The following is a 56,829-nucleotide window of genomic DNA, read 5'->3' as shown; positions in this document are numbered from 1 at the left end:
CCACACGCGAAGAAGAGGCCTAGACAGAAAAACGGCCACACCTTGAGGTGTGGCCGTTTCAGTCTGTTTCGCTTTACCGAAGAAAAGCAGATCAGGAGAGGGCTGTGGGGCTGCTCATACTGGCAGAGCTGCGGCTGTCGCTCGTGCTGGAGGCCGTCGACGATGCCGTCTTGCCGTCCGCCTTTGCGGAGCTGGACTCGCCTTCGATACTGGTCGACGGGCGCGCCGCTTTCGGGCCGGACGTCTTCAGCGGATCTTCGGAATATTTGACCTGGCCTTCGAAAATCGCATTGGGCTGAATGCTGAGCGAGGCGTGAAGGATGTCGCCTTCTACACGGGCCCCCGTCTCCAGTTCGACACGGCGGGCGCGGATCGAGCCAAGGACCTCGCCCTTCACCTTCACCGCTTCAGCCTTGACTTCGCCAATCACCTTGCCGCTGGCGCCGATCGTGATCTCGCCGGCGGTCACATCACCATCGATTACACCATCAATGTGAAGCGCTCCATCAGAACTGATCGAGCCCTTGATCTCCATATCGTTGCAGATGATCGAAGCGGCGGCGGAGCGCGTTCCCGTGCGGCTGGACGCCGCCTTCGGATCGACCGGCGGTGCGTAGCTTTGTGTGCTGGCGCTGTCCTTATTCTTGGTGAACATGTTTACCTGCCCTGAGAAATTCTACTGGATCGTAAGGTTTGTTGTTGAACCAGACCTCATAGTGAAGGTGTGGTCCGGTACTGCGTCCTGTTGACCCCATCGCCCCGACAGTGTCCCCGATCGCCACCGTATCACCGGTGCTCACATTTATACGTCTTAAATGACCGTAACGTGACTTGAAGCCATTGCCATGGTCGATCTCGACCAGCCGGCCATAACCGGACTTGGTGCCCGCAAAGCTGACCTTGCCGGGGCCCGTCGCCGTGATCGGCGCATTCCAGTAGGCACCGACATCAATGCCATTGTGCCAGCCCGGACGCTGATTGAACGGATCGACGCGCAGGCCGTAATTCGAGGTCAGATGGGATGGCACGCCGACCGGATCGGCCAGCGGAAGGGTCGAGACGACATTCTCATAATAGCGCGCTTCTTCCATCCGCGCGGCCACCTGGGCGACGCGCTCGGCGAACATGGCTTCTTCCGGGCTGTTGAATTCCCCTGAGGTCAGGCTTGCGAACGGCACAAGTGGGCCGCCCATTTCCCGGTTTTCAGCAATGCGGTTCGTGCCCACCGCAGTCAGGCGCAGGACACCGCGGGCCGCCTCAGCGCGCTCAATAGCGATGTCCTCGACCTCATCGAGGAAGACCTGCTGCTCACGTTGGATGTCGGCAATCTGGCGGCGGACACCGGCATTATCGGTTCTGGCTTCCTGGATCGACTCCGACGCCCGCGACTGGCGCCGGTCGGCTTCATCGATAGACGCATTGACTAGGAGGGCGGTGCCATCGCCGCGAAGGGCGGCGGTTTCCAGCTCCCCGCCATTTCGCAGGGCGTCGAGCATCACTTCCAGTGTACGATGGCGTTCTTCAAAGCTGACGGTCGCTTCCTGGAAGGCTTCAGTCCGTTCGACCAGCTGGGAGCGGGAGAGGGCATCGCGTGCCCGCAGCTCCTGAACCCAGCGCTCATACTTGTCGATCTGCTGCTGGCCCTGGGCCGACAGCGTGCTGCCGGGGAGGAATACGAGACTGGCGGTGGCGTACAAGGTCCAGCCAACAACGGCGGCGATGGCGACAGACAGGACGGCTTGCTGGGAAGGCGAGATTATGAAGTAGCGGACGGTCCCACCGCTGCGGTGGTAAATCTGGCGTTCCGGGAAAAGGCGACTGAAAAGCTCCCCCACTTTCATCGTCTTTTTCGTCATCGACGCGCCTGCCTCTCTAATTACTCTTACACTTGCTGTGTCATCCACAGCACACCCTCAGGAATTTTTCTAACGCAATTCGTATCGCAGCGGAAAGGGCAAATCCCCCGGTTCGCCGCATTTTTCTCACAATTGATAAAATTTTTTACTAAATCTTCCCTCGCCTCGGCACGTCTGATGCAGAATAGGTCAAAGTATAGAGAGAACTTTCTCAACATGTCCTTTCACCCGCACCTTCCGCCAGCATTCAATAATCATACCATCGCTGCCAATTGCGAAAGTAGAGCGTTCTATTCCCATGAATTTGCGCCCGTACATGTTCTTTTCCTTCCAGACACCGAAGGCTTCACAGGCCGCTCCGTCCTCGTCTGAAGCGAGAGGGATGGCAAGCGCCTGTTTTTCTATGAATTTCTCATGCGAGGCCAGGGTGTCGCGGGACACGCCGACAATGTCGAAACCCTTGGCGTCGAACTCCGCTTTCATCTCGGTGAAAGCTTTGGCCTCGGTCGTGCACCCGGGTGTATTGTCTTTCGGGTAAAAGAATACGATCACGCCGCGTCCGCCGGAGGGCGGCAGGGAGATAGGGCCAGCGGTGGTGTCCAGTTTTAGGGCAGGGGCAGCATCGCCTGCTGAAAGTGGTGCGGTCATCGGGCTTCTCGTCCTATTTCTGCTTTATTGATAGGCTAGTAGACGTCTACAGCCTTGGTTGAAGGAGGCAAACCGGACTTGGTGCGACAGACCGCAGCCGTCATTACATTCGAGATCATCGGCGGGATACTTCTTCTGGCGATTGCAGGCGCAGTGGGCCTTGCTTTCATGCTGTCGCGCGGGCCGGTCGAACTCAATCTTTTCAAGGCAGACATTGAGAAAGCCCTGGTCGCCGCCCGCGACGGCCGGGATGTCGAGATCGACGGGCTGACATTGCAATGGGAGGCGTCTGACCGCCGGATGATCATTGCCGCCAGCGGGCTGAGGCTTGCCGACAATGATGGACAGCTCGCAGCAGAGGCGGAGAAGGCCATTATCACGCTGGATGCCGGCTCTCTTCTTTACAGGCGCGCAGAGGTCATCGGACTCGAGCTGCGCAATGGCTGGGCAGATGTGCGCAATGTGTCGCCAACCGAATGGACATTTGCGGGTGAACCCTTGCCGGAATTCGAAGCGCGAGAGCTTCCAAGCACGCCCGAAGGCTGGCTTGCGCTCGCCAATCGAGGCCTCGGCGAGGTGCTCCGGGGGCTTCAGGTCAATCGCACCACGACAAAGTTCGAGACTGCGGCCTTCCAGGATATGGAGCTGCGGTTCTTTGATGTGTCTGGCGACCTCATGGCCCAGATGGATGATGCGACCGGCCGGTTTGAGCAATCGGCGGATGGACTTGAGATGGCCGTATCCGGCAGCGGGGAGGGGATCGGTCTGCCCGGCGATGTGAGAGCAAATCTTGAGGCGCCGCCAAGCTATAATGCCCTGGACTTCAGTATCGAGATTGGCAGCTGGAGCGTAGGCGATCTTGCTGCACGCCTGGGGATTGGCGATGCACTCGTCAGTGGCTTTCCGGCAGATATCACAATCGGCCTCGACTATGAGGCGTCTGAGGGAATTACCGGGTTGAGACTGGCCGCCGACGCGTCCGAAGGCCGGCTGACGCTTGGCGGGCGGAAGTTTGAGGTCAGCGACCTCAGTTTCGACTCCGCCTATGACCCTGAAACCGACACGCTTTCGCTGAGCGATGTGTCTGTCGAAACAGAGCGGGGATCCGGCACCGTTTCCGGCAGCATGTCCGGTGTCGTCGGCAACGAGGAAAGCACGCAGTTCGACCTCACCTCCGACGCCTTCACGCTGGATTTCACACCGTATTTTCCTGAGGTCTGGGAAATGTCTGACATCAGCGCCAGCGGCCGCCTGGATGAAGAGACGACCGCACTCTCGATTGAGGCGTATCAGGCCTCGGTCAAAGGCATCACCTTCAAGGGCAATGCGGAAATTGCCCCTGTTGCCGATCAAGAGGAAGGCGAACTGCCCGTACGGGTGCGGACGACAGGCGAGGCTGAGGGCACGATCACGAAGGAACAGATCCTGAGCTTCTGGCCGGAAACCCTTGGGGAAGGGGCGCGCGGCTTTGCGAGACGCAAGGTCCTTGGCGGACGGGTGACCGCCGCCAACTACAGTCTCGATCTCCAGCGCGACAGTTTTGCCGAAGGCTTCCTGCGTGATGAGGATCTCACCGTGCGCTTTTTCGTTGAGGATGGTTCGGTCAAGTTTCTTGACGACCTGCCGCCGGTCACCAAGGCCTCTGGCAGCGGACGTCTCACCGGGAATGGCTTTCAGGTTCAGCTCAGCGAGGGGGAGTATAATGGCTGGGAGCTGACAGAGGGCAGTGTCCAGTTTCCGCGCTTCAATCCCAAGGGTGAGCTTTTCCGCGTCTATGCAAGAGGCGAGGGGCCTCTGGTCAATGTGATGCGGCTGATCGCCGGGTCGAGCCTGATGTCTGAAGACAGCACGCTCGATCCGGAGCGCTTCTCCGGCGACGCCAGGGCAACTTTCGAAATGCTGCGGCCGGCACTCGACGACGTGCCGCTTGAGGACACTGAGATCAGCGTCACGGCAAACGTTGAGGACGGGAGGCTCAAGGATGCTCTTCCGGGCCTGGACCTCACCGGCGCAGATGTCGATGTCGAGCTGAAGGAGATGCGGCTTGTCATGACGGGCCATGGCGAGCTTGGCCCGGCGCCGGTCCAGTTCTCGTGGCGCGACGAATTCAATGATGACGTCGATACGGCCGACCTTTCGGCCAGCGCCTTCATTTCTCCGGACTTTCTCAACCGCTTCGGCGTTGTCGGGCGTGCCTATGTGTCGGAGGACATCCCCGTTGAGCTGCAGGCAAAGGTCGCCAATAACGGCCTTGAGGCGCTCGAGGTGGGCTTTGAACTGGAGCAGTCACGGGTCGATATTTCCGAGATTGGCTACATCAAGCCAGTCGGCGAACCCGGCCGCGCCACACTCGCCTATGACGCGAATTCCGAGACCAATGCCTCGACATTCAGGTATCAGAGCGAGAAAGCCCGTCTGGACAGCGATATCGTTCTGTCAAAGTCCGGCCAGCTCCAGTCGCTGGATGTGCGTGAAGCCTATCTGCAGGACACTGTAGATGTGAGCGGCACCATCCGCCGCGAGCAGAATGGCAAACTGGTCAGCGAACTGAACGGCGCCTTTCTCGACGCGAGCGCGTTCTTTGGGGATTTTGGCGCCGTCGGCGGCAGTGCCGGGAATGTCAGCCTGCCGGTCACGCTCAGTGCAAATCTCGACACGCTGCGTCTGCGCGAGGGGCTCGACCTTGAAGATGCAAGCCTCGTTTTCGTGAGTTCGAAGACGGGGGTCCGGGAGGTGCAGGCTGATGGCACAATCGAGACCGGCGGCCAGATGTCGGCAGTCTATCGGGGGCCGACCGCAGAAGATGCGGCCACAATCCAACTTGAAAGCGACGATGCCGGCTTCTTCATGCGCGCGCTGTTACGTCAGGACTTTTTGAGCGGTGGATCGCTCGAGCTTGAGGGGAAGCTGGCCCGTGGCCCGGACCCGGCGCGGCTACACCTGTCTCTCTCCGATGTGAGGATGCGTGATGCGCCCTTCCTGACGCAGGTCCTCTCGCTTGCCTCATTGAGGGGGCTCGCCGACACGCTGAGCGGGGAAGGGGTGCTATTTACCGATATCGAGGTTCCCGTTGCCGTGCAGGCCGGCCGGTTCATAATTGAAGGGGCGCGTGCCAATGGCCCGGCGCTCGGTCTGACACTCAATGGCTGGTTCGAACAGGAAAGCGACGAGATCCGGCTGAGCGGTGTTCTGGTGCCGAGCTTCGGGATGAACTCCATGCTGGGCGGTGTGCCTGTGATTGGCGACCTCTTTGTCGGGCGTGAAGGTGAGGGGATCTTCTCGCTGACCTATTCGGTCCGCGGTACGCTCGATCGCGCGCAGGTGGCCGTGAATCCGCTATCGGCCGTGACACCGGGCATCCTGCGGCGCATTTTCGAGAATCCGGCCGATACGTCCATTCCAGACAGCCTGCCGGTGGACCCCGACAAGACCCCGCCTGCGCCGCCCATGCCAGACGCGGAATTCATTCCGCCTGCGCCGGGGTCTGAGAACAATTAGCCGGTCTTCTCGGTCGCCTTGACGGCATCCCAGAGCGCGCCCTGTTCATTCAGGGAGAGGCTTGAAAAGTCCTGTCCGCGCTTGGCTGCCAGCGCTTCCATGGCGCGGAAGCGGCGCTCGAATTTCGCGTTCGCCTTGCGCAGGGCAATTTCGGGGTCGAGCTTGAAGCGCCGTGCGAGATTGGCCGACACGAAAAGCAGATCGCCGATCTCATCCTCAATTGCGTCCATATCCTGGCTCTCGATGGCCTCGCGGACTTCCAGCGATTCCTCGTCCAGCTTTTCCAGAATGTCTTCGGGGTTCGTCCAGTCGAAGCCGGTGCGCGCGGCGCGCTTCTGTATCTTTTCCGCGCGCATCAGCGCGGGAAGTGCCTTTGCAACGCCGGCCAGCGCAGACCTGTCCTCGCTCCTGCCTTTCTCGGCGCGTTCGCGCGCCTTGATCGTTTCCCAGGCTTCGGTCTGGCCGTCGGCGCTGCGCCCGTCGGGCTGGTCGAAGACATGCGGATGGCGCCGGACCATCTTGTCATTGATGCTTCTGGCGACGTCATCGACCGTAAAGAGACCGGCTTCAGAGGCCATCTGGCTGTGAAAGACGACCTGAAGAAGAAGGTCGCCAAGCTCTTCCTTCAGGTCGCTGAAATCGCGGCGCTCGATAGCATCTGCGACTTCATAGGCTTCCTCGATCGTATAGGGCGCGATGGTTTCGAAGTCCTGCTCAAGGTCCCAGGGGCAGCCGCCATCGGGATTGCGCAGCTGGGCCATGATCTCTCTCAGCCGGTCGAATTGCGAAGCAGGGGGTGTGGACAAGATTGAAACCTCCTGTGGGCGTCGGGTCAGTCGTACGAATATCCGGGCATGATTAGTGACGTGCTTGCCGGCCCCGGCGCAATGGGGGAGAGGCAGAATTCTGACATGGGGAGAGGATTGGAAAACCGGTTCGAGGGCTTGGGCAAAAAACCGTTGTCAGGTCCGGTGGGACGGTTGAGCGACCTGAAAACCATACAGGCGGGCGCCACAGGATCATAATCCGAAAATCGCATAATCAATATTATGGGAAATTCGAGACTGATGTCCTAGAGCGGGAAGTCGAGAGCGAGGCCGTCATAGGCCGGGCGCACATGGTCCGGCAGCTCCTTGCAGAGTGTCTGGTAATCCATGTCGATATGAAGATTGGTGAGCCACGCCTCTTTTGGCGCAAGCCGTTCGATCCAGTCCAGCGCGCGTTCGAGGTGCGCATGGCTGGGATGCGGCGTGTAGCGCAGCGCGTCGAGAATGAGCGTGTCGAGACCAGTCAGCGCCTCCAGGCTCTCTTCAGGGAAATCATGAAGATCATTGCAGTAAGCCAGATTCCCGATCCGGAAGCCCAGGCTCATGATACGGCCGTGCATCTGTTCGACTGGCAGGAGTGTGACCGGCCCGCCCTCTCCCGTGATCGTAAATGGTTCCAGCGGGACGATATCGGCCTGACGGTCAAGGATCGGCGGATAGCCGCCATGGCCCTTGAAGCAGTAGCTGAAACGTTCAGTCAGCGTCGACGCGGTCCGGGCATCCATATAGGTCGGCACACGGCGGCGCATGCGCAGCGCGAGTGCGCGTACATCGTCTATCCCGTGGGACTGGTCAGCATGGTCATGTGTGTAGACCAGAGCATCCAGATGCTGCAGGCCGACATCAAGAAGCTGTTCGCGAAGTTCTGGTGAGGAATCGATCAGGATGCGTGTACATGTGTCTGGCGTCTCGAGCGGCCCGACATCGAGCAAAGCACAGCATCGCCGACGGCGATTGCGCGGCTCGGATGGATCGCAGTCGCCCCAGTCGTTTCCGACCCGCGGGACGCCGCCGGAGGACCCTGTGCCGAGAAATGTGAACCTCGCCTGCTCCATCTAACTATTCACTTTATCAAATAAAGTCAAGGCATTATCTTCGCATATTGAAGTAATTTCTTCGCGTGACCGGCCGTGCAGCCCGGCCAGCGCATCTGCCACAAAAGGCAGATAGGAGGGTTCATTCCGGCGCCCACGATATGGAACGGGCGCGAGATATGGGCAATCGGTTTCCAGGATCACCCTCTCCAACGGGATCGTGGAGATGACGGCACGGACATCATGGGCGTTCTTGAAAGACAGAATGCCGGAGACAGAAAAATACGCGCCAAGCGCCAGGCCGCGATCGGCAAGCGTCTGTCCGCCCGTATAACAATGCAGAAGAATGCGGAACGGCCCGTTCTCGTATTCCTCTTCAAGAATATCTGCCGTCATTTCATCGGCTTCCCGTGTGTGAACGACGAGCGGTAGTCCTGTCTCGCGAGCCGCGGCAATATGGCGGCGAAAATTGGCGACCTGTTCGGCCTCGGCTGAATAGCCATAGTGAAAATCGAGCCCGGTCTCCCCTATCGCCACGGTCTTTGGGTCACTGGCTGCGCGGAGAAGCTCTTCAACTGTTAGATCGGTGAAGTCCTTGGCGTGATGCGGGTGCACGCCAGCTGTATTCCAGATATCGTCATTCGCCTCTGCAATGGCCCGGACGGTATCGTAATTATCGAAGCGGTCGCAAATGGCGAGAAAGCGTGTGACGCCGGCCTCGCGCGCGCGTGTCAGCACATCTTCGAGGTCGTCCACGAACGCGTCTGCGTGCAGGTTGACATGGGTATCGAACATGGACCTGCCCCTAATCCCTTGAGGCGCCGGATTGAAGCCCGGTTACCAGTTTGGACGCGGCCTGGATGGGTGTCATGTGAAGGTTTCGCTGCGCGGCGACCGTGCGTTGCAACTCGAACCAGATATCGGCCCAGCGCGGGGTCTCCTGTGCCTTGTCGCCAACCCAGCTCATGATCTCATCGGCAAAGACGGCAAAGCTTGTCTCGTCTTCTGCTGCGGCCTGAATGGCTGTTGCAAGGGTCGCGTCATTCGGCTTCGGAAAGGCCTTCAGGAGGCTCTGGGCGGCATGCGCGGCGGCGAGCACTTTGGGGCCGGTCAGCTCTTCTGCGCGCCCCGGCCGTCCCTTTACCAGCGCGGCCACCTGATCGGGCGTTTCGACCTCCTGATCTTTCAGGGCCTGGAGCGTGTCCTCATCGGATAGCGTGTGCAGCCGCAAGGTCTGGCAGCGTGACCGGATCGTCGCCAGAACCGGCGTCGTGGCGTGTGAGATGAGGAACAGGATGGCACGCGCCGGCGGCTCTTCCAGGGTCTTGAGCAAGGCATTGCGGCCGTTGGCATTCATTTCATCGAGCGAGTCGAGAATGCCGATCCGCCAGCCGCCAAGTGCTGGCTTGAGGGCGAAGAAATGGTTGAGCTCGCGGATCTGCTCAACGGAGATGTCCTGTTTCAGGTTGCCCTTGTCATTGAGGCCGCGCTGGACGTGTTTGAGGTCTGGATGGCCAGATGCGAGGACTTTCTGGATGACGGGGTCGTCTTCCGGTGCTGCGGCGGGATCGTCGCCTGCGGGCCTGGCGCCGAGCAGCATGGCAGCCAGACGCAAGGCAAAGCGCGCCTTGCCGATCCCGGATGAGCCCTCGAATATCCAGGCATGGTGAAGCCGCCCGCCGGAGAGCGCCTTCATGAATTTCTGCTGGGCGTCATCATGGCCGTAAAGCGGAAAAGCCACCCGCGTCATGACAAGGCCTCATCCAGTGTTCTGAGCGTCTGCTTCAGCACCTCTTCGGGGGACTGCATGGCGTCGATCACCCGGCAGCGATCAGGATTAGCCGCGGCTATATCGAGATAGAACTGGCGCACTTTTTCATGGAAGCTGAGCGGCATGGATTCAAACACGTCCGATCCGCCACGCTGCTTGCGGCGGGCGACGAGGTCGGTGACCGGGCCGTCGAGGACAAGGGTGAGGTCAGGCTGCGCCTTGCCCACTACCAGCCTGTCGAGGGTCTCGAAATCTTCGGTCGAAAGCCCGCCGAGCCCCTGATAGACGCGCGTCGAATCGGCAAAACGGTCCGAGATGATCCATTCTCCGGCCTCGAGCGCGGGCAGGATCAGCTTTTCAAGGTGATTGAGCCGGGCCCCAAAGACCAGCAACGCTTCGCTGAGAGCGCTCCAGCGTTCCTCTCCCGGGGGTGAGAGGACGAGGCTGCGCACGGCTTCTGCGAGCGGCGTGCCTCCTGGCTCCCGCGTGACGATAACGGGCTGTCCCCTGTCGAGCAGATGCGTTTCGAGCCCGGCAATCAGAGTGGACTTGCCGGTTCCTTCACCGCCCTCAACCGTTATGAACTTGCCTGGCCGGATCATTCGGCCGTGCCGCCACCCATTTTGAGGCTGAGCCCCTCAATGGCGCGGCCGACAAAACCAAGTGCGCCCACGGATTCTGTCGCAACCAGCGGCGCCGTCACGGGAACGTCCTTGCCGTCCATGGTGATGACCAGGGTTGCGATCTCGTCGCCCGCCTTGATGGGCGCGGCGATGGGGCCGTTATAGACGATCTCGCTTTTCGCCTCATCGAAACTCTGCTTGTGACCGGCGACGCGGACGTCCGAGGCCAGCTGGACCCCTACGGTGCGGGACTCGCCGTTCCAGACCGGAAGCTGGGCCAGCGGTTCGGCGCCGGGGCTAATGGTCCTGGAGTCGAATGCGGTAAAGGCAATCCGCATCAAACGCTCGGATTCCTCGGCACGGGCCTGCGAACTCGGAAGCCCGTTCAGCACCATGATCATACGCTGGCCGTCGCGTTCGGCTGAGGCTGTGAGGCCGTATCCAGAGGCCTGGAGGTGGCCGGTCTTGAGGCCGTCAGCCCCTTCCATCGTGTAGAGAAGCGGGTTGCGGTTTCCCTGTGTGATGCCGTTCCAGGTCATCTCCAGCTCGGAATAGTATTTGTAGTATTGCGGATAGTTGCGGATCTCGGCAGCGGCGAGCTTTGCAAGGTCGATCGCGGAGATGACATGGCCTTCTGCCGGCAGGCCGCTGGCATTCTTGAAGTTGGCGGATTCGAGACCAAGCTCGTGCGCGAGATCTGTCATGCGGTCGGCAAAGGCATCCTCGGATCCGGAAAGCCCTTCGGCGAGGACAATGCAGGCATCATTGCCCGAGAGAACGACGACGCCCCGAAGCAATTGCTCAACGGTTGGCGTCTCGCCGATCTTGAGCCCCATGGTGGAGCCGCCGGTCGCCCAGCCGCCTTCGCGCCAGGCACGTTCGCTGACAACCATTTCGTCGTCGAGCGAGATTTCCCCGCTCTCAATCGCGTCATAGATCACATGCGCGGTCATGATCTTGGTCATGGAGGCCGGAATCATCGGCTCGCTGCCGCGTTTGGAATAGAGGATGTCGCCCGTCTCATAGTCCATGATCACGGCGTATTCTGCCTGCGTATCGATGTACTGAGCGCTCGCCGGCAGGACGGCCCCGACGATAAACAGGACGGCGGCAAGCAGGGTCGGTCGGCGCATGGAACTCTCTCCGGGTCTGGGCAGGATCAATATAGATCCAACCTAACCCAGTGAGGGCGTTTTGGAAGCCGGGTCAATGCAGCCCGCCTGAATTCAGCCCTGCGTGACGAAGCTGTCGCGATAGCCCTGATGTGAGAGCCTCGTGCGAGCGCTGTCGGCATCGGCTCGGGTCCTGAACGGGCCGACCATCACGCGGTGATAGGTGGTTCCGCGAAGGTCAACGGTCTTGACGTCGCTGCGCATGCCGGAGGTGACCTTACCCGCAAGCGAGCGTGCGTGGTCGAAATCCATGAACGAGCCGATCTGGACAAACAGGCCCGACGTGTCCGCCATCTGCTGACGCTGGTCGCTGACAGGCGCGCGGCGCTGTGCAGGTGGCAGGGAGACAGGCTGTGCAGGGGGCGGCGCGACCGTGGCCTGGTCTTGCAGGTGTTCGCCGGCCACGCCGGAAGCTGCACCGAGATACTCGATCTCAACATCGGCGGACTGGCCCTGCGACAGGCCGAGCATTTCACCTGCATGAGGCGAAAGCGTCATCACATTCCCGCTGGCAGCAGAGGTGCGTGAGGTGATGCGGACCACGACCTCGCTCCCACTGCTCAGCACCCGCACATGGGCGAGACCGTTCAGTGGCAGGCTGGTATGCCCGGCCGTCATGCCGCTCGAGGCGCCAAAGCTTGCAGCCACGATTGCGCGGCTGGACACACCATTGGCAAGCGCGCTGGCGGGCTGCGCCGCTGACTGCACAGATGGCAGGCTGGCGGACGCACCGGGGCGCACACTGCCCGGATAGGTAAAACTGATCTGACGCCGCTGGGCAGGCAGCGTGCCGGAGCCGGTCTGGGTGACCGGGCCGCGCCAGCTATCCTGCGAAGCTACGGGATTCAGCCTCGGCGTGGCGCCGGAAGCTGGTGAATAGAGCGGCGTGGCCGGCGCGTTGACGGGCTGGACCGTCGGCGCCTGGCTCACGGCGGTACGATGATTATACGAGATGGGCGCGGCGTCGCGCGGCCCGGCATTCGCGATGAGCGGACAGACTGACGCCAGAAGTGACGTTGCGACAAGCGCACGCATCCCGGCAGTGGCATTCATAGCCATGGGAACCTCGTTCTGCGGTCTCATTTTTCGTGTCCGACATTCTGCCGGGGGCACGGACCGATTTATTCGGTCATCCTGGACGCTAGCGTAATAAGGTAGAGATCAACTGAAGCAGAAGGAAAAGTTCGCACACGTTCAGGTAGGAATTTGGTTACAAATTGGCCGCGGGAGGCTTGCGCCCTATTCCACTCCCCTCGCCTAGCGAAGGACCAAGAAGCCCTCGCCAAGACCAAGGGACTGCAGATCCTGGCGCGCCTGCTCACCGGCCGAGCGCGTCGCAAATGGCCCGGCGAAGACGCGGAAATAATCTGCTTCATCGACACGCACCGACTCTATGTCGGTGGTATAGCGACCATTGAGCTTGCTGGAGACGGCCTCTGCATTGTTTATGCGGGTAAACGAGCCAACCTGGACATAGACCTGCGGGCCATAGGCGGTCTGCTCTGCGGCCTGGGGCTCTGCAGCCACGGGCTGCGGGCGAAGCGGCTCTGGACCGCTTTGTGCCGCGCCCGCCTCATGAACCACAGGCTCTGACGGGGTGGCCTCTGCGAAAACCGGTGGCGGCGAATAATCGGGCAAACGGGCTGGCGTTGCGACCTTCTTGCCGGGATCCGGTACGCCGAGAGAGGGTTCGACGCCGCCGAGAAGACGGTCATCATAGAGTTTCGGCGCAGGCTTGGCGGGTTTCGGTTCGCTGGCCACCTTGTTCATCGCCGGGCCGGCCTGGATGCTCTCGCCCATATGGACCGGAATAAGCTCAGGCGCGGGGCCGAGATAGTCGAGTTTTACGCTTGCCGTACCCTGATCGATCATGCCCAGCGTTTCAGCTGCGCGGCGCGAAAGATCAATGATACGCCCGCCTGTGAACGGCCCGCGATCATTGACGCGGACGACAATCTCACGGCCATTCTGCTGGTTTGTCACCTTTACAAGGCTCGGCAGAGGCAAGGACGGATGGGCGGCAGTCGGGATGTTGGCATCAAAAAGTTCGCCACTGGCCGTCGGGCGGCCCTGGAAAGCACGCCCATACCAGGAGGCGATGCCCTGCTCGCTCGACATGCTGAGCGCAGGCGCGACTGCGGCCGACTGCATAAGCGCCGCCATCTGAAGCGAAGAGGCTGATGCACTGACGTGGACAAGCCGCGCATCGGTTCGCTCGGCACTTGCGGGAAGCGCAAGTGCGGCGGCTGTCATGAGGCTGACCAGAGCCCGGGTCTGCAAGGTGCGCGATGCTGCCATTTGGCCCTCATCCTGAATTCGGGTTGGCATGGGCCGCCCTCACGCGGCACATGCGCTGGACAGTGTCCAGTCTGAGTTCCCCCTGCCCCGACTGAACTGCATACGGCGAAAATTGCAAACAAAGTGTTTCCAGTTCTTTCGTCGTCAGCGAGAGGTCGCCCCGGAATGAGGCAGAATTGTGGTTCAGTGCTGCACTTGCATTTGAAGCGGCAATGAAGGAAACAGACGCCCGCCCGGAGGAGTGGCAGAGTGGTTGAATGCGGCGGTCTTGAAAACCGTTGAGCGTGCGAACGTTCCGGGGGTTCGAATCCCTCCTCCTCCGCCAATTCATCGGACCAGCGCCGGTCAATACGGATCAGGCTGGCTGATATCCTTTCCTGTTTAGCCTTTTCTTCGTCTACCGGACTGCTTCCTGCGCAGGCTGTTGGGGGCGCGAAAGATGCTGAACAGAACCACAACCGCTTTGCTGCAAGGCCGCTGCCGGCGGAGAGTCTGAGGCGTTCTTGCTGATTTTTACCTGCGGCGCGCCTCAAGCCAGGCTTCCACCTCCGCCTTGGTAAAGCCGACCATGCCAGCGCCGATGATGATCGGCTGCAGGAATGTCGGGTCCTTTCTGTAGCGATTGACCGTTGGAACCGGGCCGTTGATCCGTCGTGCGGCTTTTTTAAGCGCCGGCTCCGACGGACAGTAATCAAACTACCCTGACCTCAAACCCGACTATGTGCTGCGCCACACCTTGCGCGCCTGACGACATGCACTACCTATCTTTTATTCCCGCCCGGGAATAAAGCTTTATGAGAAGCTGTCATGACAGGATGATGCCCCCGGATGGGGCAAAATCGGTCATGCCAAGCTTTTTCGGAAGATCGCAGGCCCGCGAGCAATCGATTTGTAGAGAAACGGGAAGGATTTTGAGATGTCCGAACAAGATGCGGAAAGTTCGTCGGAAGAGTTCGCCCTTTCGGTCGAAAAACTGATGGGAAACCCTGAGAGATGGCGGCGGCTGGGAGTGCCTGTTGCCGCGGGCCGGTCGATTAATGACGATGGCACGCCGGACTACGGCCTCTTCGGTCCGTCCAGTGTCGTGTGGAAGGTCATTTTGCACCCCGCCACGATCATCTACCAGACGGTGGCACAATTCAGCATGCAGCTGATGTACAAGCCGGTGGTCGCGGGCGTCCGCGATGCGGATCCGCTAGCGACCAAGGTTCGCGCCGGCAAGTTGACCGCGTTTGACTCCTTCGAGCGCTTTCAGCGCAATTCGGGCCTGCATGCGCCGATGTGGTTCGGTGATACGCGCACTGCCGAAACCATGTGGGCGCACCTGCATGCGCTTCATGCCCATGTGAAAGGCGGCCTCATCGATGTCGGGCAACCGGAACTGGGCGAGTACCACGCCGATGGCCCCCGTGATGTGATGTGGGCTGCCCTGACCGAGATGATGGGTATGCTCTTTGTGTACGAACATTTCGCCTGGCATGGCGACACTCCCCCACAGCGGCTGCCGAATCATGAACGCGACCAGTATGTCGCGGACTCAGCGGCATATCTGCGTGTCGTGGGGGCGCCGGAAGAGGAGATCCCTCAGACCATGGCGGATGTCGATGCCTTGTTCCATCGATACCAGGATCTCTTCAAGAAGACCGAAACGATGAATATCATGCCCGAATCCGGCAAGGATTTCGCGGCCCTCAGCGAGGAACAGATCAAGAAGAATTGGCATCCCACCCAGCAGATGGCCGTTGATGTCCTGGAAGAGTTCTTCATGAAGCCGACGAACTTGGTCATCGCCTCTTATCCGACCTATCTTCAGATATGGGGAGCGGGCTGGGACGAAGAGAAAAGAGCTGAAGAAGCCGAGAATTTGAAGGCGGCGCTGCCAGAAATTAAGGCCCGGCAGGAATCGCCGGATGTCGAGCGGCGAGCGATCGATTTGTTCTGGGGGCCAGATGGTCATGAGCTGATTTCGTCAGCTCGCGCGCTCATGAAGAGGGTGAACTGATGTCTGACATGACAATGTCCAGCAGAAATATGGCGCTCACCCGTATCCCGGCGAAGATAACGAGGCGCGACGAAATCGCCGAGGCCATTCTTCTGATCGAGTTCAGCGCCGAGTATTTTCCCTCCTGGACGGCCGGAGCGCATATCGACGTGGAGGTTCCCGGCTGCGGATTGCGATCCTATTCGCTGGTAGACGGGGATTACCAGAAGAAGTACCGGATCGCGGTCAAGATCCTCGACGATCCGGGATCGGCCTCCTTAGCCATTCGCGACCATTTCCATGTCGGTACCGACGTCGTCATCTATCCGGCGATCAACCGATTTCCGATCAGGCAGGCGTCACACTATACCTTCCTGGCAGCCGGTATCGGCGTGACGCCGATCCTCTCGATGCTTCGGGATCTCGATGGCACCGACGCTGCCTGGAAATGCCACTACTTCGTCAGAACCAGGGATCAGATGCCCTTCATTGACGATATGCGGGCTTTGGCCGACAAGGCGAATGCGGAATTGAACGTCTATGTCAGCGGCGAAACCGGCCGCCAGTCAATTTCCGAACTTCTCGAGCACGAAGACAATCTGGACGCCGTCTATGCGTGCGGTCCAACCGGCTTCATGAACGAGGCCGAGGCCATCGTCTCGAAGCGAGAGGGGGTCCGGTTCTACATGGAGGATTTCGATGACCAGAGGACGGAGGTCATCGCAGAGCAGCCTCAACCCATCTGTCAGGGCGAAACCGCGGAACGGATCAGCTCGAATGCGGCTTTCGAGGTCGAATGCCGCGCCAGTGGGCACAGCTTTACCGTGGAACCGCATGAGACGATCCTGGATCATGTGAAGCAGATCCTGCCCGATCAACCCACTTCTTGCGAGGAGGGGGTGTGCGGAACCTGTGAGGTCGCGGTCCTTGAGGGAATACCGGCGCATCGCGATCAGTGGTATACGGATGAAGCACGTGCACATGGCGGACGGATGATGATCTGCGTGAGCCGGTCGAAAACGAAGAAGATCGTTCTCGACCTTTGATTGCCCGTCCTGTCGTCGGGGCTGTGCCTCAAGCGATAGCGGTTGCGCAACTTTACGACATTCCGAGATTGAAATCTCAAGGAGGTATTCATGCCTACCGTAGCCGACCAGATGGTCGATACCCTCAAGGCCGCGGGTGTGAAGCGGATCTACGGCATCGTGGGTGACAGCCTCAACGGCTTCACCGATGCGCTCCGTCGCAAGGGAGGGATCGACTGGCTTCACGTCCGTCACGAAGAGGTGGCCGCCTTCGCTGCGGCCGGCGAGGCCCATGCGACCGGCGAACTCGCAGTATGTGCGGGCAGCTGTGGTCCGGGCAATCTCCATCTCATCAACGGCCTGTTCGACGCGCATCGCTCGCGCGTCCCGGTGCTCGCGATCGCGGCGCAAATCCCGTCGGGCGAAATCGGTTCCGGCTATTTCCAGGAGACCCATCCGGAGGAGCTCTTTCGCGAATGCTCGAGCTACTGCGAACTCGTCTCCAGCCCGGCCCAGATGCCGCGCGCGATGGAAACGGCGATCCGCCGGGCCGTTGCCGAGCGCTGTGTATCGGTGCTGGTCATCCCGGGTGACGTCGCGTTGAAGGAGATTTCGGGAGAGAGCGAGCCGCAGCCGCTGTCGCTGAAGCCCCCCAAACCGATCGTTGCGCCTCCCGAAGACGCCCTCGACCGGCTCGCAGCGTTGCTCAACGAATCTAAGCGCGTCACCCTGCTCTGCGGCGGGGGCGTCGAGGGCGCGCATGACGAGGTCGTTGCGCTCGCCGCAGCGCTCAAGGCGCCGATCGTCCACGCGCTGCGCGGCAAGGAACATATCGAGTGGGATAATCCCTACGACGTCGGGATGACCGGCCTCATCGGCTTTTCTTCCGGTTATTATGCGATGGGCGCCTGCGATGCGCTGCTGATGCTGGGGACCGATTTTCCCTACCGCCAGTTCTACCCCAAAGACGCGCGCGTCGCGCAGATCGACATCCGGCCGGAATCAATCGGTCGGCGTACCTCGGTCGAGGAGGGGCTGATCGGTGACGTGAAGCACACGCTCGCCGCGCTGCTGCCAAAGATCACTGAGAAGAGCGACGACGGGCATCTGAGCGCGTCGGTCGATCATTACAAAGAGGCGCGGGCTGCACTGGACAAGCTGGCTGACGGGCGTCCGGGCGGCCGCCTCCATCCGCAGCATGTGGTTCGCGTGCTGAGCGAGCTGGCGAACGAAGACGCGGCGTTCACGGCTGACGTCGGCCTGCCGACCGTCTGGAGCGCGCGCTACCTCGCGATGAGTGACAAGCGCCGGCTGATCGGGTCCTTCTGGCACGGCTCGATGGCAAACGCGATGCCGCAGGCGATCGGCATTCAGGCGGGCTATCCGGAGCGTCAGGTCATTTCGCTCTCGGGCGATGGTGGCTTCACGATGCTGATGGGTGATTTGCTGTCGCTCAAGCAGCTGAACTTGCCGGTCAAGGTCGTCGTCTTCAACAACAGCTCACTCGGCTTTATCGAGCTGGAGCAGAAGTCGTCGGGCTTCGTCGATTTCGGTACTGGATTCGACAATCCTGATTTCGCAGCTTTGGCCGAGGCGGTCGGGATCAAGGGCATCCGTATCGAAGACCCGGCAGACCTGGAGAGCAGCATTGCCGAGGCATTGGCCCATGACGGCCCGGTCCTGATCGATGCCGTCGTCGAACGCATGGAGTTGGCGATGCCGCCGAAGGTGACGACCGAGATGGCCAAGGGCTTCACCCTATACATGCTGAAGGCCGTGTTGAACGGCCGCGGCGACGAGGTTGTTGAACTAGCCAAGGCAAACCTGCTGAGGTGACGCACGCAGCTCAGAAAGACCGGGTGATGGCGGTCGCGGGCCATGAGTCTCTTGACCTGCCATTGATCGCATGAACAGGACATGACGATGATTGGTCTCGTCGTCGGTTTGCAGTTCGCGCTTATCGTCATCGGCATTTTTGTGGCCCGCGCCGCCATCACAACCGCGAGGACGCCGCAAGGCGCCGCCGCCTGGGTTGTTTTCCTGATTTCCTTCCCGCTTTTGGCGTTGCCTGCGTTCGCGCTATTTGGCGGTGTTTCCCGGCTTACGTCGCGGACAGACGGGTATAATGTGCAGGCGCCCGCAGAGCCTGCTCAGGGACGGCTGGAGAGTCTCGCTAGCCTTGCCGCCAATTCCCCGGCCGATGGCAATTCGGCGACCCTTCTTGTCGATGGACAAGTGACATTCGAGGCCATCTTTGCCGCCATAGATGCCGCGGAGCACGAAATCCTTGTCCAGTATTACATTATTCGCTCCGATGCCGTTGGCGACGGTTTGAAGGAGCACCTGATTCAGGCAGCGAGGCGCGGGGTCAAAGTCCGTGTGCTTTGCGACAAGATCGGCTCGTTGTTCCTGGGCGAGCGCTATGTCCGCGCCCTTCAGACGGAAGGCATAGAAATACGCGGTATTCCAGGTCCACATCGCGCTTTGGGCCGTATCGGGGTCAATTTCCGCAATCACCGCAAGGCCGTGGTGGTCGATGGATCGATCGGGTTTACCGGCGGGATCAATGTCGGACAGGAATATATCGATGGGGGAAAGAAGTTCAGGTCCTGGCGAGACACGCACCTGCGTATCAAGGGCCCGATGGTGAGGCAGCTTCGCGATATCTTCGCGTTCGACTGGAAGGCCGTGACGGGGGACAGGCTTCCATCTCTGCACCTTGAAACGCCGCCAGACTGCCCCGGACGTGTGCGTGGCCTCGTGACAGGTTTTGGCCCTACCGATCATCTCGAGCGCGGCAGTCTACTGCTCTGTGGTCTGGTCAATCTTGCGCGTCACAGGCTCTGGCTCACGACGCCTTATCTCATTCCGCACACTGACCTGTTGACGGTCCTTCAGCTGGCTTCAATGCGCGGCGTTGATGTTCGCATCCTGATTCCGGGCCCCTCAGACAATGTCATTGCGTGGTATGCCTCCCGCCATGCGGCGCGCATCCTGGCGGAAGCGGGCGTCAGGGTTTTCGTGTACGAGCCCGGTTTCATGCATTCCAAGGTCATGTTGATTGATGACGATATCGCATCGATTGGCACGGTTAATCTGGATATTCGATCGGCCTTGCTGAACTTTGAGGAAACCGCCCTCATTGAGGATCAGGCCTTCGCCGCCGATGTTGCGGCCATGCTGGAGGAAGATTTCTCAAAATCAGAGCCCGTCGCCTTGCCAGGGCCCTGGCATGTCAGATTGCTGGCCCCGGTGGCCCGCCTGTTTGGGCCGGTTCTCTGATGCAGGCCCTCCGCATCGTCAGCTGGAACATTCGCAAGGCCGTCGGGCTCGATTGGCGCCGCAAACCCGAGCGCGTTCTGCGCGTGATCGAACGCCTCGAACCCGATATCGTGCTCTTGCAGGAAAGCGACAAACGCCTGCCGCCGCGGCCACCTGCCCTGCCCCTTGATCTGGTTCGGCTTTCAGGCTGGACGTCCATCGACGCCGATCCCGATACCCCCTCCATTGGTCACCATGGCAATGCAATCCTGCTCCGGCCATATCTGCAGCTGAAGACGTTGAAGGCGCTTGATCTGCCAGGGCTGGAACCGCGCGGTGCCGTGCTGGCGACGGTGACCGGGCCCGGTATACGCCTGAGCGTTGGCGGTCTTCATCTTGGATTGCGGCGACGCGACCGTCTGATTCAGATGGCGCATGTCCTTGACGCCGCTCAAGAATTCAGCGGGCCAATCATTCTTGGCGGCGATCTGAACGAATGGCACAAGACCAAAGGTCTTCTGCCGCCTGGCTCAAGCTGGACAGAGATTGCCCCCGGCCCGTCCTTTCACGCCTCCGCGCCGCACTTTAAACTGGACCGGTTCGTCATCCACGGAGCCGTAAGCATCGCTTCACATGGCGTCGTGTCGAAACAATCGGCAGAACGTGCCTCTGACCATCTACCCATCTGGATAGATGTTGAACTCGACGACCAGAAAATTTCAAGCTGACCGGGCGCGAGAGTCCGGAGACTTTGCAGATGTGGCGGGGCCTCTGGACAAGGCTGAAACCATCAGGTGCGGCCGCAGGCCCGGTGGGGCTGCGGTCAGGATCCCGGTTTTTACGGACCTGCTTTCGCAGGTATCTTCGGAGAAGGGGCCTCCTGTGTGCCCGCGCTCGTCCTTCGACTTCGCTCAGGATGAGCGCTTTGAGCTGTACGGTTCAGAGCTTCAGGGTGGATGAAGGGCGAGCTCCCAAACACGACCAATGCTGCAGGGGTCGCGACCGAGGCTCACAGTTGCCAGCCGAGCTCTTATGGGCTCAAGACCGGAGAGCTGCAGACCTTCCACCTCGCATCCCGGCGCGAGTTTTTCCCAGGGCGCGCGCGGCGCAAATCTTGTCCAGTCATTGGGGTCTGGTTTGTCGCCGAAGGCCTGGAGGGTGATGTAGATGCGGCCTCTTGCGCAGACGCTGTAGCCGATGAGGCCGGAGCTATGCTCTGCGCGCCGGGCCTTCATATAGCGGTCCAGCCACCAGAGCTGCCACAGGAAGACCGGCCAGTAGCGAAGCTCCAGCTTTGCGAGCACATCGAGGATCCAGTCGCGGGCGATCATGGGCCAAGACTAGGCCGGGCGCGAGCGGGGGCGGAAACTATTGGTGCAAAGCCAGTGCAGGCACGGTGTTCCGGCGGTGCATGGGTGGTGTTTTGGGGTGGTGAGCCAGCCATCGAGGGTCAGGCGGCCTCGTCACGTTCCTCGACCGTGGAGCGTTCCGCGGATTTTTCGAGAATGCCTTCCCTGTCCCAGTCGCCTTCCGGGCGGATCAGGATGAACGGATCGCTTTGCGGGCTGAGGGCATCCGGGTGGGTGGGCACTGGAATGTCGATTTCGAGATAGTCGTAGTCGGAGAAGCTGAAACGGGTGCGGCCCTCCTGAAGCGTACAGTGAAGGACGCGCGACCAGAGCGGCCAGAGGCGCGCCTGTATCTGGCCGATCATGAGTGTGTAGCCCTTGCGGGCCGCGATCTCTATCGCATGGGCGAGCAGGATACGCTCAATGTGGCGGCCGCGCATGGAGGGCAGGATGCAGACCCGTTCGATCTTGCCGAAACTGGCAAACCAGCGAAGACGCAGCGTGCCCAACGGTTCTTTGCCGATTGTCGCGATGAGATGCATGGCGGCAAGGTCATTGCCGTCATATTCCTCATCATAGGGGCAGCTCTGTTCTGCCATGAAGACGGCCGCGCGGATGGCAAAGACACGTTGCAAGTCATCCAGTGACTGGACCGGGCGAACCTGGACGGACCCGAACTGGTCCTCCGACGGGGCGCGGCGAAGGGCTTCAAGACCAATGGACGGGTAAGCAAGAGACGGCGCCATGATCATTCACCCATCGGGTCGGAAACAAACAGGTCGGGCAGTCCTCCCTGCAGCGGGCGATAGCCAAGGGTCAGCATGGAGCGCGCGCCGTCCTCGGTTGCGCCGCGCGCATAGGTCGGCACGGGAGCGAACGCGTTGAGACGCAGATCTCCGGCGGCCATGAGTACCGATTTTCGTGCAGTACGTGTGGCGCCGGCATAAATTCCGCAATAGACGCCGAAAATAGGTGTGTTCGCCGGCGCGATATGACGGATGGCCGGATCCCCCGGTGTGAACGTTCCGTCCTCGACGGCCGCCCTGCCCGCCTCTGTCACAGGCACGAGCAGAAAAAGTCCGGTAATTTCATCTTCTTGCGTGTTCCAGATCGTCATTCCCGTGATGGAATCGACCGTCGTCACGATTTCGGGCTCGGCCAGGGCGGCATTGATGAGCGTTTCGCCGAGCCGGAGGGTCTCAGCAACGTTCGCGGCGGGCGTACGGTGCAAACCATACTTCGCCATGATGCCCGCCACCTTTGCGGGCGACGTGATACAGTACGGACTGGCAGTTTGTGCTACAACTGAACGGTGAACTGTCATGGTTAAAACTCCCTTTACGCGAGATTTCTGTATTTTCGCGCAAGGGTTGTCAAGTTGTGCGATTTACATTTCGCCGTTTTCCGGTCAGGCCGGGTCTCAAATCCCTCAGCGTCCAGAGGAAGTTGACCGATGAAGAAGCCTGATCGTCACCTGAACTGGGAGCAGCTTCGCGTTTTTGGCGTTGTCGCCGAACTGAAGAGCTTCACAGCCGCCGCCAAACGGCTCGGTGAGTCCACGCCAACGGTGAGCCGCAAGATTGACGAGCTGGAGAAGCTGTTGCGCTGCGATCTGCTGACGCGCACGACCAAGGGGGTCGAGCTGACCGAGGCAGGCCGGCAAGTGCTCAAGCGTACGCACATGATGACCGAACAGGCCCATGACATCATGCATACGCTGAGCGGGGTCGACATTGGCGGGGGCGGCATCCTGCGCCTGTCATCCCAGGACGGCGTGGCCTCTCACTGGCTGACGCAGTTCATTCCGGAGTTTCAAAACCATCACGCGAAGATCGATCTGGATTTCCAGATCCATGATCAGGAAGCCAATCTCCTGGACGGTGAAGCCGATCTAAGCATCACCTTCAGCGAGCCGCGCCATCGCGACATTCTCTCGATGCGTCTGGGCGTTCTTCACTACATGTTCTTTGCCACGGAGCGGTATCTGGACGGGCGCCCTGCCCCGGCGAGCCTGTACGATCTGCAGGGGCATAATGTGCTGATGCACGATTCCTATTCCAACCAGATCGACAGCTGGTCGACACGGGCCATCGATCTGAAAAAGGCGCTGAGGTTCAAGCTGCAGACCAATTCAGGCACTGTGCTGAAGGAAGTGTGCGCGAATGGGGGCGGCATAGCGGTCATGCCGTCCTATGTCTGCGACATCGATAGCAGACTCGTCCCCCTCGACCTGCCGGAAGTGGCGCCGATCGAGTTCTGGCTGACCTATACGCACCGCGTGCAGCGCCTTTCCATGGGCCGCACGCTGATCGACTGGATCCGCAAACAGTTCTCGACCGAGCGCTCACCCTGGTTTCAGGATACGTTCGTCCACCCGAACAAATGGACACCGATCGAGGCGGGCGCGGGCCGGAAGAAGACCGCCTAGACGGTCTTCAGGATCGTTACGATTGCTTCGAGTTTCTTCGGATCGTCAATCGTCCGGGTGATGCGGCTGACTTCAGCGCGCATACGGTCAATCTCGCTGTCGCCGCTATCGCCGCTGCCGAGAAGGACTTCTTCTGGAAACAGGTGTTCAATCGGCACGGCGAGGATATTGGCAATGGCTGCCAGCGTGCCGGCGCTGATCCTGTTCGTCCCGTTCTCGTATTTGTGCACTTGCTGGTAGGACAGGCCAAGCTGCTTGGCGAGATCGTCAAGCGTCATGCCGATGCGCCGACGCGCCTGACGGACCAACTGACCGATACCACGATCAGCGTCGCTCACCTTGCGCGGCGATGCAGTAAGAACTGTGCTCATAGGACCCCTCGAACAACCAGAATTAGTAATTTGAACCCCGATTATCCTCTAGCTTTATGCGTTACAGCAACAACCGACTTCATAAAAAATATGAAACGCTGAGATATCGATGCGCTTTGGCGAAGACTTCATGATGAAAAAAAAGGGCCGCCCCAAAGGCGGCCCAGTTCAAGCAAGAAGGACGCCGGTTACGCAAGTAAAAAGCGCGTGAGCGCTAATTTCCGCAACCGACAATATTTGTTTACCAAAAGCCACCTGAACAAGATGCGAGACAATCTGTTGTCTTGCATTCAGGCGCATTCGCTACAGGGTCAGCCGATTTCCCACTCCTTGAGGACCTCATCGGTATGCGCACCGGGGCTGGCGGGCGGGCGCTGGATCTTACCGGGCGTCTTCGAAAAGCGCGGCGCCGGGGCCGGCTGGGTAACGCCTTCATAATTCACGAAGGTCTGGCGTTCCTTGTTGTGCGGATGCTCTGGCGCTTCGGCCATGGAGAGGACCGGCGCGAAGCAGACATCGGTGCCTTCCATGATCTCGCACCATTCATCGCGTGTCTTCGTCTTGAATACGTCGATGATCTTGGCTTTGAGTTCTGGCCATTTGCTGCGGTCCATCTGTTTCTGGAAGTCCGGATCGGTGAGCCCCGCCTTCTCCAGCAGAAGCGCGTAGAATTGCGGCTCGATCGACCCGATGGCGACGTAGCCGCCATCCTTGGTCTCATAGGTGTCGTAGAAGTGTGCGCCGCCATCGAGCATGTTGTCTTCGCGCTCATCGGTCCACACACCCATGGCGCGCATGCCGAAGAACATCGAGGTGAGTGAGGCTGCCCCGTCTGTCATTGCGACATCGATCACCTGGCCTTCGCCGCCGCCACGCGCATTAATGATGGCGGCAAGCAGACCGAAAGCGAGGTAGAGCGCACCGCCGCCATAGTCGCCGATCAGGTTGAGCGGCGGATAGGGGCGCTCGCCCTTGCGGCCCATGGCGCCGAGCGCGCCGGTCAGTGCGATATAGTTGAGGTCATGGCCGGCCGCCTGTGCCAGCGGGCCGAACTGGCCCCAGCCGGTCATGCGGCCATAGGCGAGCTTCGGGTTGCGGGCTAGCACGACATCCGGGCCGAGGCCAAGGCGTTCCATGACGCCGGGGCGGAAGCCTTCAATCAGGCCATCAGCCTTTTCGATGAGCTTGAGCGCCGTTTCGACATCGTCTGGGTTCTTGAGGTCGAGCGCGATGGAGCGGCGCCCGCGCGATTCAACATTTGCCGGTGTGGCGGCGCGCCCGCCCTTGCCGGCCCGGTCGATACGCACGACGTCCGCGCCGAGGTCGGACAGGAGCATGCCGCAGAACGGCCCTGGTCCAATGCCCTGAAATTCAACAATCCTGACGCCTGTAAGTGGTCCGCTGGCCATGGCCTCGCTCCTCCTGATTTGGTGACTGGCGCGACCATATAAGAGCCGGTCGGGCTGCCAAGCCTTGCCGTCGCGTCGCATTTGGCCGGCGGCGCAGGCCTTAAGCGGGAACGAGGCCGCTCAGCTCGCGCAGGAGGCCGCGGATGAGCTGGATACGCTTCTGCTTGTCGTCCGGCGCGCGGGTGATGACGAGTTTGGAATCGGGGCGAAGCTTCATCGAATTGGGCCGGGCCTGGACGATGGTCATGAGCTGGCCGGGCTCGACGGGCGTATCTTCCCGGAAGGCCATGACGATGCCTTTGGGGCCCGAATCGAGCTTGGCGATGCCGAGCTGTTTGCAGGCGGCCTTGATAGCGGTGACATCGAGCAGCTGTTTTGTCTCGTCCGGCAGCGGGCCGAACCGGTCGATGAGCTCTGCGGCAAAGCGCTCGCGGCCCTCATCGGTGTCGATCTCGGCAAGGCGGCGGTAGAGGGCAAGGCGCACGCCAAGATCCTCGACATAGTCTTCCGGGATAAGGACGGCGACACCGAGATTGATCTGCGGCGACCAGTCGTCTGCCACTTCCTCTTCAATATCACTGCCGGATTTGAGGGCGGCCACGGCGTCTTCCAGCATGGACTGGTAAAGCTCCACGCCGACCTCTTTGACGTGGCCGGACTGCTGGTCACCGAGGAGGTTGCCGGAACCCCGCATGTCGAGGTCGTGGCTGGCAAGCTGGAAGCCCGCGCCGAGGCTGTCGAGCGATTGCAGGATGCGCAGACGGCGCTCTGCGCCCGGTGTCATGACATGCTCGCGCGGCGTGGTGAGATAGGCATAGGCGCGCAGTTTGGAGCGGCCGACGCGTCCGCGCAGCTGATAGAGCTGGGCCAGGCCGAACATATCGGAGCGATAGATGACGAGCGTGTTGGCGCGGGGAATGTCGAGGCCGCTTTCCACGATGGTGGTGGACAGGAGCACATCGTATTCGCCCTCATAGAAGGCAGTCATGATGTCCTCGAGCTCGGTCGGCGGCATCTGGCCGTGGGCGACGATGAAGCTCACTTCGGGGACATTGTCGCGCATGAAGGTTTCGAGGAAATCGAGGTCGTAAATGCGCGGGGCGACAAAGAAAGCCTGGCCGCCGCGATACTTCTCACGCAGCAGCGCCTCGCGGATGGTGACCGTGTCGAATTCGGCGACATAGGTGCGCACCGAGAGACGGTCGACCGGCGGGGTCGCGATGATGGAGAGGTCGCGAATGCCGGTGAGCGCCATCTGGAGGGTGCGCGGAATCGGCGTGGCAGACAGCGTGAGGACGTGGACGTCGGCTTTCAGCTCTTTCAGCCGCTCTTTGTGCTTCACACCGAAGCGTTGCTCCTCATCGACGATGAGAAGGCCGAGGCGTTTGAACTCAATCGACTGGGACAGGAGCGCGTGGGTGCCGACAATGATGTCGACATCGCCATTGGTGAGGCCTTCGCGCGCCTCATTTGCCTCTTTCTGGCTGACCATGCGCGAGAGGTGGCGCACTTTGACGGGCCAGTTCGCGAAGCGTTCAGCGAAGGAATTGAAGTGCTGGCGGGCGAGCAGCGTCGTCGGCGCGATGACGGCGACCTGCATGCCGCTCATGGCCGCAACGAAGGCGGCGCGCAGGGCGACCTCTGTCTTGCCGAAGCCGACATCGCCGCAGACCAGCCGGTCCATCGGCTTGCCGCTGGCGAGGTCTTCCAGCGTGTCCTCAATCGCGTTTAGCTGGTCGTCGGTTTCCTCATAGGGGAAACGGGCGGCGAACTCTTCATAGAGCCCCTGCCCTGTCGTTGTCGGTTCTGCCTTCTTGAGCTCACGCGCGGCCGCGATATCGAGCAGCTCGGCGGCCATTTCGAGGATGCGCTTCTTGGCCTTGGCCTTGCGGGTCTGCCAGCCGACACCGCCAAGCTTGTCGACCGCGCTTTCGGCGTCGTCGCTGCCGTAACGGCTGATGAGATCGACGTTCTCGACCGGCAGATAGATCTTGTCGCCGCCGGCATAGGCAAGCTCCAGACAGTCATGCGGTGCGCCGGTCAGCTCCAGCGTCTTCAGGCCTTCATATCGCCCCACACCATGATCGACATGGACGACAAGGTCGCCAGTGTTAAGGGAAGCGGCTTCGGATATGAAGTTGGCCGCCTTGCGCTTCTTGCGCGGCGCGGCGAGCCGGTCGCCAAGCACGTCGGGCTCTGAAATGATGGCGAGATTCGCCGTCTCGATCCCCTGCTCCAGCGGCAGTTCGCAGATGCTGAGGCCGGCCGTCTGGGCCGCTTCGAGCGAATAGACACGCGGCAGCGCGCCAAGGCCGTGGTCTTCCATGACGTTGACGAGGCGGTCGGCTGAGCCTGATGTCCATGCGCCGAGAATGACGGTCAGGCCCTTCTGGCGCAGGTCCTGGGCGTGCGTGGCCGCGGCCTGAAAGACATTGATGTCCGGCTGGGCGCGTTCGGGGGCAAAGTCGCGGCCAGGGACGCCGCCAAGATCTATGCCACTGTCGGAGGCCGAGGCGTTGAATCTCGCGATACCGCGCGCGGACAATTCCTCGTCCAGCTCGCTATTGCCGAGATAGAGCGCGTCCGGTGGCAGGACGCGCGAAGGCCGGTCATCGGTCGCCGCTTCGAGGCGGGCGGTGTGATAGTCCTCGGCCTGCGCGCGGCGTTCGCTTGCCGCTTCACCTGCCAGATAGCTGAAGCCGATCAGGGCGCCGGGCCCGATATAGTCGAACAGGCTGTCGAGATGGTCGTGGAAGAGCGGGAGCCAGTTCTCGAGGCCCTGCCGCCTGATCTGGGCGCGGGCGGCCTCATACATCGTGTCGCCGCCGGGCGCCCCGAAGGCATCCAGATATTTCTCCCGGAAGAGGCTGAGCGTCTCTGTCGAAAAGAGAATCTCTGAGACCGGCGCGAGTGTGATGGAGGTCAGCTCACGCGTGGAAATCTGTGTCTCGGGATTGAAGGCTTTGAGCTGGTCCAGCGTGTCGCCGAAAAGGTCGAGGCGGATCGGCTCATCGCTGGTCGGGGGGAAGATGTCGATGATACCGCCGCGAATCGCATATTCGCCGCGCTCGCTGACGGTAGACGAGCGGATATAGCCATTGACCGAGAGGTAGTCGGTGAGCGCGTCCTCAGCGAGGTCTTCGCCGACGCTCATGGAGAAGCTGGCCGCACGCATGGTCTCACGCGGCGGAACACGCTGAACCAGAGACGAGCCGGTGGTTATGACGAGAAGCGGCTTGCTGTCTTCGCGCTGCTGGGCGATCCGGGCGAGCGCAGCGCAGCGCTGGGAGGCGACGGCGGCGCTGGGGCTTACACGATCATAGGGGAGAATATCCCAGCCCGGCAGCAGGACGCGGTCCATTGTGGGATGAAAGAACTCGGCCAGCTTGAGCGCGGTCGCGGCTGTCTTGTCGTCGCGCGCCACATAGAGTGCGATACCGCCCGCTTCCAGCAATGCGTCCTGAAAGGCTTTCAGGTCCAGACCAAAGGGCGCGCCCGACACATTGGTCGGCGCAGACAGGCTGGAGAGGCGCGACGGGCTGGACATAGGTCAAATCACCTGGCGGAAGAGACAGGCGTGCGCCTTCAGCGCGGCCGCCGTGTTTACTGGGCGTGCGCGTCGTATCTAAAGCCGAGGAGCTGGTCCAGAACGGGGCCTGCATAATTTGGCGGCACCGGCTTGTTTCCGATGATCCAGGCATAGACTTCCCAGTCTGGCGTGGCGAGCAGGCGTTCGAATTCGTCGAGTTCCTCCTCGCTCATCGCTTCAATCTTCTGCTGCGCGAACTGGCCCATGATCAGGTCCATTTCACGGAAGCCGCGGCGCGAGGCGCGGAATTGGAGTTTGCGTTTGCGTTCTTGCACGTCGGATACCTCAATTGAGCTGGAAACCGTCACATAGGTGCCAGTTTGCCGCTTGCCCAGCCGCCTCTTCAATTGAAGCCTGCGACGCTTTCGATATTGTCGCGCTTCCCATGCGTGACGAACGACTCTTTCCTCTTTTCCAGCCGGTCGACAAACTGCCCGGTATCGGCCCGAAGCTGAAGCCGGTCTTCGAACGGCTGGCCGATGGCGATACGGTCTGGGATCTGCTGCTCCATCTGCCGGAAAAGTGGCTGGACCGCAGGGTGCGAGACAGTTTTCAGGACCTTGTGGCCGGTGAGGTGGCGACCGTTCGCGGCGAGGTGATGTCATACAAGGCGCCTTTCTCTGACCGTGCGCCGCACCGCGTGCAGCTGTTCGATGGCAATGGCTTCCTCACGCTGACCTATTTCCGGGCCGATCCACGCTGGCTTCAGGGCCAGTTTCCCATCGGCAAGGAGCGCATCGTCTCTGGTCCCGTCAGCGAGTTTAATGGCGAGCGGCAGATGTCGCACCCGGACTATGTGCTTGATCCGGCACGCGGCGAGACACCGCCAGCAGTTGAGCCGATCTATGGTCTGACCGCGGGGCTGACGAACAAACGGGTGCATTCAGCAATGATGGCCGCGCTGGATCTTGTGCCTGACGATCTGCCTGAATGGCTGGGCGCCGATCTTGTTGCCGCGCAGGACTGGCCGGGCTTCAAGGCGGCGCTGCAAGCTCTTCATGTACCTGACGCCTATGATCCGGAGGCGTTTGAGCGTGCGCGCAGGCGGCTTGCCTATGATGAGGCGCTGGCGCGCGAGACGGTGTTTGCCTTTGCCCGTGAAAGCCGGGCGCGAAAGTCCGCGCCGCCGCTTGAGGGACCGAATGATGCGCTCAATGAGCTGTCAGGCCGCCTGCCCTACAAGCTGACCTCAGCGCAGCGCCGCGCCGTGCGGGAGATCGCAGAGGATGTAGCCCGTCCGCATCCCATGCGCCGCATGCTTCAGGGCGATGTTGGCGCGGGCAAGACGCTGGTCGCTGTGCTTGCCGCACTGAAGGCCGTTGCTTCGGGCTATCAGGCGGCCTTCATGGCGCCGACAGAAGTGCTGGCTCGCCAGCAATATGAGACGGTAGCGGGCCTGCTCGCCCCGCTCGGCCACGAGGTTGCGATCCTCACGGGGCGGGAAAAAGGACCTAAACGCGAATCGACACTGATGGGGCTTGCCGACGGCAGCATTCAGGTCGTGGTGGGCACGCAGGCCCTTTTTCAGGAAAGCGTGGCGTTCAGGAAGCTGGGTCTTATCGTGGTCGATGAGCAGCACCGCTTCGGGGTGGCTGACCGGATGCGGCTCGTTGAGAAAGCGTCGGCGCCGCACATGCTCGTGATGAGCGCGACACCCATTCCGCGCACGCTGGCGCAGGCGGTTCATGGCGATCTCGATATCTCCATCCTTGATGAGAAGCCGGCCGGGCGCCAGCCAATCGAGACACGCGCCATTCCCGATACACGGATCGAAGATGTGGTCGAGGCGATCGGCCGGGCCATCGGGCGTGGTGAGCGGGTCTTCTGGGTCTGTCCGCGGGTTGACGCCGATGAGGATGACAGCTCGGCCGTGGCGCGCGCCGCCGCGCTGGAGGACTGGCTGGGCCAGAAAGTGGGGCTTGTGCATGGGCGCCTTCGCGGCGACCAGAAGGATGAGGCGCTGGAGGCGTTCCGGCGGGGGGAGACGCAGGTTCTTGTGGCCACGACCGTGATCGAGGTGGGCGTGGACGTGCCGGATGCGACCGTGATGGTGATCGAGCGCGCCGAAGGCTTTGGCCTTGCGCAGCTGCACCAGTTGCGCGGGCGAGTCGGGCGCGGCGACCGCAAGTCCTATTGCATCCTGCTCTATCGCCCGCCGCTAGGCGAGCTGGCGCATAAACGTCTGGAGACGCTGCGCGAGACAGAGGACGGGTTCGCCATTGCCGAAGCCGACTTCAAGCTGCGCGGGCCGGGGGACGTCCTTGGCGTGCGCCAGTCCGGCGCGGTCGATTACCGGATTGTCGACCTCCAGTCGGACGCCGACCTCATAGAAATCGCGCGCAAGGATGCACGCTATGCCATCGAGACCGATCCGGGCCTGACCAGCGAGCGCGGGCGGGCGCTAAGCCTCCTCAGAGAGCTTCTCAGTCCGCTTGTCCGCCAGAGGGAGTGAGCGCTGCTCGCTTGGCTCGGCGGTGCCGTATTCCGGCACGACCAGGCCGGCCGAGAGGATCATCTTGGCGCCCTCTTCAATCGACATGTCCATCTCGATGCACTCGCTTTCCTTCATGTAGATGAGAAAGCCGGAGGTCGGATTGGGTGTGGTCGGAACGAAGACGCCGATGAACTCACGCCCGAGGCGGTGCGCAATCTCTCCCTTGGCATTGGAAGAGACAAAGCCGATGCACCATGACCCGGCCTTGGGATACTCAACCATGACCACGCGGTCATAGGAGGCCTGCTGGTTGTTTGTCAGAACCTCCACCAGCTGTTTGAAGGCCGCATAGACGTTGCGCACAATGGGCACGCTGGAAAGCAGCCTGTCGGTGCCGCGCACCACGGACCGGCCGAGCAGGTTTGTGGTCACTGCGCCCAGAACCGTCAGGGCCACCACCATGACGATGACGCCGAAGCCCGGAATGGCGATATTCGTATAGGTTTCCGGCTGGATCACCGGCGGCAGGAGCGGTTTCACCCGGTTGTCGATGAAATTGATCAGAAACTGCAGCACAAAGAAGGTGATGGCGATGGGGGCCGCAATCACCATGCCGGCAAGGAAACGGCCGCGCAGCCACGCGCCGAGGCTCGGTTTCTTTGGCTCTGGGGCCATCAATCCGCTGTCAGGGTCACCGGACTTCTTCGCCATCAAGGAGCTCCTAAAAGTGGCATGGGTTTACGTTGAGTATGGCTTGGAGAACATATGTTTTCGGGTAATTGTGGCCAAGATGAGTGACAAACAAGAATTCGATAGCAGGCTGCAGGCGGTCCTTCGACGCGTGTATGGTGAGCAGACAGAGCTCACCTCTGCCAACAGGCTGTCAGGCGGCGCGAGCCAGGAGACCTGGCTGCTGACCGTGAAGAGCCAGTCCGCGCCCGATACGCTGATTCTGCGCCGTGCGCCGGAGGGCATGGGCTCGGCCGTGGATTCGCGTGCCATCGGCCTCCCCAATGAGGCGAAGCTGATTCGCAAGGCGAAAGACGCCGGTGTCGCCGTGCCGGACGTGGTGCATGTGCTGGCGCCTGACGAAGGGGTCGGCGAAGGCTTCATCATGTCGCGCGTCGAGGGCGAGACGATTGCCCGGCGCATCCTGCGCGATGAGGAATATGCAACGGCGCGGGAGAAGCTGCCCGCCCAATGCGGCCGCGCCCTCGCTGGCATACATGGCATAGATGGCAGCGACGTCCCTCGTATCAGGGAGAGTACGGGCCTTGCGCAGGTCGAGCAGTATGAAGAGACCTATCAGGAGATCGGCGTCTGCCGGCCAATCTTCGATCTTGCCATGGTCTGGCTGAAGGAGAACGCACCGAAACCGCTCGCGCCGAGGCTTGTGCATGGCGACTTCCGGCTTGGGAATATCATGGTGGACGAGACCGGCCTCGCCGCCGTGCTGGACTGGGAACTTGCCCATTATGGCGACCCGCGCGAGGACATTGGCTGGATGTGCACCAATTCTTGGCGCTTCGGGCAGTCGCAGAACCGGCTTGGTGGCTTTGGCGATGTCGAGCCGCTGCTGGAGGCCTATGCCGAGGCAGGCGGCCCGGAGTTTACCGCGCGCGATATCGACTGGTGGGACATGCTGGGCAGTATGAAATGGGGCATCATGTGCATGGGCATGTATGAGACCTTCCGCTCTGGCGCAGATGCGAGCGTGGAGCGCGCGGCCATCGGGCGCCGGGTGTCCGAGACCGAGATGGACCTCATAAACCTGCTGGAGGGCCAGCGTCATGCATAATCAGCCTAGCGTCAGTGAACTTGTTCAGGCGGTAAAGAATTTCGTCGATCATTCGGCCATGCCCGAGCTTGAGGGGCGGGCCGCGTTTCATGCGCGGGTTGCCTCCAACGTACTGGCGACGATCCTGCGCGATCTCGACAGCCGCGAGGCGAATGACGCGGCTGAATATGAGCGGCTGATCGCGCTGCTGCCAGATAGTGAGGGAAAGTCTCGTGAGGCGTTGAACGAGGTGCTTCGCGACAGGATACGGGCTGGCGAGCTGACAATTCAGTCTGACGCGCTGATGGATCACCTCAAAAAGACCGCAATTGCACAGCTAAAGGTCGACCAACCGAAATATTCGGGACTTGCAACTGCTCTTGAGGACTAAGCATGCGCCGTATCCTGATTGCGCTCGGCCTGATCGCCGTCGTTATTATCGGCTGGTTTGCGTTCAAGGATCGTCTGTATGCCGCCTCACTCGGAACGGGTGAGCGCGAGGCCGAGGCGCCCGACTATTCGCTGGAAGAGGCTTGGCTCGCGCGCCCGGGAGAGCTGCCTGAAGGTGGCTGGGCGAGCCCCTGGGGCGTCGACCTGCTCGTCCTTGCGCCGATGCCGACCGCGCCCGCTCCTGCCGGGCTGCTGACGGCGTCTTCGGATATCATGCAGGCTGAGTATCAGCGTTTCATCGAGGAATCCGGGCTCCGTCCCGAAGACCTTGTCGTCTACACGCCATCTTTCCGGGCGCCCTCGCCTGCGTCCGGGCGCCGGTTTCGCGAGAGTGCGGCCGGGCTTGCGAGCGAAGATATAAGCCGGGCGGTGGCGCGCTATCTGGCGTCTGACAACCGCCAGCGCGGACTCATCCTTTTTGCCTCGCCCGGTAGCGAGCCTCTTCTGGAAGCGGCGCTTTCAAGCCTGCCCGAGGATGAGGCGTTCCGCACACGGTTTGGCGGGCTTGTCGTCTCCGCAGACATGGACCCGGCGGACTGGGGCGATAGGACCGGCACATGCAGCGGCGCGTTCGAGACCTGCGTCGCCGCCAGTGGCGTTACAGCCTCGCGCCGGATGCGCCGGATATTCCTGCCCAATCTGCCAAGGCCACGGCTTGTCCATTCCGATGAGGGAGAGAGCACCGATCTGATCGAGCGACGGGCGAGCGAGCTGTCGGACTGGCTGGAGGCCAATGCCACCAAGCCGGCTGAGCCGTTTGACACCTGGGCGGCAGAGGAAGTGGTTGATGTCGCGCCGATCCGCCGGCCCAATTCAGAGCGCGACATATCGGGCGAACGGGACGATTAGAGCTGCGAGCGCTCGATGATGCCGGTGGTCGAGCGTCCTTCGAGCAGCGGCACGATCACGACGTCGCCGCCGCCCGCCCTGACCGTCTCCGCTCCGACGATCTCGTCCTCCTTATAGTCGCCGCCCTTGACGAGTACATCTGGCCGTAGCGCCTCGATCAGCGCGGCAGGCGTGTCCTCATCAAAGCTGGTGACAGCGTCGACAGCAGAGAGCCCTGACAGGAGGAGCGCGCGGTCTGTCTCGCTGTTGACCGGGCGGTGCTCGCCCTTGAGGCGCTTTACAGACGCATCGGTATTGATGGCGACGACTAGCCTGTCGCAATGGGCGCGGGCCTGCTGGAGCACTTTGAGGTGGCCGGGATGAAGGATGTCGAAACAGCCATTGGTGAAGCCGACCCGCAGGCCCGCTGACTTCCAGCGGGTCACCAGCTCTGCGATATGGACCCGGTCATGGATCGCAGTGCCCTCTGCCCCGCGCGCTGAGGAGAGGGAATGGCGGATTTCCTCTGCGCTGACCGTCGCGGTGCCGACCTTGCCAACGACGATACCGGAGGCGGCGATGGCAAGCGCGACGGCATCGCGCAGCTCTGCGCCTGCCGCAATCGCGGCGGCGAGGGCGGCCATGCTGGTATCGCCTGCCCCGGAGACATCGAAGACCTGTCTTGCCTCGCCCTTCATATGGGCGGTTTCGCCCTGCGAGCGCCAGGACATGCCCTGCCCTGCCCGCGTGACGACGATCTGCGTGCCAGGCAGGCCACGAGAAAGAGTTTCCAGCGCACGTTCGACATCGCTGTCTGTGCGGGTCGGCAGGCTGGTTGCGGCCGAGAGCTCACTGGCATTCGGCTTGATGAGGCCGGCGCCCTTATAGATGGAGAAATCCTTCGATTTGGGGTCCACCAGAAGCGGGATGCCGTTTGCCTTTGCCGCCTCGCGGCAGGCGCTGAAGACCGCCGGTGTGACTGTGCCCTTGGCATAGTCCGAGACGATGATGACGCAGGCGTCCTGCGCGGCCTTCGAAATGGCCGAGGCGAGGACAGCGGCGGCAGGCCCCATATCGGGATTGTCATCCTCTGTGTCGACACGAAGCAATTGCTGGGTGCTGGCCACGAAGCGGGACTTGATGACCGTCTTCATCGTGCTCGACTGGGCGAGCTGGCAGGTGATGAGCGGGTCGGCTCCGAGCAACTCGCCGAGACGCTGACCGGCTTCATCGTCCCCGACGCAGCCGACCATGATCGTCTCTATGCCGAGCGCGCTGAGGTTGCGCGCGACATTGCCTGCCCCGCCAGGTACTTCGAGCGTGCGGGTCTTGCGAAGGACGGGCACGGGCGCCTCGGGCGAGACACGCGCGACATCGCCATAGACATAGCGATCCAGCATGAGGTCGCCGACGCAAAGCACACGCTTGCCGGCAGCTTTTTCAAGTATTTCAGTAATTTGCTGTCTCAAGCTCAATATTCCCGGGCGGTCTGCGGCGGATTTGCCAGAGCTGGCTTGGGTAATCGATATTTCCGTCAGAGGCCAGACTGCCAATCGCTGGACAAGGCTGATCCACACCACAGTTTAGTGCGTAACGTGGGGTGAGCCTCTGAGTGGAGTAGAATTCTGGCGCAAGACAAGATCAAGACCGCAATCGTCTGGTTCAGGAATGACCTGCGTCTGGAAGATCAGGCTGCATTGTCTGCGGCTGAGGCGGCTGGAGCGACGATCTATCCGCTTTATGTCCTTGAAGACGAGGTCGCCGGCGGGCGCGTGCCTGGCGGCGCGTCGAAGTGGTGGCTGGACAAGTCGCTGAAATCGCTGCGGTCTGATATCTCGCAGCGGGGTGGCAAGCTCATCTGCCGCAAGGGGGAGGCTAAAGCGATCATTGCCGACCTGGTCAAAGAGGTTGAGGCTGACGCGGTGTTCTGGGGACGGCGTTATTCCCAGCCTGAGATCGACCGGGACGCAGATACCAAGAAGGCCCTTAAGGGTGATGGCGTGGAGGTGCAGAGCTTCAACACAACGCTGCTGACAGAGCCCTGGGCCTACAAGACGACATCGGGCGGCTACTACAAGGTTTTTACGCCGTATTGGCGCGCTGTGCGGGAAAGCTATGAGGCGCCGGACCCGATGCAGGCACCGGAGCGCTTTGCTGGTGTCGGTATCGAGAGCGATGAGATCGAGGATTGGGGACTGCACCCGGTAAGCCCCGACTGGTCTACGGGGTTTGATTCCCTCTGGACGCCTGGCGAGGCGGGCGCGCGTGAGCGGCTTTCGGATTTTCTGGACGGCCCTGTGCGCAGCTATGAAGAGATGCGCAACCGGCCCGATGTGGAAGACGGCACCTCCGGCCTGTCGCCGCACTTGCGTCATGGGGAAATCAGCCCGGCCACGATCTGGCGCGCCGTCATGGGACGGATCAATCGCGGGCTGAAGGAAGAAGGCAGCGCCTGGTCTTTCCTCTCAGAGGTTGTCTGGCGGGAGTTCTCCTATGTCCTGCTCTATCACAACCCGAAGATGGGGGAGGCGAATTACGACAAGAAGTTCGACAAGATGCCCTGGCGGAGCAGTGAGAGCGATCTGAAGCGCTGGCAGGATGGTCAGACGGGTTACCCGATCGTCGATGCGGGCATGCGCCAGCTCTGGCACACCGGCTGGATGCACAATCGGGTCCGCATGATTGTCGCTTCCCTCCTGACCAAGCATCTTCTGATCCACTGGAAGGACGGCGAGGACTGGTTCTGGGACACGCTGGTCGATGCCGATCCGGGGTCGAATGCGGCAGGCTGGCAATGGACGGCCGGGTCGGGGGCGGATGCTTCACCCTATTTCCGTGTCTTCAATCCGATCACGCAGGGAGAGAAATTCGACGAGTCGGGCGATTATGTCCGTAAATGGTGCCCTGAACTGAAAGATCTGCCGAAGAAACATCTCCATGCGCCCTGGCAGGCGGGCAAGGATGTTTTGAAGAAGGCCGGCGTCAAGCTGGGTGAGACCTATCCAGAGCCGATCATTGACCACAAGGACGGCCGCCAGCGCGCTCTGGATGCCTGGGAAACGCTTAAGGAAAAGCAGGACTGAGAATGAAGAAAATTGCCGTTATAGGGTCGGGAATCAGTGGTCTCGGTGCAGCTTATGCGCTGAAGGACAGCGCGGACGTGACCCTGTTCGAGGCGCGCGACCGCGCGGGCGGGCACGCCCATACGAAAACCATCGACTATGATGGCCGCGAGATAAATGTCGATGTCGGCTTTATCGTCTATAATGGCCAGAACTACCCCAATCTTACGGGCTTCTTTGAGGCGCTGGGCGTCGAGACGGAACGCAGCGACATGAGTTTCGCGGTGTCCAACCCCGATGGCTTCGAATGGGCGTCGACCGTCAAAGGCATATTCGCGCGAAAACGGAATTTCTTCCGGCCCCGGTTTCACCGTTTCTGGCGCACGATCCTTCGGTTCAACGACATTGCCCGCGAGGAGCTGCATGCCGGCAGGATCGGCTCTGAGACGTTGGGGGTGTGGCTGGACCGTCATGGATTCGGCGAGGACTTCAGGAACAATTATATCCTGCCCATGGGCGGCGCGATCTGGTCGACCCCGCCCGCAGAAATGCTGGATTACCCCGCGCTCAGTTTTTTCCGGTTTTTCGACAATCACCGGCTGATGCATGCCGAACGTCCCAAGTGGCGCACGGTTAGCGGCGGGTCAAAGCGATATGTCGATGCCGCCGCAAAGGTTCTGGACGAGAGGGTACGTCTCGGTTGCGGGACAAAGCTTGTCGCGCCCTTCGGTGGCCATGTCCGGGTCACGACTGTCGACGGGCGCGATTATCTTTTCGACGATGTCATCCTGGCGACCCATTCGGACACGGCGCGGGGAATCCTCTCACCCGTTTTCGAGACGCAGCGCTTCCTGCTGAACTCTGTCGGCTACCGGCCGAACAGGATCTATCTGCACCGCGATCCCGCCTATATGCCCGAGCGCCGGCGCGCCTGGGCGAGCTGGAATGTCATCGAGAGCCAGTCAGATGGAGAGAATATCTGCCTCACCTACTGGATGAACCGATTGCAGAACTTGCCAGAGGACTGCCCGCTCTTCGTTACGCTGAACCCGGCAGAACCACCTCGCGAAGACATGATTTTCGATGTTCTGACATTCGATCATCCGCAATTCGATGCAGCCGCCGCGGCGGCCTGCCGGTCGATTGAACGGATTCAGGGTGATCGGGGGCTCTGGCTCGCCGGTGCATGGCTGGGCTGCGGCTTTCATGAGGACGGTCTGAAGAGCGGGCTGCGCGCCGCACTGTCGCTGGGCGGATCGGTGCCATGGGCGCCGGAGGGTGTCGATCTGGTAACGCCCCCTGCGCGCGAGGGCCGCAAGAGCCGGGCTCAAGCTATCAAGGCGGTCCAGTGACGGACAGCCCCCCTGCCCTGCTGGTTCACAAGGGTGAAACCGTGCATCGACGGTTTACGCCTTTCGTGTCCGACTTCAGCTATCGCGTCTTCATGATCGAGCTGGATATCGATCGGCTGGACGAGGCTGCGCGCCAGTGCCGCCTGTTCGGCGTGAACGGCCCGGGCCTGTTTTCATTCAGGGAGACCGACCACGGGTCTGGCGTACGCGGGGACATGCGGCGCTGGGCAGAGAGCCAGCTTGCCGAAGCTGGCATTGATGCCTCATCGCTGAGGCTCAAACTCATCACCTTTCCGCGCCACCTGTTCTACAAGTTTGCGCCGATCTCGGTGTGGCTGGCGGAAACGGTGGAAGGCACACCGCAAGGGGTCATCTATGAGGTGCGCAACACATTCGGCGAACGCCATATCTATGTCGCGGCCACCGGCTCTGACTGGCATCGCCATGCGGCCGAAAAGGTCTTTCACGTTTCCCCGTTTTTCGACGTCTCCGGCACTTATGAATTCTCGCTGCAGCGGACTGATGCGCGGTTGAAACTGGGCGTAAGCACGGTGAGCGACGGGCGGGTAAAGCATATGGCAAGCCTGTCGACGACCGCCTCCCCGGCCAGCAATCCTGGTCTGTTGCGCACGGCGGTGGGCATGCCCGCATCGACGCTTGGCGTAACGGTCGCAATTCACTGGGAAGCGTTGAAACTTTGGCTGAAGGGCGTTTCCTATTACAATCGGCCTGACAAGGTTGAGCCTTCCATTTCGGTCGCCGCGCCATCGCAGCGGAGCGCAGAGGAGAAACGGACATGAGCGAACAGACGAAAGACCTGCGCGCGACGATGACATCGCTGAGGCAGCTTTCGGGCGTGCCGGCAAGTTTTCGCCTCGCCGGGCTGTTCCTGTTGCGCACAGAGAACGGGTCGATCCGCTTCAACCTGCCGGATGGACGAAGCGTCCTCTTCGATCACGGCAATCCCGGCCCGCGCGCTGTCGTCGACGTGCACGAATTCGGCTTTGCCAAGCGCGCTTTGGCTGGCGGCGATATCGGTTTTGCCGAGAGCTATATGGATGGCGAATGGTCGACACCGGATCTGACGGCGGTGCTGGAATTCTTCTCTGAGAATTTCGAGGCGGCCGGGAAGCTAGCCGTTGGCGGATCGCTGGTGAAGGGCATCAACAAGGTGCGCCACTTCTTCAACCGGAACAGCAAGGCCGGGGCGCGCCGCAATATCATGGCGCACTACGATCTCGGCAATGACTTCTATGAGTCCTGGCTGGACGAGACGATGACGTACTCGTCGGCGCTGTTCGACAAGCCCAACATGTCGCTGGAGCAGGCGCAGACGGCCAAATATGCGGGCATTGCCGACCAGCTATCTGCGGGGCCGGACAGTTCATTGCTCGAGATTGGCTGTGGCTGGGGCGGTTTTGCCGAATATGCCGCCAAGGTGCGCGGGTCCAAGGTCACCTGTCTGACGATTTCAGAGGCGCAACGCAACTATGCGGCATCCCGGATGCAGGCCGAAGGACTTTCCGACCGCGTGGAGATCCGGCTGGAGGATTACCGCGACCATCAGGGCAAATATGACGGCGTCGCCTCTATCGAGATGTTCGAGGCCGTCGGAGAAGCCTACTGGCCGAGCTATTTCCAGAAAATCCATGAGTCGCTCGATGGATCAGCGAAGGCGGCGCTGCAGATCATCACTATCGATGATGATCTGTTCCGGCGTTATCGCAAACGCACCGATTTCATCCAGCGCTATATCTTCCCCGGCGGGATGCTGCCGAGCGAGAAGGCGCTGCGCGAGTCGCTGTCGGCAGCCGGCCTGCGGTTCGATGCAGTCCACTATTTCGGTCAGGACTATGCGAAGACGCTTAAACTCTGGGCCGAGCGGTTCGAGGAGGCGTGGGACAGGATCCAGACCTTCGGCTTCGATGAACGCTTCCGCCGGCTCTGGCGCTTCTATCTCAGCTATTGTGAGGCGGGCTTTGGCAATGGCCGTATCAATGTCGGCCAGTTCCAGCTCTCGCGCGCATGAAAAAGGCGGGCCCGCCAAGGCCCGCCCTTTCAGGTCCGGTCTGGTTGCCTAGTAGAGGTCCGTCAGGACGTATTCGATCTGCTGGCCGCGCGCTTCGAAGGCGAGTTTCACCCAGCGCGACTGGTCGTCATACCAGAGGTCAACGGTGATGTCCGATACAAGGCGGTAATGGGTCGTCTCGACCTCCTCACCGCCGACCGTCAGCATTTCGCGCCCGATCTTGTCGACGCTGGTGTCGAGCAGTTCGCCGGATTCAGTGGAGAGAAGTTCGTCACTGAAGGCCTGCTGGATGTTCCAGTGGCTGGAGGGGATGATGCCGAGCGGCGCGGGACCTGAATAGGCCGAGCCGTTCACACTGAGCGCGTCGCCCTCAAGGCTGGCCTGCACGTATTCATCGTCGCCATCGTCATTCGTCCGCCCTGTGAGGGCAATCAGCTCGCCATCCCTCCAGGTTTCCGTGGCTTCGAGCTCGTAACGGAAGACGGTAATCGGGCCGAGGCCCGCTCTCAGGTCCACCGTGGAACTGGCCGTGAAACTGTCATCCGATTCAACGTCAAACGTGACCGTGTGCGTGCCGAACTCCTTACCCTTGCGCAGGACGTTGAACACGATCCTGTCACCGTCTTCGGGCTGCCATGCAGCGGGAGCGTCTGCGCTCACGGGCGAGGCGATATCCGACGTTCCGGCTGTGTCTGCATAGGCAGGCGCGCCCAGAATGAGCGTGGCAAGGGCGAGCGAGCAGGATGTGGTTTTCACGTGAATCTCCAGAATGGCGTGTCTGCACGAGCAACGAAGCAGGTACAGGAGGTGTTCCCGGCCGCAGCGGGCCGGTGGCGCAGGCCAGGCTCGGCGAGGACAAGGTCGCCGGCGTCGAAACAGCCACGCCCGTCTTCGAGCGCCCCTTCAAGCACGATCATCGCTTCAAGCGTGCTGTGACCATGAGCAAAAACGCGGTCGCCGGGCTCAAGCCGCATGAGCGATCCGCTGCTATTGCTGAGCTTTGACACACGCGCCCCGGACAGCGACCGGCGCCAGTCTACCGCGTCATAGTCGGTATGGATGATGTCGGCGGCAACCTCCTCCATCCGTTCGAAAGCCTCGCGCCGGTCCGGGGCATTGCCGCTGAGCGTTGTGCGGACCGTTTCCCATATCTGCGCGGTTTCATCGCCCTTGCTGGACATGAGCCGGTGGATGGTCGCGGCCAGAGACATGCTGGCGGACAGATTGCCGCTGGCATAGTCGAGCATGAAGGCCTGATAGGTTTCCGGTGTATTCATTGCGGCGTTCCAAGAGCGTTTTGCTTAATGGATACGTAAGCCGCGCGCCTCTGGATCAATCGGCCCGGTGTTGTAAGTGCAGGGTGAGACAGCTACATCTCGAAAACCAATGGAGTGCCTCTGAATGATCCTCAATTCTGTCCTCGATGCGATCGGAAATACGCCGCTGATCAAGCTCAAGCGCGTGTCGGAGGAGACCGGATGCACCATTCTCGGCAAGGCGGAATTTCTCAATCCCGGCCAGTCGGTCAAGGATCGCGCCGCCCTCGGTATCGTTCGGGACGCGGAACGCTCCGGCGCGCTGAAGCCCGGCGGGACGATTGTTGAAGGGACAGCCGGTAATACCGGTATCGGTCTTGCCCTTGTGGGCAGCGCCCTTGGCTATCGCGTTGTGATCGTCATGCCGCGCACGCAGAGCCAGGAAAAGAAGCTGGCGGTCAAGCTGCTGGGCGCCGAACTGATCGAGGTGGATGCGGTCCCCTACTCCAACCCGAACCATTATGCGCGCTATTCCGGCAAGCTTGCCGAGGAGCTTGCCAAGACAGAACCAAATGGCGCGATCTGGGCCAACCAGTTCGATAACATCGCCAACATGGAAGCCCATTATGACACGACCGGCCCAGAAATCTGGGAACAGACAGATGGCAAGGTGGACGGTTTCATCTGCGCGGTCGGGTCTGGCGGGACGCTGGCCGGTGTTGCGAAATACCTGCAGGAGCAGAGCAAGGACGTGAAGGTCGGCATCGCTGATCCAGGCGGCGCGGCGCTGTACGAGTATTTCAAGAATGGTGAGCTGAAATCTGAAGGCACATCCATCACCGAAGGGATCGGTCAGGGCCGGATCACGAAGAATATCGAGGATCTGAAAGTCGATTATGCCTATCGCTGTCAGGATGCTGAGGCGCTGAACATCCTCTATGACCTGATCCTGCATGAAGGCCTCTGCCTTGGCGGATCAGCCGGCATCAACATCGCCGGGGCCGTTCGTCTCGCCAAGGATCTGGGGCCGGGCCACACCATCGTGACCATCCTCTGCGATTACGGCAATCGCTATCAATCAAAGCTCTACAATCCGGAATTCCTTCGCAGCAAGGACCTGCCGGTGCCGCCATGGATGGAGGAGGCCTGATGTCTGGAGACTCCCCGCTCGTTTCCGCCCGCTGGCTGATGGACAATCTGCGCGCGCCCGATCTTCGGGTCGTGGATGCAAGCTGGTTTCCGAGCTGGACGGCCGCGCCCGGTGCCGGCCGCGACTCCTATGAGCGCGGGCATATACCCGGCGCGGTCTATTTCGACATCGATGAAATCGCCGATGAGGCAAGCGATCTGCCTCACATGATGCCGGACGCGGTGAAGTTCTCCTCGCGGGTCCGCAAGCTCGGCATCGGCGATGGCAATCGCGTCGTCGTCTATGACGCCAATGATTTTTTCGCCTCGGCGCGGGTCTGGTGGATGTTCCGGGTAATGGGCCATACGGAAGTCTATGTCCTGAATGGTGGGCTTCGTGCCTGGCAGGCCGAAGGCGGTGAGCTTGAGGATCTGCCGCCTGTGATTACAGGCGGGCGGCATTTCACCCCGCGTGTGCGGTCTGATCTTCTCAAATCGCGCGAACAGGTTTCGGCTGCCTCCAGGAGCGGTGACATGCCCATACTGGACGCGCGTCCGGCAGGCCGCTTTGCCGGCACAGAGAAAGAACCCCGGCCGGACCTCCCCTCCGGCCATATTCCGGCCAGCACGAATATGCCCTCAAGCGAGCTGGTTGGCGCAGATGGCAAGCTGCTCCCTGAGGGCGAGATTCACGCCCTTCTCGGCGCACACAAGGACGGGCCCGTCATTACGACGTGTGGGTCGGGTGTGTCCGCGGCAGTGATCGCCCTCGCCCTGGCGGAAATCGGAAACTGGGATGCGGCCGTCTATGACGGTTCATGGTCCGAATGGGCCGCTCTTCCTGACAGCGAGATTGCGACGACGCCGGCATGAAACTTCCCACACGGCTGATCCATAACCGCAAGGGCAATCCAGAGCGGCGAACGGTGAACCCGCCGGTCGAGCGCGCCTCCACGGTTATCTTGCCGGACCGTCAGACGCTCTATGGCGGCGGAACCGGTTATGGCCGTATGGGCCTGTCTGTGCACCGCGAGCTTGAAGCGGCGCTTTGCGACATAGAAGGGGCGAGCCATGCACGGCTGACCCCATCAGGTCTCAGCGCCTGCGCGGTAGGCATCGCCTCTGTGGTGAAGGCTGGCGACCATGTTCTTCTGTCAGATTCAGTCTATGGCCCGACAAGACGCTTCTGTGAGAAGCGCCTGCCCTTGATGGGAGTGAGTGCCACAAGGTTCAATCCGCGCGACACGTCAGCGCTGGAGAAGGCGATTACGCCTGAAACCCGTCTCATCGTGCTCGAATCGCCGGGTTCCCTGACCTTTGAAATTTCCGATACGCCGGCGATCGTGGAAATTGCGAAATCCGCCGGTGTGCTGACCTTGATGGACAATACCTGGTCTGCGGGTGTCTTCCACCAGCCTCTCGATCTCGGGGTCGACATCTCTGTTCAGGCGCTCACCAAATACATGGTGGGCCATGCCGATGCCTTTGGCGGGGCGGTGATGACCCGTGACAAGGCGCATGCCCATGCCGTCGAGACGCTGACCGAGGACTGGGGGATTTCTCTTGGCCCGGACGATGCCTATGCCGGCCTTCGCGGCACCCGGACCCTGTCGACCCGTCTCAAGGCGCATGAGGCAAGCGCGCTTGAACTGGCACGCTGGCTCGGCGGGCAAGACGATGTCGGGCTGGTCATCCACCCTGCCCTGCCGAACCATCCCGACCATGAGACATGGAAACGGGACTTCTCAGGAAGCTCTGGCCTTTTCGCCATCCTTCTGGATGCGCCGGAGGAGGCGCATATCGACGCGTTTCTTTCCGCGCTGGACCTGTTCAAGCTCGGCTTCTCCTGGGGCGGTTTCGAGAGCCTTATCATCCCCTGCGACGAGCAACTGACCCGCCTTCCCGAAGACTGGACACAGTCGCGCCGGGGGCGTCTTGTGAGGCTGCATGCTGGCCTTGAAGATACGGGTGATCTCATCGCCGATCTTGAGCGCGGATTGCGTGCGCTTCATGACGTAAAAAATACTTGATCTTTGAATCCAGTTTCCATATTTCGAGCGCCGACACGCAAGCGAGCTACGACGGTCCCGAAAGGGCGTCAGTACGGGTGAGCCCAGATGTCTTCACTTTCATCATCGGGTGTGAGCCCGGTCATGCTGGACGAGGATACTTGGATGGCACCGAACATGATCGCTCTGGCGGCAGCCTATAGCCGTTTTGATGTGGCCTGGGACACCGGGCTCTATAACTATTACGACCAGAAATTCGGAGATTATGCGGCTGCGGTCGCTGAACTTATAAGGCCGTAGCGGGTTCGCCCGCCGAACTGTCGTGCGCATCAGGCGTTTGTTCTGGTGCAGTCAATAAGTTCACTGGCCATGTGCCAGCAAAATCCGAATCTCCGCCATGTTTAAATCTGGTTCCGCGCCGCTGGCGCGTCCCGCTATTCTTCCCGATACATCTACCCGTTCCGGCCTTCCGGCCTTTGCGAGCGTAGGCGATGTGCTGCGCGCCTATGAAGGCGACGATGCGATCTTCGTGCTCTATCCGAAGAAGATCGCCGCGGCCGCGCGCACCTTCCTCAACGGGTTTCCCGGCAAGGTGCTTTATGCCGTGAAGGCGAACCCGCACCCGGCCGTCCTGAAGACGCTTTGGACGAGTGGCGTGCGCAATTTCGACGTGGCCTCGACCCGTGAAGTGGACCTCGTCCAGAGCGTTGTGCCGGGCGCGAAGCTCTTCTTCATGCATCCGGTAAAGTCCCGCGCCGCGATCCGTCACGCCTATGATTGCGGTGTTCGTGACTTTTCGTTCGATACGGCTGACGAACTTCAGAAGATGCTGGAAGTGACCGGCTATGCCGATGATCTGACCCTGCACCTTCGCGTGGCCCTGCCGAAAGGCGGCGCTGCCATGCCGCTGTCGGGCAAGTTCGGCGCGGACCGTGATCAGGCCGTGGAGCTGCTCCGTCAGGCGCGTGACCATGCACACAAGCTTGGCGTGACCTTCCATGTCGGCTCGCAATGCCTTGAGATCGGCGACTACGATACCGCGCTTGCCTATGTCCGCTCCATCGTGGATGCCTCGGGCGTCGGCATCGATTCCATTGATTGCGGCGGCGGTTTTCCTGTGGCCTATCCGGGCATGACGCCAAAGCCGATGGGTGACTATTTCAAGGCGATCCGCAGCTCGCTTGGGGCACATGGTTTCGCTGGCCTTCAGGTTCTCGGTGAGCCCGGCCGCGCGCTCTGCGCCCAGGGCGGCTCGACGCTCGCCCGTGTCGAGCTTCGCAAGGGCGGCGATCTCTACCTCAATGATGGGAGCTATGGATCGCTGTTCGATGCCGCGCAGTGCGCATGGAATTATCCGGTCAAACTTCACACGGTCGAACCGCGCGCGGCAGCTCAGACGGAAGCGTTTCGCTTCTTCGGTCCGACCTGCGACAGCCTCGATGTGATGAACGGGCCGTTCGAGCTTCCCTCAGATGTGCAGGAAGGCGACTGGGTCGAAATCTGCCATCTTGGTGCCTATGGTCAGGCCCTTTCCTCACGCTTTAACGGCTTTTACAGCGAGACCACTGTCGCCGTCATGGCGTAAGCCGACTTTTCATCGAACCGACCAGGCGGCCTTCGCTCATATGGGCGCAAGGCCGCCTGTTGTCTGGACCCTGTCACACCACAAGGTTACAACGCCTCCCACGTAATCGGAGACCTCAATGGCTGAGAATACCAACCGTAAAGCCGAGCTTCTGAGCAAGCCTGTCGAACATGTCGACATCACCTCGTTCGACGCGCGCCCCATCATCGACTCCATGGGCAAGATGTCCTTTACCTCGCGCGATCTCGCGCGGGCGACCGACATCTTCAACATGGCGCTGGAAGATCAGGACTGTTCCACCATCCTGACGCTGGCCGGGTCCACCTCCGCGGGCGGTTGCATGCATGTCTATCGCGACCTCGTGAAGTACGGTCTGGTTGACTGTATCGTCGCGACCGGCGCGTCCATCGTCGACATGGATTTCTTCGAGGCGCTTGGGTACAAGCACTATCAGGCGCCGGAATCGGTCGACGACAATGATCTGCGCGACCTCTATATCGACCGCATCTATGACACCTTCATCGATGAGGAAGAGCTGCAGGCCTGCGACCACACCATCTATGAGATTGCCAACAAGCTGGAGCCGCGCCCCTACTCTTCGCGTGAGTTCATCTGGGAGATGGGCAAATGGCTGAAAGACAATGCGGTCAAGAAGGGCTCCCTGATCGAAACCTGCTATGACCATAATGTGCCGATCTTCGTGCCGGCCTTCTCTGACTGTTCGGCAGGCTTTGGCCTGGTCAAGCATCAGGTGGAGAATCCGGGCAACTATATGTCCATCGACAGCGTCGCAGACTTCCGCGAGCTCACCGATGTGAAGATCGCCGCCGGCTCCACCGGCCTGCTCATGGTTGGCGGCGGTGTGCCGAAGAATTTTGTTCAGGATACAGTGGTTTGCGCCGAAATCCTCGGCAAGGAATGTGAGATGCACAAATATGCCGTGCAGATCACCGTTGCCGATACGCGCGATGGCGCCTGCTCATCCTCGACGCTGAAAGAGGCGGCGAGCTGGGGCAAGGTGCAGACTGTCTATGAACAGATGGTGTTCGCCGAGGCCGGTTCGGTTGTGCCGCTTCTGGCGTCGGCCGCCTGGCACAAGGGCGCCTGGAAGAACCGCAAGAAGCGTGAGTTCGCGAAGCTCTTCCTCTAGAACGCCCACGACACCTTTGACCATGACGCCGGGACATAACTTGTCCCGGCGTTTTTCGTTGGGCAGATTGCCGCGTGATTACACAGTCACGAGGAGACCGCCCATGTCCGACCGTATTCAGGTCACGAAGAAAGACGGCGTTGCAGACGTTAAACTCGTTCGCACCGACAAGATGAATGCGCTGGACGATGCCATGTTCGAGGCCCTGCTCTCGACCACGGAAGAGCTCGCCAAGGATAGATCGGTTCGCTGCGTTGTCCTCTCGGGCGAAGGGCGTGCCTTCTGTGCCGGTCTCGACATGGGCAATTTCGGCAAAATGGCCGAAGGCAACAAGGAAGGCAGCTCACCCGGTGGGCGTCAGGGGCTGGCGCCTCGCACGCATGGGATCGCCAATCGGGCGCAGCAGGCTGTCTGGGGCTGGCGTGAGCTGCCTGTACCGGTCATTGCGGCCGTACACGGTGTGGCGTTTGGCGGCGGCTTTCAGGTGATGCTGGGCGCGGATATGCGCGTCGTTCATCCAGATACCAAGCTCTCCATCATGGAGATTAAATGGGGCCTTGTACCGGACATGGCGGGCACGGCGATCATGGGCAATCTCTGCCGCGATGACCGGCTGCGCGAGCTGACCTATACGGGCCGCATCTTTTCCGGCGCCGAGGCGCAGGATTATGGCTTTGCGACGGAAGTCAGCGACACGCCCTATGAGCGTGCCATGGAGATTGCCACCCAGATTGCTGGGAAGAACCCGGACGCGATCCGGGCGAACAAGGAGATCTTCAACAATCTCCCGGACATGACGGACACAGAGGCCCTGCTCCAGGAATCGGTGTTTCAGGACAAGCTGATCGGCAGCAAGAACCAGATCGAGGCTGTCATGGCCGAGCTGCAGAGGCGTCCGGCAGAGTTTACCGATAGCTGATGGGCTGGTTTGCGTGGATCAAAAAGAAGGCGACTACCGGGGGGCAGTCGCCTTTTTCTTTTGTCTGCGTGGTTGGCCATTTCGAACGAACGAAATGGCGCGAGTGACGCGCCCGGTAATCGTGCTTGAAATTAAATTAATTCAACGCACTATGGCGCTCGAAACTTCGCTTGTTGTGCAGATTGTTTGCAATTTGTAGTGCAAACTGTGGTGCAGCCCTTTCGTGTTGTCAAAGTTCGACGCTGCCTATCAGCGACATTCGCATCGCTAACATGATTTGCTGGCCGTTCAAATTCGCGCTGGAGCGTAGCCATGCAACTTTTCGCTCGGGACTGACCCGCGGGTCTGGGTTGATCCTGCTCCGTTACGACAAACCTTGAGTGCTCAGAGGTTCTTTCTTGATTTAAACCCCTATGGGGTATAAGTGGTAGTCATGAACTTTGTTGTCGCAACTCTCGTGACGGTATTTTTCAGCCTGTCGCAGGTGCTCTGCGCGTGTCCCGTCGATATGTCGGCGACGAACAGCATGGCAACCGAGTTCACCGCTCATTCTCACCAGGCGCCCGCCGATGGGCCTGAGGCGCCCTGCGATGATGAGACTGATCACTGCAAGCTTCAGACAGCAACGGTCGCCCAAGCCGACAAGACGGCGAACCCGGTCCAGCACGTATTAGGCGATACGACGCCCATCGGGCTTGCTACACCCTCATGGCAACACGCATGGAAGCGCGTCGTCAATGTCCGCACGCCCTGGCCTGAGGTCCGAAGTTACCTGCTGCAACAAACGCCAGTCACATTAAAGGTGCGTTCCCTGAGCTGATTTCGTGCGTCGCTGCATTAGCAGCCCGATTGCATAAATTCACCTCACGGAGACGATTATGTTGAACAGACGACATATGCTGCAGACGGTGCTCGGCACCGGCGCAGCCTGGGGGGCAAGCAGCCTCCTGCCCGCTTGGGCAAAATCTTCCAGCAACGGAAACCTTGGTGTGCCCTCACTTTCGGGCACGCGCTTCGACCTCGAAATCGGGCAGTTCCCGGTCAGGCTCAACGGCAAAGTCGGTATGGCAACCGGAATCAATGGCACACTTCCCGGTCCGCTCTTGCGGTTGCGCGAGGGCGATGACGTTACAATGAACGTCACCAACCGGCTTGCCGAAGACACTTCGATCCATTGGCACGGACTGCTTGTCCCCTTCCATATGGACGGCGTGCCGGGCGTCAGCTTCCCGGGCATCAAACCGGGCGAAACGTTCAAATATCAGTTCAAGGTGCCGCAAAATGGCACTTACTGGTATCACTCCCATTCTGGTCTGCAGGAACAACTCGGCCATTACGGTCCGATCGTCATAGATCCGGCAGGTACAGACCCAGTGGCTTATGACCGGGAATATGTTCTCGTCCTCAGCGACTGGAGTTTCACGCATCCGCACCGGATCTTCGACAAGCTCAAGAAGAATGCCGAGAGCCTGAATTTCAACCGCCCGACCCTGTCGAACCCAACCGGACTTGGCGGCATGTGGGGGCAGATGCGAATGAGCCCGCGCGATCTCGCAGACGTGACCGGCGAAACCTACACCTACCTGATCAATGGCCATTCGACGGCCGATAATTTCAATATGGTCTTCCAGCCGGGCGAGCGGGTTCGCCTGCGCATTATCAACGCCTCCGCCATGACCCTCTTCAATGTCCGCCTCCCGGGCTTGCCGATGACGGTGGTCCAGGCCGACGGTCTGAATGTCCAGCCGGTTGAGACCGACGAGTTCCAGATGGGCGTGGCCGAGACGTATGATGTCATCATCGCGCCGACCGAAGCGCGCGCCTACGCCTTTGTTGCCGAATCGATCGACCGCTCCGGCCAGGCCGTCGCCACGCTCGGCCCGCGTGCCGGTATGCGGGTCGATGCGCCTGCGCTTCGAGCTGTGCCGATGCTGACCATGCGGGACATGGGAATGGCCCATGGAGACATGGCGGGCATGTCAGGCATGGGGAGAATGGATCATGGTCCGGACACCGCGACGGCCGGGGACGACATGAAAGGCCACGACATGGGTGCCATGTCGATGATGCCCGATCCTCATGGTCCGGCGGTCCAGCCCGTCAAGATTGAAGCAGATATAGAGCGCGGCCCCGGTGTCGCAAAAGTATCAGGCATGACGATGAGCCGCTTGGGCGAACCCGGTCTCGGGCTTGATGATGTCCCCCACCGCACGCTCACCTATAACCAGCTTCGCGCGCTCGACATGAATGAGGACCATCGCCCGCCTGGCCGCGAAATTGTCATTCATCTGACGTCGAACATGGAACGCTACATGTGGTCGTTCGACGGTGTAAAATTCTCCGAGGTAACCGAGTCAATCAAGTTCTACGAGGGTGAACGTGTTCGCCTGACGCTCGTAAACGATACAATGATGCCACACCCGATCCATTTGCACGGCATGTTTTTCGATCTCGTGAATGGCGGTGGTCATCACATGCCTCGAAAGCACACAGTAACGGTCAAGCCTGCAGACAGGGTCAGCGTCGACATCACCGCAGAACATGTCGGTGACTGGGCGTTCCACTGCCATCTGCTTTACCACATGCACGCTGGCATGATGCAGGTCGTCAGCGTCATTCCGCCAGCAGACGATACGACACCAGCTGAAAAAATGCCGGCAGGTCAGATGAATATGCCCATGGACCATCACGGCATGAACCATGGGGAGGGAAAATCATGATGAAACCGAATTTGGCAGCCCCTCTCCTCCTCGGCTTCGCGCTCTACGCGACCGGCAGCGCGTTCGCGGAAGACACAAATCAAACCCCGCCCTGGGATCAGGCCGACGCCATCTACGGCGAGGATGCAATGGCGGACGCTCGCCGGGACGTTCTTGCGGAAGGCGGAGACCAGAAGAGCTTCTACATCCTCTTCAACCAGCTCGAGGCTCAGATGTCTGACGAGGGCGACAGTTTGTACTGGAACGGACAGGCTTGGTATGGGGGCGATATCAACAAGCTCTGGTTCAAGAGCGAGGGCCGCGCCTCTCTGAATGGAGAGGGCGTGGATGATGCCGAGATCCAGGCGCTCTATTCCCGCGCGGTTGCGCCTTTCTGGAATGTTCAGGCGGGCGTTCGCTACGACATCGAACCGGATAGTCTCGCGCATGGGGTCGTCGCACTGAATGGTCTGGCGCCCTACTGGTTCGAAGTCGACGCTTCCGCCTTTCTCAGTGAAAAAGGCGATGTAACGGCCCGCATCGAGGCTGAATATGAGTTGCTCCTGACCCAGCGGTTGATCTTGCAGCCTCGGATCGAAGCAAATCTTTCCGCGCAGGACATACCGGAAAGGGAAACGGGCGCGGGACTTAGCACACTCGATGCCGGCTTGCGGCTTCGTTATGAAATCAGGAGGGAGTTTGCGCCTTATGTCGGCGTCGAATGGCAAAGCGCCTTCGGTGAGACACGCGACATGATCAAAGCCGCAGGCGGTGAAGGCGACGATATCGTCTTTCTCGTGGGCCTGCGGACCTGGTATTAGGAGAACAAAATGGGCGGTTTCATAGAACCCAATATTCACCCCGTGCTGGTGCATTTTACCTATGCCCTCGGCACATCTGCAGCCTTGGCATATGTGGCTGGCCTCCTCGTACCTGCAGGCCGCTGGCGCGACAGCCTTCGACCGGCCGCCGACTGGATGCTGGCATTGGCTGCCTTGGCGGTTCTGGCCACCATCGCGGCCGGGTTTCAGGCCTATTACAGCGTTGCTCACGATGCGCCGTCCCATGAAGCGATGACAACCCATCGCAACTGGGCTGTTCCCACGGGCCTCGCATTACTGGCCCTCGCCGGTTGGCGCTGGCTGAGAAGGGCCTCGTCGCCCGGCCCGGTATTTGCGATCAGTGCCCTGGCGGTGGCAGGTCTTTTGACGGTTACAGCGTGGTGGGGAGGCACAATTGTCTACAAGTACGGACTTGGCGTGCAGACCCTTCCTGAAGCCAGCGGGCCAGGCCACGATCATGATCATGGCGGCGGAGCCGGTCATGGCGACCAAGGCACCGTAAATTCAACAGACGATCATCAAGACGCTCACGGAGCGCCTCCATCCGACACGATGGATGGATCATCGGCGAGCGGCGATGGACATGATCACGACCATACCGACGGTGCAGCTGATCGAGAAATGTCAGGCACGGTCCCCGCCGGACACGACAACTCCGACGGCCATCACGACACCAAACCGGTCTCGACTGATGAACAGGCGATCCTGGATATCATGGCCGCGATCGAAACCGGTTGGGAGACCGGCGATGGCGAACTGTTCCGACAGAACTTTCTCGACTGGTCAGGCGCCCGGTACTTTGAGTCAGGCGGCGAGAATACTGGCCTGCTCGACCTTGTCGAAAATCATGTCGAGCCCGAAAAAGATACCATTCCGGATCTCGAACTCGACTTCTCGAATATAGACGTGCAATTCGAGGGAAGTGACTTTGCATGGGCTGTCGCGGACACAGCGATCAGTGGAACGTTCAGCTCCAATGGCGAACGCCTGGAGCGTATCGGGAAACAAACGGTGCTGTTCCGCAAGGTCGCCGGCACCTGGCAGGTCATTCACACGCACTCGTCCTCTCGTGCGCCGCGATAAGGAGGAAATCCAAACTGCCGCGTGCTGGCCAAGTTGAAATGCAATCGGCAAGCGGCGATGATATTGAGTATACCCCATATGGGTATTAGGTCATGACTGTCCTGTCCTTCCCCCAGAAACCCTACTTCAAACTGGCCCATAAAGTGCGGGCTGGACATTGGTTTGAAGCTGACGCTGCTGCCTTTGTAAGCACCGAAGGCGACGTCACGGCGCGGGTCGAGGCCGAATATGAGTTGCTGCTAACCCAACGTCTGATCCTTCAACCCCGCTTAGAAGCGAGCCTCTCCGCTCAGGATATTCCTGACCTGCAGCTCGGTTCAGGTTTGACCAGCGTCGATGCCGGCCTGCGCCTTCGCTACGAAATTGTTCGCGAATTCGCGCCATATATTGGCGTCGAATGGCAAAGCGCTATTGGCGATACCGCAGACTTCATTGAGGCGTCTGGAGGCGAAAAAGATCAAACGGCATTGCTCGTCGGTGTGCGAACCTGGTTCTAAACATGATGGAGATCTAAATTGGCCGATATGTGGCATATGATTTTCGGCAATCTTGGCGCGCTGATTTTTTGGGGCGTCCTGGCATTGCTGATCTATGTCGCTGTGCGTGCGACCATCAATCGGGTCGGGTCGGACTCCAAGTCCAACGACCCGGTCGATATCCTCCGGCGACGATATGCGCGCGGCGAAATAGACAAGGAAGAATTTGATCGTCGTATGAAAGACCTGACCTAACGCCGCTTGCAGACCCCACAATTCTTGAGGGGTCGGGCAAGTGTCCGGCGTATCACCCAGACAATGCCAGTCGCTGAAGACAGCGACGCTCACGCATATGGCTAACTGGGAGGCGCTTTTGGGCGATTTGATTGAACCGAACCTGCATCCGATTCTGGTGCATTTTGCCTATGCGCTTAGCCTCACAGCATTTGCCTCTTATGTGTTGGCGGCCTTCTCGCCTGTCGAGCGATGGCGAGCGACCCTGCGGCCGGCTGCGGACTGGATGCTGGCCTTTGGTGCGATCGCGATCGTGTTGACCATAGCAGCAGGGTTTCAGGCCTATTACACGGTAGCTCATGATGCGCCGTCGCATGCAGCGATGACCACGCACCGTAACTGGGCTGTACCATCCGGCCTCGCCATCCTCCTATTTGCGGCCTGGCGCTGGACGGGAAGAACAAAAGCAGCCTCTGGTATTTTCGTCACAGGCTTGGCTGCGGCCGCGCTCGGCTTAACCGTCACAGCCTGGTGGGGCGGTAAAATCGTCTATGGCTACGGTCTTGGCGTCAAAAGCCTGCCGCAGGTAACCGGAGATGGCCACGACCATGATCATGGCGGCGGCGTCGCCGCGGCAGATCATGATATGGATCCCATGCCAGACTTGGCACCGACCGCGGATGTCCATGACAATGCCGACGGCCATCACGACACCGCCCCAACCAGCCATGACAATAGTGATGGGCACCACGACGAAAACAGCCCGTCCGCGATACCTGCGCCACAAGCCGGTTCGCCGGCGAGCGTCGCTGACGCTTTCGGCGAAGCGCTAAAAGCAGGGGATGAGGCGGCGCTGCGCGCGCTGTTTGCGCCCGGCGCTGTGATCGCAGAAGGCGGCGGCGCAGAGCGTTCATTCGAAGAGTATGCTGGCCACCATATGTCTAATGATATGGCTTATGCGGCGGCAGTGTCATTCGATCTCAAAGACCGAAACATTCTCGAGAATGGCGATATCGCTACGGTGATCTCTCAATCGGAGATTAATGGCGCCTATAGAAGCGAGCCCGTGCACCGCCAAGCTATGGAAACCATGGTTCTCAAACGCGACGCTGGGGTCTGGAAGATTCACCATGTCCATTGGTCATCCGCGCCGATCACCGAAGATCACGAGCACTGATAAATGGCTGGGGGTGGCCAAACACAGCTTGCGGACCCGCTGATGGGTCAAAACCACTTCACCGCCGTGCGGTGGGTGTTGGCGATCGCTGTAGTACTCGGTCATATCTGGCTCCTCGCGACAGGGTTCGAACCGTTTCGCATCCACGAATGGACTGCCAGCTATATGGCCGTGAACGGGTTCTTCGTCCTGTCAGGCCTCTTGATTGCCAAGAGTCTTCATACAAGGCGCGATATCAAGGCTTATGCAGTTTCACGGTTTCTGCGGATCTACCCGGCTCTGGTGATTGTACTTGCGGCTTTTGTCCTCGTCTTCGCGCCTGTCTATTCGGCCGAAGGCGGCGGATCACTGTTTCAGCCGGAGACCTGGCAATACACCTACAAAGTCTTGGCGCTTGGCGATCCCGACAGCGCGCCCGCACAGATATTCTCTCAGAATTTGGAAACCGACTTTAACGGGCCGCTCTGGACCATTCGGTTCGAGCTAGCAGCGTACATCCTAGCGGGCATCGCGTTCATGTTTGGCGCCGTCAACGGCCCATGGCGTGTTCTTAGCGTCTTCTTGCTTGTGCAATCGGTCTATCTTGGCGCGCCTTTGTTCATCGATACGAGTGCGCTCCCGCCGAGCGTGATGTCCTTGCTCCGCCTCTCATCGGCCTTTCTGCTCGGAATGACGCTTTGGCAGTGGCCTATTTTGCGCAGGCCGCCCCTGTTGGCGGTCGCAGGTCTGATTGCAGCGTTCGCGCTCCTTGGCGGCGGCCCCCTCGGCGAATTGTTTGCGACCCTTGCCCTCACAAGCCTTATGCTTCGAGCTGGATTGCCAAAACGTGCGTCCGTCCGCATCGCCAAAATTCCGGACTATTCGTACGGGATTTATATCTGGCACTATCCGCTGTTACAGGTATTTCTGGTTGGCCAACCAGATCTTAGCCCCGCTGCCCTGGCTATAATGACTGCGCCGCTCATTCTGCTCGTGGCGGCCACTTCGTGGCATGTCATCGAAAAGCCAGTGCTTGCTCTGAAGCTGCGCGCCCGACCGATAAACCAAAAAACCGTATCGCCGGAGGTGGCCGCATGACATCCGCGCCGCATTCACTGATTGAAACATTGCTTCGGGCTCAAAGCCAATTTGAGAAGCTTATAAACGGCGCATCTGAAAACACACCCGCAACTAAGTTTGCAGAAATGGCATTCATGACG

The 56,829-nt window shown here is 60.6% G+C and carries 53 protein-coding genes and 1 tRNA gene (1 of these 54 only partly in view); 32 read left to right on the top strand and 22 right to left on the bottom strand.

The features are described from left to right. Positions 1-23 (top strand): peptide chain release factor 2 gene (gene prfB, locus ABNU55_RS07980; protein WP_290753144.1); it begins 1,091 nt to the left of the window's first position. Within the gene, positions 1-23 belong to an annotated coding region that runs on past the window's edge; the region does not span the whole gene. A gap of 68 nt (positions 24-91) precedes the next feature. On the opposite strand, the gene ABNU55_RS07975 is transcribed toward prfB, so the two are convergent. The 3 genes from ABNU55_RS07975 to ABNU55_RS07965 form a co-directional block, all read right to left on the bottom strand. After that, positions 92-655: a polymer-forming cytoskeletal protein gene (locus tag ABNU55_RS07975; protein WP_290753142.1), complete on the bottom strand. Its 564-nt coding sequence runs from the start codon at positions 653-655 to the stop codon at positions 92-94. Next, complete coding sequence (locus ABNU55_RS07970) at positions 639-1,856, bottom strand: M23 family metallopeptidase (protein ID WP_290753140.1); 1,218 nt, start codon at positions 1,854-1,856, stop codon at positions 639-641. The genes ABNU55_RS07975 and ABNU55_RS07970 overlap by 17 nt, the downstream gene beginning before the upstream one ends. 189 nt (positions 1,857-2,045) lie before the next feature. Continuing rightward, positions 2,046-2,504 carry a peroxiredoxin gene (locus ABNU55_RS07965; RefSeq protein WP_290753138.1) on the bottom strand — a complete coding sequence of 153 codons (459 nt, stop codon included), beginning with the start codon at positions 2,502-2,504 and terminating at the stop codon, positions 2,046-2,048. 81 nt (positions 2,505-2,585) lie between these two features. On the opposite strand from ABNU55_RS07965, the gene ABNU55_RS07960 reads away from it, so the two are divergent. Beyond that, a complete protein-coding gene (locus tag ABNU55_RS07960) occupies positions 2,586-6,002 on the top strand; it encodes a DUF3971 domain-containing protein (RefSeq protein WP_290753155.1) in 3,417 nt (1,138 codons plus the stop codon). Here ABNU55_RS07960 and mazG read toward each other — a convergent pair. The 8 genes from mazG to ABNU55_RS07920 form a co-directional block, all read right to left on the bottom strand. Beyond that, positions 5,999-6,808, bottom strand: coding sequence for a nucleoside triphosphate pyrophosphohydrolase (gene mazG / locus ABNU55_RS07955; protein WP_290753136.1), 810 nt, complete (start codon positions 6,806-6,808; stop codon positions 5,999-6,001). The genes ABNU55_RS07960 and mazG overlap by 4 nt on opposite strands. Positions 6,809-7,074: 266 nt before the next feature. After that, positions 7,075-7,884, bottom strand: coding sequence for an MBL fold metallo-hydrolase (locus tag ABNU55_RS07950; protein WP_290753133.1), 810 nt, complete (start codon positions 7,882-7,884; stop codon positions 7,075-7,077). Then, positions 7,885-8,658: a TatD family hydrolase gene (locus tag ABNU55_RS07945; protein WP_290753130.1), complete on the bottom strand. Its 774-nt coding sequence runs from the start codon at positions 8,656-8,658 to the stop codon at positions 7,885-7,887. It abuts the gene before it with no gap. A 10-nt stretch (positions 8,659-8,668) separates the two neighbouring features. Then, positions 8,669-9,613 carry a DNA polymerase III subunit delta' gene (locus ABNU55_RS07940; RefSeq protein WP_290753128.1) on the bottom strand — a complete coding sequence of 315 codons (945 nt, stop codon included), beginning with the start codon at positions 9,611-9,613 and terminating at the stop codon, positions 8,669-8,671. After that, on the bottom strand, positions 9,610-10,236 hold the full coding sequence (tmk, locus tag ABNU55_RS07935) for a dTMP kinase (RefSeq protein WP_290753127.1): 627 nt from the start codon (positions 10,234-10,236) through the stop codon (positions 9,610-9,612). The genes ABNU55_RS07940 and tmk overlap by 4 nt, the downstream gene beginning before the upstream one ends. Beyond that, on the bottom strand, positions 10,233-11,390 hold the full coding sequence (locus ABNU55_RS07930) for a D-alanyl-D-alanine carboxypeptidase family protein (RefSeq protein ID WP_290753125.1): 1,158 nt from the start codon (positions 11,388-11,390) through the stop codon (positions 10,233-10,235). The genes tmk and ABNU55_RS07930 overlap by 4 nt, the downstream gene beginning before the upstream one ends. 93 nt (positions 11,391-11,483) lie before the next feature. Further along, on the bottom strand, positions 11,484-12,488 hold the full coding sequence (locus ABNU55_RS07925; RefSeq protein ID WP_290753122.1) for an SPOR domain-containing protein: 1,005 nt from the start codon (positions 12,486-12,488) through the stop codon (positions 11,484-11,486). Between the two features lie 198 nt (positions 12,489-12,686). Next, on the bottom strand, positions 12,687-13,727 hold the full coding sequence (locus ABNU55_RS07920; protein WP_290753118.1) for a septal ring lytic transglycosylase RlpA family protein: 1,041 nt from the start codon (positions 13,725-13,727) through the stop codon (positions 12,687-12,689). A 235-nt stretch (positions 13,728-13,962) separates the two neighbouring features. Between ABNU55_RS07920 and ABNU55_RS07915 the strand changes: the two genes are divergently transcribed. The 6 genes from ABNU55_RS07915 to ABNU55_RS07890 all read left to right on the top strand — a co-directional run bounded on the left by ABNU55_RS07915 (position 13,963) and on the right by ABNU55_RS07890 (position 20,722). Beyond that, positions 13,963-14,052, top strand: a tRNA-Ser gene (locus ABNU55_RS07915). 591 nt (positions 14,053-14,643) lie between these two features. Continuing rightward, the gene (locus tag ABNU55_RS07910; RefSeq protein ID WP_290753116.1) at positions 14,644-15,729 is read left to right on the top strand and encodes an oxygenase MpaB family protein; all 1,086 of its coding nucleotides are present in this window, start codon (positions 14,644-14,646) and stop codon (positions 15,727-15,729) included. Beyond that, the gene (locus ABNU55_RS07905) at positions 15,729-16,754 is read left to right on the top strand and encodes a PDR/VanB family oxidoreductase (RefSeq protein WP_290753114.1); all 1,026 of its coding nucleotides are present in this window, start codon (positions 15,729-15,731) and stop codon (positions 16,752-16,754) included. Before ABNU55_RS07910 ends, ABNU55_RS07905 begins: the two co-directional genes overlap by 1 nt. 90 nt (positions 16,755-16,844) lie before the next feature. After that, the gene (gene poxB / locus ABNU55_RS07900; protein WP_290753112.1) at positions 16,845-18,569 is read left to right on the top strand and encodes a ubiquinone-dependent pyruvate dehydrogenase; all 1,725 of its coding nucleotides are present in this window, start codon (positions 16,845-16,847) and stop codon (positions 18,567-18,569) included. 81 nt (positions 18,570-18,650) lie between these two features. Next, complete coding sequence (cls, locus tag ABNU55_RS07895; RefSeq protein ID WP_290753111.1) at positions 18,651-20,015, top strand: cardiolipin synthase; 1,365 nt, start codon at positions 18,651-18,653, stop codon at positions 20,013-20,015. Beyond that, on the top strand, positions 20,015-20,722 hold the full coding sequence (locus ABNU55_RS07890; protein ID WP_290753109.1) for an endonuclease/exonuclease/phosphatase family protein: 708 nt from the start codon (positions 20,015-20,017) through the stop codon (positions 20,720-20,722). The genes cls and ABNU55_RS07890 overlap by 1 nt, the downstream gene beginning before the upstream one ends. Positions 20,723-20,941: 219 nt before the next feature. Here the strand turns inward: ABNU55_RS07890 and ABNU55_RS07885 are convergent, their stop codons facing one another. The 3 genes from ABNU55_RS07885 to ABNU55_RS07875 all read right to left on the bottom strand — a co-directional run bounded on the left by ABNU55_RS07885 (position 20,942) and on the right by ABNU55_RS07875 (position 22,667). Beyond that, complete coding sequence (locus tag ABNU55_RS07885) at positions 20,942-21,325, bottom strand: hypothetical protein (protein ID WP_290755059.1); 384 nt, start codon at positions 21,323-21,325, stop codon at positions 20,942-20,944. Between the two features lie 119 nt (positions 21,326-21,444). Then, a complete protein-coding gene (locus tag ABNU55_RS07880; protein WP_290755061.1) occupies positions 21,445-22,089 on the bottom strand; it encodes a GNAT family N-acetyltransferase in 645 nt (214 codons plus the stop codon). 2 nt (positions 22,090-22,091) lie between these two features. Then, the gene (locus ABNU55_RS07875) at positions 22,092-22,667 is read right to left on the bottom strand and encodes a hypothetical protein (RefSeq protein WP_348764295.1); all 576 of its coding nucleotides are present in this window, start codon (positions 22,665-22,667) and stop codon (positions 22,092-22,094) included. A 129-nt stretch (positions 22,668-22,796) separates the two neighbouring features. On the opposite strand from ABNU55_RS07875, the gene ABNU55_RS07870 reads away from it, so the two are divergent. Further along, positions 22,797-23,771: a LysR family transcriptional regulator gene (locus ABNU55_RS07870; RefSeq protein WP_290755064.1), complete on the top strand. Its 975-nt coding sequence runs from the start codon at positions 22,797-22,799 to the stop codon at positions 23,769-23,771. Here the strand turns inward: ABNU55_RS07870 and ABNU55_RS07865 are convergent. From ABNU55_RS07865 to ABNU55_RS07850, 4 genes are all read right to left on the bottom strand, one after another. Continuing rightward, positions 23,768-24,142, bottom strand: coding sequence for a helix-turn-helix transcriptional regulator (locus ABNU55_RS07865; RefSeq protein ID WP_290755065.1), 375 nt, complete (start codon positions 24,140-24,142; stop codon positions 23,768-23,770). The genes ABNU55_RS07870 and ABNU55_RS07865 overlap by 4 nt on opposite strands. Before the next feature lie 311 nt (positions 24,143-24,453). After that, complete coding sequence (locus tag ABNU55_RS07860; RefSeq protein WP_290755066.1) at positions 24,454-25,551, bottom strand: CaiB/BaiF CoA-transferase family protein; 1,098 nt, start codon at positions 25,549-25,551, stop codon at positions 24,454-24,456. A 100-nt stretch (positions 25,552-25,651) separates the two neighbouring features. After that, positions 25,652-29,098 (bottom strand): transcription-repair coupling factor, encoded by a 3,447-nt coding sequence (mfd, locus tag ABNU55_RS07855; protein ID WP_348764294.1) that lies wholly within the window; start codon positions 29,096-29,098, stop codon positions 25,652-25,654. Between the two features lie 56 nt (positions 29,099-29,154). After that, on the bottom strand, positions 29,155-29,415 hold the full coding sequence (locus ABNU55_RS07850; RefSeq protein ID WP_290760362.1) for a succinate dehydrogenase assembly factor 2: 261 nt from the start codon (positions 29,413-29,415) through the stop codon (positions 29,155-29,157). Positions 29,416-29,525: 110 nt separating this feature from the next. Between ABNU55_RS07850 and recG the strand changes: the two genes are divergently transcribed. Further along, positions 29,526-31,592, top strand: coding sequence for an ATP-dependent DNA helicase RecG (recG, locus tag ABNU55_RS07845; RefSeq protein ID WP_290760360.1), 2,067 nt, complete (start codon positions 29,526-29,528; stop codon positions 31,590-31,592). On the opposite strand, the gene ABNU55_RS07840 is transcribed toward recG, so the two are convergent. Continuing rightward, entirely contained in the window at positions 31,542-32,285 is a 744-nt protein-coding gene (locus ABNU55_RS07840) for a DUF502 domain-containing protein (RefSeq protein ID WP_290760358.1), read from the bottom strand. The genes recG and ABNU55_RS07840 overlap by 51 nt on opposite strands. Before the next feature lie 79 nt (positions 32,286-32,364). On the opposite strand from ABNU55_RS07840, the gene ABNU55_RS07835 reads away from it, so the two are divergent. From ABNU55_RS07835 to ABNU55_RS07825, 3 genes are read left to right on the top strand one after another with little or no spacing between them, the layout of a single operon-like run. Further along, positions 32,365-33,372: a phosphotransferase family protein gene (locus ABNU55_RS07835; protein ID WP_290760356.1), complete on the top strand. Its 1,008-nt coding sequence runs from the start codon at positions 32,365-32,367 to the stop codon at positions 33,370-33,372. Then, a complete protein-coding gene (locus tag ABNU55_RS07830) occupies positions 33,365-33,742 on the top strand; it encodes a DUF6285 domain-containing protein (RefSeq protein WP_290760354.1) in 378 nt (125 codons plus the stop codon). The genes ABNU55_RS07835 and ABNU55_RS07830 overlap by 8 nt, the downstream gene beginning before the upstream one ends. A 2-nt stretch (positions 33,743-33,744) precedes the next feature. Beyond that, on the top strand, positions 33,745-34,650 hold the full coding sequence (locus ABNU55_RS07825; RefSeq protein WP_290760352.1) for a hypothetical protein: 906 nt from the start codon (positions 33,745-33,747) through the stop codon (positions 34,648-34,650). On the opposite strand, the gene rfaE2 is transcribed toward ABNU55_RS07825, so the two are convergent. Then, positions 34,647-36,098 carry a D-glycero-beta-D-manno-heptose 1-phosphate adenylyltransferase gene (gene rfaE2, locus ABNU55_RS07820; protein WP_290760350.1) on the bottom strand — a complete coding sequence of 484 codons (1,452 nt, stop codon included), beginning with the start codon at positions 36,096-36,098 and terminating at the stop codon, positions 34,647-34,649. The two genes, ABNU55_RS07825 and rfaE2, sit on opposite strands and share 4 nt — an antisense overlap. Positions 36,099-36,251: 153 nt before the next feature. Here rfaE2 and ABNU55_RS07815 point away from each other — a divergent pair, with 153 nt between their 5' ends. Genes ABNU55_RS07815 through ABNU55_RS07800 form a run of 4 tightly spaced genes read left to right on the top strand, consistent with a single transcriptional unit; the run spans position 36,252 to position 41,072 of the window. Next, the gene (locus ABNU55_RS07815) at positions 36,252-37,712 is read left to right on the top strand and encodes a deoxyribodipyrimidine photo-lyase (protein ID WP_348764300.1); all 1,461 of its coding nucleotides are present in this window, start codon (positions 36,252-36,254) and stop codon (positions 37,710-37,712) included. Positions 37,713-37,714: 2 nt separating this feature from the next. Continuing rightward, positions 37,715-39,043 (top strand): FAD-dependent oxidoreductase, encoded by a 1,329-nt coding sequence (locus ABNU55_RS07810; protein WP_348764293.1) that lies wholly within the window; start codon positions 37,715-37,717, stop codon positions 39,041-39,043. Further along, positions 39,040-39,843: a DUF1365 domain-containing protein gene (locus ABNU55_RS07805; RefSeq protein ID WP_348764292.1), complete on the top strand. Its 804-nt coding sequence runs from the start codon at positions 39,040-39,042 to the stop codon at positions 39,841-39,843. The genes ABNU55_RS07810 and ABNU55_RS07805 overlap by 4 nt, the downstream gene beginning before the upstream one ends. Continuing rightward, complete coding sequence (locus tag ABNU55_RS07800) at positions 39,840-41,072, top strand: cyclopropane-fatty-acyl-phospholipid synthase family protein (protein WP_348764291.1); 1,233 nt, start codon at positions 39,840-39,842, stop codon at positions 41,070-41,072. Before ABNU55_RS07805 ends, ABNU55_RS07800 begins: the two co-directional genes overlap by 4 nt. A 48-nt stretch (positions 41,073-41,120) precedes the next feature. On the opposite strand, the gene ABNU55_RS07795 is transcribed toward ABNU55_RS07800, so the two are convergent. Then, positions 41,121-41,828, bottom strand: coding sequence for a DUF6134 family protein (locus tag ABNU55_RS07795; protein ID WP_348764290.1), 708 nt, complete (start codon positions 41,826-41,828; stop codon positions 41,121-41,123). Further along, complete coding sequence (locus ABNU55_RS07790; protein WP_290760340.1) at positions 41,825-42,349, bottom strand: cupin domain-containing protein; 525 nt, start codon at positions 42,347-42,349, stop codon at positions 41,825-41,827. Before ABNU55_RS07790 ends, ABNU55_RS07795 begins: the two co-directional genes overlap by 4 nt. 124 nt (positions 42,350-42,473) lie before the next feature. Here ABNU55_RS07790 and ABNU55_RS07785 point away from each other — a divergent pair, with 124 nt between their 5' ends. From ABNU55_RS07785 to ABNU55_RS07715, 15 genes are all read left to right on the top strand, one after another. Continuing rightward, a complete protein-coding gene (locus ABNU55_RS07785) occupies positions 42,474-43,478 on the top strand; it encodes a cysteine synthase A (RefSeq protein ID WP_290760338.1) in 1,005 nt (334 codons plus the stop codon). Next, complete coding sequence (locus ABNU55_RS07780; protein WP_290760336.1) at positions 43,478-44,329, top strand: sulfurtransferase; 852 nt, start codon at positions 43,478-43,480, stop codon at positions 44,327-44,329. The genes ABNU55_RS07785 and ABNU55_RS07780 overlap by 1 nt, the downstream gene beginning before the upstream one ends. Continuing rightward, on the top strand, positions 44,326-45,486 hold the full coding sequence (gene metC / locus ABNU55_RS07775; RefSeq protein ID WP_348764289.1) for a cystathionine beta-lyase: 1,161 nt from the start codon (positions 44,326-44,328) through the stop codon (positions 45,484-45,486). The genes ABNU55_RS07780 and metC overlap by 4 nt, the downstream gene beginning before the upstream one ends. 87 nt (positions 45,487-45,573) lie before the next feature. Beyond that, a complete protein-coding gene (locus ABNU55_RS07770; protein WP_290760332.1) occupies positions 45,574-45,765 on the top strand; it encodes a hypothetical protein in 192 nt (63 codons plus the stop codon). 97 nt (positions 45,766-45,862) lie between these two features. Further along, entirely contained in the window at positions 45,863-47,050 is a 1,188-nt protein-coding gene (locus ABNU55_RS07765) for a type III PLP-dependent enzyme (protein WP_290760330.1), read from the top strand. 118 nt (positions 47,051-47,168) lie between these two features. Continuing rightward, positions 47,169-48,200, top strand: coding sequence for a deoxyhypusine synthase (locus ABNU55_RS07760; protein ID WP_290760328.1), 1,032 nt, complete (start codon positions 47,169-47,171; stop codon positions 48,198-48,200). A gap of 103 nt (positions 48,201-48,303) precedes the next feature. Beyond that, entirely contained in the window at positions 48,304-49,119 is an 816-nt protein-coding gene (locus ABNU55_RS07755) for a crotonase/enoyl-CoA hydratase family protein (protein WP_348764288.1), read from the top strand. A 433-nt stretch (positions 49,120-49,552) separates the two neighbouring features. Then, positions 49,553-49,939, top strand: coding sequence for a hypothetical protein (locus tag ABNU55_RS07750; RefSeq protein ID WP_034813575.1), 387 nt, complete (start codon positions 49,553-49,555; stop codon positions 49,937-49,939). Positions 49,940-49,997: 58 nt separating this feature from the next. Further along, complete coding sequence (locus ABNU55_RS07745; protein WP_272987647.1) at positions 49,998-51,839, top strand: copper resistance system multicopper oxidase; 1,842 nt, start codon at positions 49,998-50,000, stop codon at positions 51,837-51,839. Next, complete coding sequence (locus ABNU55_RS07740) at positions 51,836-52,639, top strand: copper resistance protein B (RefSeq protein WP_034813580.1); 804 nt, start codon at positions 51,836-51,838, stop codon at positions 52,637-52,639. The genes ABNU55_RS07745 and ABNU55_RS07740 overlap by 4 nt, the downstream gene beginning before the upstream one ends. Before the next feature lie 9 nt (positions 52,640-52,648). Continuing rightward, positions 52,649-53,743 (top strand): DUF2231 domain-containing protein, encoded by a 1,095-nt coding sequence (locus ABNU55_RS07735; RefSeq protein WP_034827457.1) that lies wholly within the window; start codon positions 52,649-52,651, stop codon positions 53,741-53,743. Positions 53,744-53,835: 92 nt separating this feature from the next. Next, complete coding sequence (locus ABNU55_RS07730; protein ID WP_300270287.1) at positions 53,836-54,240, top strand: copper resistance protein B; 405 nt, start codon at positions 53,836-53,838, stop codon at positions 54,238-54,240. A gap of 27 nt (positions 54,241-54,267) precedes the next feature. Continuing rightward, positions 54,268-54,474, top strand: a complete 207-nt coding sequence (locus tag ABNU55_RS07725; RefSeq protein ID WP_300270304.1) for an SHOCT domain-containing protein — start codon at positions 54,268-54,270, stop codon at positions 54,472-54,474. 118 nt (positions 54,475-54,592) lie between these two features. After that, positions 54,593-55,630: a nuclear transport factor 2 family protein gene (locus ABNU55_RS07720; RefSeq protein ID WP_300270284.1), complete on the top strand. Its 1,038-nt coding sequence runs from the start codon at positions 54,593-54,595 to the stop codon at positions 55,628-55,630. Between the two features lie 42 nt (positions 55,631-55,672). Continuing rightward, a complete protein-coding gene (locus tag ABNU55_RS07715; RefSeq protein ID WP_339679314.1) occupies positions 55,673-56,707 on the top strand; it encodes an acyltransferase in 1,035 nt (344 codons plus the stop codon). Positions 56,708-56,829: the final 122 nt, after the last annotated feature.

Origin of the sequence: uncultured Henriciella sp., assembly GCF_964005855.1 — a bacterium.
In the GTDB taxonomy this organism is placed as follows: Bacteria; Pseudomonadota; Alphaproteobacteria; order Caulobacterales; family Hyphomonadaceae; genus Henriciella.
The sequence above is the reverse complement of the archived record's forward strand: the minus strand, read 5'-3'. Positions and strand labels throughout refer to the sequence as shown.

Bases quoted from the DNA above. Each gene is read 5' to 3' on its own strand.
- ABNU55_RS07975 (WP_290753142.1), bottom strand. From the start codon at position 655: ATGTTCACCAAGAATAAGGACAGCGCCAGCACACAAAGCTACGCACCG.
- ABNU55_RS07970 (WP_290753140.1), bottom strand. From the start codon at position 1,856: ATGACGAAAAAGACGATGAAAGTGGGGGAGCTTTTCAGTCGCCTTTTC.
- ABNU55_RS07965 (WP_290753138.1), bottom strand. From the start codon at position 2,504: ATGACCGCACCACTTTCAGCAGGCGATGCTGCCCCTGCCCTAAAACTG.
- ABNU55_RS07950 (WP_290753133.1), bottom strand. From the start codon at position 7,884: ATGGAGCAGGCGAGGTTCACATTTCTCGGCACAGGGTCCTCCGGCGGC.
- ABNU55_RS07945 (WP_290753130.1), bottom strand. From the start codon at position 8,658: ATGTTCGATACCCATGTCAACCTGCACGCAGACGCGTTCGTGGACGAC.
- ABNU55_RS07940 (WP_290753128.1), bottom strand. From the start codon at position 9,613: ATGACGCGGGTGGCTTTTCCGCTTTACGGCCATGATGACGCCCAGCAG.
- tmk (WP_290753127.1), bottom strand. From the start codon at position 10,236: ATGATCCGGCCAGGCAAGTTCATAACGGTTGAGGGCGGTGAAGGAACC.
- ABNU55_RS07930 (WP_290753125.1), bottom strand. From the start codon at position 11,390: ATGCGCCGACCGACCCTGCTTGCCGCCGTCCTGTTTATCGTCGGGGCC.
- ABNU55_RS07925 (WP_290753122.1), bottom strand. From the start codon at position 12,488: ATGGCTATGAATGCCACTGCCGGGATGCGTGCGCTTGTCGCAACGTCA.
- ABNU55_RS07920 (WP_290753118.1), bottom strand. From the start codon at position 13,727: ATGGCAGCATCGCGCACCTTGCAGACCCGGGCTCTGGTCAGCCTCATG.
- ABNU55_RS07910 (WP_290753116.1), top strand. From the start codon at position 14,644: ATGTCCGAACAAGATGCGGAAAGTTCGTCGGAAGAGTTCGCCCTTTCG.
- ABNU55_RS07905 (WP_290753114.1), top strand. From the start codon at position 15,729: ATGTCTGACATGACAATGTCCAGCAGAAATATGGCGCTCACCCGTATC.
- poxB (WP_290753112.1), top strand. From the start codon at position 16,845: ATGCCTACCGTAGCCGACCAGATGGTCGATACCCTCAAGGCCGCGGGT.
- cls (WP_290753111.1), top strand. From the start codon at position 18,651: ATGACGATGATTGGTCTCGTCGTCGGTTTGCAGTTCGCGCTTATCGTC.
- ABNU55_RS07890 (WP_290753109.1), top strand. From the start codon at position 20,015: ATGCAGGCCCTCCGCATCGTCAGCTGGAACATTCGCAAGGCCGTCGGG.
- ABNU55_RS07885 (WP_290755059.1), bottom strand. From the start codon at position 21,325: ATGATCGCCCGCGACTGGATCCTCGATGTGCTCGCAAAGCTGGAGCTT.
- ABNU55_RS07880 (WP_290755061.1), bottom strand. From the start codon at position 22,089: ATGGCGCCGTCTCTTGCTTACCCGTCCATTGGTCTTGAAGCCCTTCGC.
- ABNU55_RS07875 (WP_348764295.1), bottom strand. From the start codon at position 22,667: ATGACAGTTCACCGTTCAGTTGTAGCACAAACTGCCAGTCCGTACTGT.
- ABNU55_RS07870 (WP_290755064.1), top strand. From the start codon at position 22,797: ATGAAGAAGCCTGATCGTCACCTGAACTGGGAGCAGCTTCGCGTTTTT.
- ABNU55_RS07865 (WP_290755065.1), bottom strand. From the start codon at position 24,142: ATGAGCACAGTTCTTACTGCATCGCCGCGCAAGGTGAGCGACGCTGAT.
- ABNU55_RS07860 (WP_290755066.1), bottom strand. From the start codon at position 25,551: ATGGCCAGCGGACCACTTACAGGCGTCAGGATTGTTGAATTTCAGGGC.
- mfd (WP_348764294.1), bottom strand. From the start codon at position 29,098: ATGTCCAGCCCGTCGCGCCTCTCCAGCCTGTCTGCGCCGACCAATGTG.
- recG (WP_290760360.1), top strand. From the start codon at position 29,526: ATGCGTGACGAACGACTCTTTCCTCTTTTCCAGCCGGTCGACAAACTG.
- ABNU55_RS07840 (WP_290760358.1), bottom strand. From the start codon at position 32,285: ATGGCGAAGAAGTCCGGTGACCCTGACAGCGGATTGATGGCCCCAGAG.
- ABNU55_RS07835 (WP_290760356.1), top strand. From the start codon at position 32,365: ATGAGTGACAAACAAGAATTCGATAGCAGGCTGCAGGCGGTCCTTCGA.
- ABNU55_RS07830 (WP_290760354.1), top strand. From the start codon at position 33,365: ATGCATAATCAGCCTAGCGTCAGTGAACTTGTTCAGGCGGTAAAGAAT.
- ABNU55_RS07825 (WP_290760352.1), top strand. From the start codon at position 33,745: ATGCGCCGTATCCTGATTGCGCTCGGCCTGATCGCCGTCGTTATTATC.
- ABNU55_RS07810 (WP_348764293.1), top strand. From the start codon at position 37,715: ATGAAGAAAATTGCCGTTATAGGGTCGGGAATCAGTGGTCTCGGTGCA.
- ABNU55_RS07800 (WP_348764291.1), top strand. From the start codon at position 39,840: ATGAGCGAACAGACGAAAGACCTGCGCGCGACGATGACATCGCTGAGG.
- ABNU55_RS07790 (WP_290760340.1), bottom strand. From the start codon at position 42,349: ATGAATACACCGGAAACCTATCAGGCCTTCATGCTCGACTATGCCAGC.
- ABNU55_RS07785 (WP_290760338.1), top strand. From the start codon at position 42,474: ATGATCCTCAATTCTGTCCTCGATGCGATCGGAAATACGCCGCTGATC.
- ABNU55_RS07780 (WP_290760336.1), top strand. From the start codon at position 43,478: ATGTCTGGAGACTCCCCGCTCGTTTCCGCCCGCTGGCTGATGGACAAT.
- metC (WP_348764289.1), top strand. From the start codon at position 44,326: ATGAAACTTCCCACACGGCTGATCCATAACCGCAAGGGCAATCCAGAG.
- ABNU55_RS07770 (WP_290760332.1), top strand. From the start codon at position 45,574: ATGTCTTCACTTTCATCATCGGGTGTGAGCCCGGTCATGCTGGACGAG.
- ABNU55_RS07765 (WP_290760330.1), top strand. From the start codon at position 45,863: ATGTTTAAATCTGGTTCCGCGCCGCTGGCGCGTCCCGCTATTCTTCCC.
- ABNU55_RS07760 (WP_290760328.1), top strand. From the start codon at position 47,169: ATGGCTGAGAATACCAACCGTAAAGCCGAGCTTCTGAGCAAGCCTGTC.
- ABNU55_RS07755 (WP_348764288.1), top strand. From the start codon at position 48,304: ATGTCCGACCGTATTCAGGTCACGAAGAAAGACGGCGTTGCAGACGTT.
- ABNU55_RS07750 (WP_034813575.1), top strand. From the start codon at position 49,553: ATGAACTTTGTTGTCGCAACTCTCGTGACGGTATTTTTCAGCCTGTCG.
- ABNU55_RS07745 (WP_272987647.1), top strand. From the start codon at position 49,998: ATGTTGAACAGACGACATATGCTGCAGACGGTGCTCGGCACCGGCGCA.
- ABNU55_RS07740 (WP_034813580.1), top strand. From the start codon at position 51,836: ATGATGAAACCGAATTTGGCAGCCCCTCTCCTCCTCGGCTTCGCGCTC.
- ABNU55_RS07735 (WP_034827457.1), top strand. From the start codon at position 52,649: ATGGGCGGTTTCATAGAACCCAATATTCACCCCGTGCTGGTGCATTTT.
- ABNU55_RS07730 (WP_300270287.1), top strand. From the start codon at position 53,836: ATGACTGTCCTGTCCTTCCCCCAGAAACCCTACTTCAAACTGGCCCAT.
- ABNU55_RS07725 (WP_300270304.1), top strand. From the start codon at position 54,268: ATGTGGCATATGATTTTCGGCAATCTTGGCGCGCTGATTTTTTGGGGC.
- ABNU55_RS07715 (WP_339679314.1), top strand. From the start codon at position 55,673: ATGGGTCAAAACCACTTCACCGCCGTGCGGTGGGTGTTGGCGATCGCT.